Genomic DNA, 57671 nt, shown 5'->3' on the forward strand with positions numbered 1-57671 from the left:
TACCGCGACGAGCGACGTGTTCGTGTGCGGGAAGTAGGCGAAATCCTGATGCCACGCGAACGTGCCCGCGCCGACCTTCGGGGGCTTGGTCGCCAGCTTCGAGTGCTGGAGTTGGATGTCGGGACCGGTCAACTGGGCGACCCGCTCGACGATCCTTGGATCGGCGGCGAGCGCCTTGAACGCCGCGTGCTTGGCGGTGATCTCAAGCAGGTGGACGACGCGCTCGCGGTAGCCGGACGCTTCGAGTCCGCCGCGCACCGCGTCCGATTCGGCAGCCTCGCGCAGCGCTTCGACCTCATCCGACATCAGGACGCCATCGACGACGATGAAGCCGTCTCGCCAGAAGCGCTCGACTTCGGCGTGAGTGAGCATATACGCCTCCCATGTCACCGGTTGGGCTGATGGCGGAAGGATGCGGAACCTGCGGGCGTGTGTCAACGCCTCCGTTTCAGATGCGCCCAGATGAGGACGTGGCTTGCGAATGGCGGCAGCGAACGGGAGGTAGCCGGCGACCACGTCGGCGAACTGTCCTGCGCAGCGTCATCCGTAAGTCGGCGGACGGTGCCCAGAACGACGTCCATCGCGTAGATGTCGAGATTGCCGCTGCGATCCGAGGTGAAAAGCAGGACCCTGCCATCAGGAGACCACCCGGGCGACTCGTCCCACGAAGGCGCGTTCGTGACGTTGTGCGGATTCTGCCCGTCGGCGTCCATCAGGAAGATGTCCCGGTTGCCGCTGCGGTCTGAACTGAACGCGATCATCGAGCCGTCCGGCGACCATGAGGGCCTGTTGTCAAAATCCGGATGGTTCGTCAGGTTGCGCACGTCCTTCCCGTCGGCAGACATGGCGAACACATCCCAATCGCCGCTGCGGTCCGAACTGAAGGCGATCTGCCGCTCATCTGGCGACCACGACGGGAATCGATCCGACGCGGCGTCGTTGGTGAGATTGCGCGGCTTGCCGCCATCCGCGTCCATCACATAGACCTCGTCGTTCATGTCCCGGAACGAAACGAACGCGATGCGCTTCCCGTCGGGCGACCATGCGGGGCGTGTGTCGGGGCCCAGATGGCGCGTGAGATTGCGCGCGTTCCGTCCATCGGCGTCCATGACGTAGACCTCTCCGTCGCGGTCGCGGAAGGTGACGAAGGCGATCCGCCGTCCGTCAGGCGACCAGGAGGGTTGGACATCGATGTCAGGGTCGCGCGTCAGGTTCTGCGCTCTGGCTCCATCGGGGTCCGTGACGTAGATTTCGGCGTTCCCGTCGCGGTAGGACTCGAATGCGATCTGGGCGCCGAACGCCCTCGGATGTCCGCCAGCAACGCCGAGGGTGGCGAGCAGGATGGGCAGTGCTCCGCACCGCAGGCTCTCGTGAGGCATGGGTTGCTCCTGAGTGCTGCGGCGGACACCGTGCCTCCGACAATACAGCCGTCGATGGCTCCTGTCAAACTCGCGGGACGCCCTGCGCGTTCTGGCGGGTATGCCGCGCGGTTCCCGACCGCGAAGATATGGCGTATGCTCTAGGTGACAGGTCGGCGGCTCGCCGCCGTTCAGGATAGGAGGGTTCCACAATGTCCATGCGACGATTGGTATGCCGTTCCCCGTGGGCTGCGCGAGCGCTCGTACTGGCGCTCATGCTTCCTGTGCTCCTCGTTTCGTGTCGATCCGACCCGACATCCAACGCGATACGGCATCTAGGCAGCGGATCGGTCGAAGAGCGAGTCGCCGCTGCGCAGGTGCTTCTGCAGCAACCAGGTGACCGCGGCGAACAAGCTCTCATCAAGGCGCTGGAGTCGACCGACGCGTCCTCGGCGTCGGTGCGACGCGTCATCGCTGAGGGCATCGCGAAGTGGGGCAGGCCCGAGCCTGCCAAAGCCGCCGTCGCCGCGATGGAACGCGACCTCGCGTCCGAGGACGCCGAAGTGCGGCGTGGAGCCGTGCAGGTTCTCGCCCAGATCGACAGTCCCGAGTCCACTACCGCGCTTGTCGCAGCCCTTCGCACGCCGCAACCTGTGATGCGGGAAATGGCGACGAAGGCGCTCACATCGCGTGGGGCGGCGCTCGAGGGCGGTGACCGTCTACGGCTCCTGCTGATCCAAGAGAACGTCGCGCAAGTCGTCGCTGCGGGGCGCGATGCGCTGCCCGATCTGACGGCGATGCTCACGGAGGACCCGGCGCTCCGCGCGGCGGCGGCGACGGCGATCGGGCTCATCGGCGAGCCGAGCAGCCGGGCCCAGGCATACGACGCCGTGCTCGGCGATCTGGCTTCCGAGGATGCAGCGACGCGAGCCCGCGCCGTGGATGCCCTCGGAGCCTTGGGGAACGCCGAAGCCCTGACGCGTATCCAGAACCTCGCCGCGAACGACACCGACTCGGGCGTTCGTGCTGCCGCCAGCATCGCGACCTACGTGCTGCAGAAGGACATCGTCTCGCTGATCAGCGCGCTCCGCGACCCGAATCCTCAGCTTCAAAGCATCGCCATTCGCGGGATCCGCAACGTCTCGCCACCGGATCGCAAGGCTGCGGTTCTGCCGCTGGTGTCGCTCCTGCGCTCGACGACCAACCCCCGGCTCGCCGCCGAGGTCATCTCGACGCTGGACAGCGCGGGCGCGCAGTCGACGAAGCCCATCCTAGATGCGTTGGGCTCCGAGCCGGAATGGCAGCTTCGGAAGCGGCTCGCGCAGGCGCTGGCTCAACCGGGCGTGCTGGTCGGCATGAACCCGGCGCTCGAAGTGACGCTCTACAACCTGTATGAGAAGGAACCGAACGCCGATGTGAAGCCGGATTTGGCGGCGATCCTGCGGGCGCTGGAAGGTCGATGAGCCGGATCAGTCGTCGTATGACGGGCGCGGTCGGGTCTCGGGCTCGGCGTGCAGAACCGTCAGCGTGACGTGGAGCAGGTCTGCTTCCAGACTCACGTCGAGCGCAATGCGGCGCAGCATGCCGTCGAAGAGCGCATCGCGGAGGAGCCGCTCGACGTCGGCGACGCGCATGCCCTCGTAACGCGCGCCAGGGGCGAACGCGGCGGGAGGCTGGTCATCAGTCGGTGGTATCGCCGTCATCCGAGTCCTCAGCCATATCCCGCAGGAGGTCTTCGCGCGTCAGCACTCTGAGGTCATCGACCGGCACGGTCGCCCCGTCTGCCACCAGCCGGTCGAACTCCGGATCGCCCCGCAGCGAAGCCAGGTGCGGATCGTCCGTCGCCGTCCGCGCCCACCCGGAGTTGAGGAGGAGGGCGGTCGTTAGGTTCTCCATCGCAGCCTCGCGATTCCCCTGCCTGGCGTGAATCGCCGCCAGGCAGTAGAACGGCGCGGGCCAGTCGGTCCGGGCGCGCAGAATCGCCTCGAAGTGGGGCATCGCCTCGTCGTACCGCCCGTTGTAGAAGAGCACCTGTCCCAGGTCGAAGTGCGCCTCGACGTAGTCCTGGCGTAGCTCCACAGCCGCGCGCCAGCATCGCAGCGCGTCCTCGGCGCGGTCCCCCATGTCCGCGTAGACGTTCCCCAGGTTGTAGTGGACGAACGCATTGGATGGATCGAGTTCCAGGGCGGCGCAGAGCTCGTCGGCGGCGAGCGCATGGTCCTCTTCCTCGCGAGCCGCGAACGCCTTCTGGATGTGGACCTGCCGCAGCCCCTCCGTCGCTGTCGGGTCGTTCGGGCTCTCGGCGAGAACGCGCTGGAATGCCTCGCGGGCATCGTCTGCCGCTCCCTGCGCGAGCCGTATGCCGCCCAAGACCTGCAGCGCTTCGACTGGAACCGACGCGCCGCGCAGGAATGGCTCCAGGGCGCTGAACGCTTCCTCCAGCCTCCCGTCGTCCAGGGCGTCGGCAGCACGCGCCAGGCTGCGGTTTCGAAAGACGGTCTGCAGGAACCTCATTCAGCTCGTCCGTGGGGTCGGCGCGCGATCATCCCTTGAGCGCTTCGACGACGCGCCGGTGCTGAGCGTAGAGCGGAGCGTAGACGTCGGCGTTCTGCGGCTCGAACCGCTTGACGCCCATGCCGACCCGCCCCCATGCGGCTTCGACCGACGGGACGATCCCGGTTCCCACCATCGCCAGCACCGCCGTGCCAATGGTCGTGACCTCCGGGATGCCGGCGAGCTCGACGGGTTTCTCCGTGACGTCTGCCAGAATCTGCCCGAAGAGCGCGTTCTTGGCGAACCCGCCGCCGACGAGGATCGTACGCACTTCGCCGCGCAGGTGTGAGAGGGATTCCCGCGTCTGGTACGCGAGCCCTTCCAGCAGCGCGCGCGCCGCGTTTTCCGGCGGCATGCCGTCTTCCCAGCCGATGATCGCGCTCGGACAGTCCGGGTCGGGCCCGGTGCGCGCCACGAACGTCGGTACGATGAGCACGCCGGCGCTTCCGGGTGCGACCTTCGCCGCGCGATCCGTGGCTTCCGCAGCGGAACAGCGAGGCATGAACCGCTTGCGGATCAGGTCGAACGATAGTCCGCCGATCATGTGTCCCTGACGGTTGTATCCGCCGACGACTCCGGACGTGTGGGGGTTCACTTCCCAGAGGAGGTTGCGAGCCCGGTCCTCTATCCGGGCTTCGTACTTGTCCCGCGTGGCGACGAGGATGCTCCACGTGCCGGTCGAGTAGAGAACGTCCGTGCGCAGGTCGCGGCACGCCCCGACCGTCGCCAGCGCCGTATCGTGTCCGCCGGCGCAGACGGGCGTCCCGGCGGGAATCCCCGTCGCCTTGGAGGCCTTCGCCGTGACGACGCCGACGGCGTCGCCCGGAGAGCGCACGGGCGGGAACTTGTTGGGGATGTCGAACTGTCGGAACAGGTCGTCGGACCAGTCATCGGCGCGGAGGTCGTAGAGCATCGCGGTCGCCGCCATCGTGCGGTCGGTGACGCGCTCGCCGGTGAGACGCTCCACGAAAAGCTGCGGCATGAACAGGAAGGCTTCTGCGCGGTCGAGCACGTCGGGGCGGTGCTCGCGCATCCATCGCAGGCTGAAGGCGGAGTTGAAGTAGAACGGCGGCGCGCCGGTCGTCAGGTAGGCGGCGTCTAGGTCGAGGTTTTCGGCTGCCCACGCGGCTTGGGCGCGGGTTCGCGTGCACTTCCATGAGATGACCGGGTAGAGCAGCTTGCCGTTCTTGCCGACGGCTCCCCAGCAGACGCCGAACGTCGTCAGGTTCACCGCCTTCGGCACGGCGCTGGATTCGGACAGGAGCTGCTTGGTCAGCTCGGCGAAGTTCTCCCACATCGTCTCGAAGGGCCAGGAGAGCCCGTCGGCGGTCTTGGCGACGGTCGTCGGGCGCGACGCGGAGGCGAGAACGCGCCCGTCAGTCGCCAGCAGCGAGACGGTCGTGTTCGTGGCTCCGCAGTCCCAAATCACCAGGCATTCGCTCTTGGCAGCCATCTTGGTGTTTTCTCCGTGGCTCACGCGCTGGGGCGACTCGACTCCGGTTTGTGTGCTATTCTCCGGCGCGAGGATCGAGGATGTCAACGGGCGGGCGCGGCACGACGGCGAGGTTCACGGAGGTGATGTCATGCGACGATGGGTGGTCGGGTTCATGGCGGGAGTGTCAGTTGGGCTGCTCGGAGCGACGGTCTTACATGGGTGGGCGTCGGAGTCGCCGAAGCCGCCTCACGTCGTGATGGTCACGTCGTTCAAGCCGGAGCCCGCGTGGACGCCAGCGAACGCTGAGGCGGGAATCCGCAAGCTGCAGCAGGAGTACGACGAGAAGGCGATTCCCGGGTTCGTCCGAAAGCAGTTTGTCGGGTCCTTCGACCGAAACGAGTATGGCGGATACTACGAGTTCGAGTCGGAGGAAGCGCTCAAGGCGTTCCTGGCAGCCTATCCGCCGGCTCCGAACCGCACGGTCAAAACATACCAACTGCTGGCGACGTGGGAGCCCAAGAAGGACAAGCCCACGCCGTAACCGACCGAACACTACGACTTGCGTTCGGACGCTTGGAGGCGTTCCCACAGGGCGGTCAGCGCGGAGAGCTGGAACGCGCGGATGCGCTCGCGACGCTCGAAGGTGCTCGCATCGTCGTTGGCGAGGATGGAGAACGTCAGGAAGTTCCCTTGCGAGGTGACGAGGTAGCCGGAGAGCGTCAAAGCGCCGACGATATAGCCCGTCTTGGCGTGCAGGTGTCCTCGGAACGGGGCTTCTGCGAACCGGCTGGCAAGAGTGCCGGTGACGCCGCCGACGGACAGCGAATCGAGAAAGACCGCGCTCCAGTTCGGGTCTGCCGCCATCGTGCGGAGCAGCGCGTTCATGGTGGTCGGCGTGCAACGGTTCCCGCCGCCCGGGATGCGAGCCAGCCCGGAGCCGTCGATCTGCCCGTAGCCCGCGAGCGGTATGCCTCGGTGCTCGAGTGCCTCGCGGACCGCCAGCAAGCCCGCTTCGAAGCTGCCTTCGCCGATCGCTTCAGCGCCGAGCGTCTTGAGCAGATGCTCGGCGAAGAAGTTGTCGCTCCAGGTGTTCGTCTGTCGCACTACGTCTGCCAGGGCGAAGGGCGACTCCTGCGTGTAGAGCGTCTGGTCGGCTCCCGGCGCTCGCTCCGCGCCTTCGGCGAAGCGCGATTTCGCGACTTTGATGCCCCGCTTCTCGAGCCCGTACTCGACGAAGTTCGCCGTCACCTTGACTGGCGTGAAGGTCGCCATCTCATCGGAGCCCTTGCCGCCGCGCACGCGTACCATACCGCGAGCATAGGGCAGTCCTGAGACGGGCGCGGAGTACCCTTCGCGGAGTTGGTCTTGGGGCCAGTACGGGTGTTGGAACTGGCGGTCGAAGTAGCGCGCATCGACGATCAGCTCCTGAAGGCTGCGAACCCCCGCCTTCTTGAGGCGTTCGGCGACCTCGTCCAGGAACTTGTCGGGATACGACACGCTGTCGACCGTCGCGAACGAGGCGTCTCCGGAGCCGATGATCCAGAGCCTCTTGCCGTCGAGCCTCGCCGTGGTGGTCCACCGAAAGGTCGGCGGCAGCGTCCAGAGTGCCGCTGCCGTCGTGAAGAGCTTCGTGTTCGACGCCAGCACGAAGGGCTCATCGGCGCGGTGGCTGACCACGGGAGCCCCCGAAGCATCCAGCACGAGCACTCCGAGCCGGATCCCGACCAACTCGACGTCGGCGATCTGAATCGCGATCGGATCGGGCTCGACACCGACTGCCGGTAGACAGACGACGAACAGGGCGAGAACCAACGCCGTGAGGGCGCGGTAGTTGGCACTGCGGGTCATCGGTTCCCCCGTGCGCGATGGTGCCCACGCGCCGCGCAGACAGACGCGACCGCTCAACATGTGGAACGGTGACAGAGGGCGTTGGGTTGCTCGAAGCGGCGTCGAGCGACGGCGGATGGAGTCGTGCGCACGGCGGGCGCTAGTGGCTCTCGCTGGCGAGATGACCCACGTGGATGTCCAGGTCGGCGCGATCTTTCACCTGCTCGACCTGCCCGTCGCGGATGTACACGACACGGTCGGAGACGTCGAGCATCTTCAGGTCGTGGGTCGCGCTGACGATCGTGACGTGCTGGGACTCGTTCAGCTCTTTGAGGAGCGTGATGATCTCTCGCCCGGTCTTGGTATCGAGGTTGGCGGTGGGTTCGTCGGCAAGGATGATGTCGGGATTGTTCGCCAGTGCGCGGGCGATTGCGACGCGCTGCTGCTGTCCGCCGGACAGCTCGGTCGGTCGATGGTCGAGACGATGCCCCAAGCCGACTAGTTCCAGCAGCCGAGTTCCACGCTCGATGCGCTCCTTCGGCGTCACACCGGCGAACACCATCGGCAGCGTGATGTTCTCCATCGCGGACATGACCGGCAGCAGGTTGAACGACTGGAAGATGTAGCCCATCCGGTTGCAGCGGATCCACGCCAGTTGTTCCGGCGAAAGCTTCGCCATGTCCTCGCCGTCGAGGAAGACCCGTCCCGTGGTCGGTCGGTCTAACGCGCCGATGGCGTTGAAGAGCGTGGACTTGCCGGACCCCGAGGGACCCATCAGCGACAAGTACTCGCCGCGATGGATGTCGAGGTTCACCCCTTTGAGCGCACGGACGACGGTCGTACCCATCGGGTACTCTTTGGTGACTGCCTCGACGCGGACGACATCATCCGTCCCGACCATGCTCGTCTCCTCGCGCACGGCTAGACCTCGACGCGCATCGCCTCGACCGGCGGCATCTTCGCCGCTCGGAACGCGGGTCCTGCGGCTCCGATCACCGCCAGGATCATGCCGACGACGCACCCACCCAGAATGACCGGGATGACACCGAACGGCGCTTCCGGCGATCCGCCCTGAATCCAGGGAAACGTGTAGAACACCTTCCACCCGAACTGCTTCAAGTTCGTACCTACCGCGAAGAGCGTTCCCACGATCGCGCCGACCGCTGCCCCGGCAAGCCCCTGGAATCCCGATTCGAGAAGGAACAGCACGACGACGAACCGGTCCAGCGCTCCGAGGCATTTCATCGTGCCGATCTCGCGGAACCGCTCCGTCACCGACATCAGCATCGCGTTGGCGATGCCGACGACGCAGACGATCAGCGACATGATGATGAGCCACCACTGCTGCGGCGAGATGCCCTTCGATGCGTCCTCGGCGAACGCTTCGATCACCTCGACTTCGTCGGCGAGCACGGCGCTGCGGATCGTTCCTCCCGCCAGGACGGCGACCAGGAACGCGATCCCGAATAGGATGCCCAGCGTGGTGATGATGGAACGCCAGAAACGAATCTTGAGGCTCTGGAAGCTGATCCGCACCGCTTCGGAGAAGGGCAACTGGATCTGGCTGCGGATGGTCGATCTGGACTGTTGCACTCGTGGAGGTCCTTCGCGCAGGGGCGCCCATATCGCGGGCGTATCCTAGCACAGCGACCCTGGCGCGTCAAGCAGTCGACGACGGGCTTGACACGACGGGCTACTGGCTCCCATAATCGGTAATCGCTGTCGGGAGCGGGACGAATGACCCGAGAGCCCCATGCCGAACGACCCACTGACGCCAACCCAGCTTCGCAGCCTATCCAGCCTGCCATCCGTCGATGCCGTCTTGTCGAGCGACGCGCTGACTCCCTTCCGCGAACGCTTTCGCGGTGACTTCCTGACGCGGATGGTTCAGGAGGCTGTTGGGGACGTCCGCGCTCGCCTGCTACGCTCGGGCCCGGAGGCGATCGCTGCGATTCCGTCGGCGGGCGAGTTCGCAGCCCTCGTCGCGGTGCGGCTAGAGAGCCGACAACTGCCTCTGCGACGTGTGCTGAACCTGACCGGAACGATCACGCACACCAACTTGGGAAGATCGCTGCTCCCGGAGCCCGCCATCGACGCGGTCCGAGACGCGGCGCGGTTCCCTTCGACCTTGGAGTACGACCTGGATGCCGGCGAGCGAGGGCATCGAGATCGGCTCGTCGAAGCGGCACTGTGCCGACTGACAGGAGCCGAAGCCGCGACCGTCGCCAACAACAACGCGGCAGCCGTCCTGATCGCCTTGACCGTGCTGGCTCAGGGCAGGGAGATCGTCGTCTCGCGCGGAGAACTCGTCGAGATCGGCGGTTCGTTCCGCATACCGGATGTCATGCGCGCGGCGGGAGCCCGGCTCCGCGAGGTCGGCACAACCAACCGAACCCATCCGCGCGACTACCGAGACGCTGTGACCGAAGAAACAGGGCTCCTCCTCAAGGTTCACCCGAGCAACTACGCCATCGAAGGCTTCACGTGTTCCGTCGAGCTGTCGGAGCTGGTCGCCATCGGCAAGGAGCTCGGCGCGCCCGTGATGGAGGATTTGGGCAGCGGAGCCCTGATCGACCTGCGAGCATGGGGTCTGCCCGCAGAGCCTCTCGTCGCTGACCGCGTGGCAGCGGGAGCCGACCTCGTGTCGTTCAGCGGCGACAAGCTGCTCGGCGGACCTCAGGCGGGCATCCTGGTAGGACGGCAGCGCATCGTCTCCGCGATTCGGACCCATCCGCTGATGCGCGCGCTTCGCGCCTGCAAGCTGACCTACGCCGCGCTCGGGGCGACACTCGACCTTTACGAGCGCGAAGCCGACCTGCCGTCGCACCTTCCGATGCTGCGCATGATGACGCGTCCACTCGATGAAGTGCGGTCGTGCGCCGAATCGCGCGTCGAGCTCTGGCGACGCGCTCTGCCGACCGATTACCGAGTCCAGTCGGAGCCCTGCCACTCCGAGGTCGGGAGCGGCGCGCAGCCGGGCACACACCTGCCCAGCCATGCCGTGACGTTCTCTCATCCCAGCCTGTCGCCGATGCAGATCGCCGGGCTCCTGCGCGCGCAGAATCCGCCGGTCATCGCGCGCATCTCCGACGGACGCGTGTGGCTCGATCTGCGCACGGCGCTGCCGGACGATCTGCCCCTGCTGGACGACGCCGTGACCTCCGCGCTGTCGGGGCTCACCCGATGAAACACACGATCATCGGAACCGCCGGACACGTCGACCACGGCAAGACGACGCTGATCCGCGCGCTGACGGGCGTCGATACGGACCGCCTGCCCGAGGAGAAGGCGCGCGGGATGTCCATCGAGCTCGGCTTCGCGTACTTCGACCTGCCGGATGGCACTCGCTGCGGCATCGTCGATGTGCCCGGACACGAGCGGTTCATCGATACGATGGTGTCCGGGGCGCACGGGATGGATGTCGTCCTCTTCGTCGTGTCGGCGAAGGAGGGCGCGCAGCGGCAGACCGTCGAGCATCTCCAGATTCTCGACCTGCTGGATGTTAGGCACGGCATCCTCGTCGTGACGATGAGCGACCTGGTGGACTCGGAAGTCCTGGAGTTCGCCATCGAGGAGACGAAGGAAGCGCTGGAGGGCACCAGCCTCGAAGGCATCCCACACGTCGCCGTTTCCGGCACGACCGGCGACGGGATCGACGAGTTGCGGGCTCTGCTCGTCGAGGTTGCCGGTCGGGTTCACGACGAAGAGTCGCCGGACGAACTGCCCCGCCTGCCCATCGACCGCGTGTTCACGCTCGAGGGGTTCGGTCTCGTCGTGACGGGCACGCTTCGATCCGGTGTGCTGAACGCGAACGACCGCGTGCACCTGCTGCCGGGCGGGCGACCGGCTCGGATACGGAGCCTGCAGGTGCACGGATCGAGTGTGGCGCGGGCTCTGCCGGGGCAGCGTACCGCCGTGAACCTGGTCGGTGTCGAGCGGGAGCTCGTCGAGCGAGGCGACGTGCTGACGGTTCCCGAACTGTCGATGACGACGCGCAACATCGACGCGTCCGTGCGAGTCGTCGCAGACTTCCCGCGCATCGTCGAGCATTGGACTCGCTCCCGCCTGCACATCGGAACCCGCGAAGCGTTCTGCCGGATCGTCACGCTCGTCGACCGCGACGGCATCCTCCCGGGAGCCGCGTCCGTGGTGCAACTCCGCGTCGAGGAGCCCATCTCTGCGGTGCGAGGCGACCGGTTCATCCTGCGCGACGCGTCGGCGGAACGAACACTGGGCGGAGGGGTCGTGCTCGATCCGTCCGCTCCTCGTCATCGGCGCTTTGCCGACCGGACGCGGGCACACATCCACGCGCTCTCCGCGACGACGCGCTCGGAGCTCATGGAGCACCTGCTGCGTCGCGGCGCGCCGTTTGTCGGGCTAAGCACGCTGGTTCCGTACTTCCCGCTGCGGGCTGCGGAGCGTGACCGATGGATCCGCGAGCTGTCGGAGCGGGGCGTCGTGGTCAGTTCCGGTGAAGCGCTGATCGCCCCGGAACGCTACGGCGCGCTTCGAGACGCCGTGTTGGCGGAGCTCCGCGCGTTCCACACAAAGGAACCTCTTGAGCTCGGTGTCGGGGTCGGCGCGTTGAGAGCTACGATGCCGGAGACTACGGGTGAGCGCGATTTCGACTGGCTGATCGACTCGCTGCAGCGCGCTGGCTCCGTCGTGCGGGATGGCAGCACCGTGCGCCTGGCGAGCCACCGGGTTTCCTTCGGAGACGAGGACGGTGCGACCCGCGACCGACTCGTCGAGCTATTCCGCGAGGCGGGGATCGCCTCGCCGTCTCTGTCGGAGCTTGAGGAGACGCTGGCGTCCGTCCCGGCGAATCGCGTGCTGCGCGTCATCCAGACGCTTGTCCGGCTGGGAACGCTGACACGTATCGACGAGGAATACTGGCTCGATACGTCGGTCTACACGGCGACGCTGGACGCTCTGCGCGAGCATTTCGCCGACCACCCGACCATCGACATCGCTGGGTTCCGCGACTTGACCGGCGCATCGCGCAAGTACGCCGTGCCCTTCCTGGAGCACTGCGACGCGCGCGGCTACACGGTGCGCGCCGGGAACGCCCGCCGAGCGAAGCCGACGTTCCTGCAGCGATCCTGACTTGATCGACCCCGATCAGTCCTGTGGCGGGTAGACGTCGAAGACCTTGCCGGACTCGTCGAAGGCGCGATAACGGACATCCGACGCCGTGACGTCGACCAACCACACGTGCGGGATGCTCTCCATGCGCTCCAAGTACCAGCGCGGATCGTCCACAGTCCGGGCACCCACGCCGAAACACCCGTCTCCGAGGTAGAGTGTTCCCTGCGGGTCCTCCCGGTTCGCCTTGAGGAGCTTGCTGCGCTTGAAGGTGTGGTCGTGGTTCTCGAACGCCGCCGTCAGACCGAACTCGTCGAAGAGCGGTCCCCATACCTCGCGTCCGCGCACGGAAAGGCTCCCGTCGTAGGCGCGATGGCTTGGGTAGAGGGGGATGTGGTAGACCGCGAACTGATGCCGGCGTCCGCGATAGCGCTCCATGGCTCGGCGGAGCCAAGCCGCTTGGGGCCCGTCGTGGTCGGCGACGATGCCGCTGTCGAGGATGTAGAAGACGCTGTTTTCGCCGACCGGCATGGTCCAGTAGCTGATCCGACGCTGCGCGAAGTAGCCGAAGTAGAACGGGCTCTTGTCGAATCGCAAGCCGGTCTTCCAGTTGGACTCGTGGTTGCCGATGGCGAGGACGATGGGGATCGTGTAGCCGTCCGGCGAGACCAGCAGATCGGTGGTCGACTCGAACCAGGCGTCCCAGTCTTTGTACTCCTCGATGTTGCCGTTGGCATAGGCGATGTCTCCGCCGACGAGCACGAAGGCGGGGTCCTGCGCGGCGGCAATCTTCACCAGCGTCGCCGTCCGTTCGCCGGAGTTCATGTCGCCGCCGGTGGCGAACCGGTACGGCTCCTCGGCGGGCAGCGTACGGAATTTGCGTTCTGCCGTGAACCCCTGCTCCGGGTCGCCAGCGACGAAGTAGTAGGTCGTGCCGGCGGACAGGTTCCACAGCGGCACGTCATGGATCCAGCGCTCGATGGGCAGACCCGAAATCTGGTGCGCCTTGCCCGATGCGTGATGCGCATAGGCTGCCGGATCGCCGCCGCGCGGCTCTGTGTCGTAGTAGACAAGGCTCGACGCGGAGGGCTTCGGCGTGTGATACGTGACCGTCATCGTCGTCGCCGGGTCCGCCTGCCACGTGAGGTAGACGCGCTCGACCTCGGCGTGCACGGCGGTTGCGCATGACCATACGGCGGTGAACACGGCGATCCGAAGCAGGAACCGGCGCTTCGTCGCCATCATCGGCGTCATGTCGGTCTCCCGATATGGATTGGATCATCGTGCAGCGTGCTGGCGCATTGCCAGACGGGCTAGAGGACCTTCGCCTGGTAGGACAGCTTGAGGAAGACAGCCCGGTCAGTGACCCGTTGCCCCTCCTCGGTGAACCGGCGTTCGTTGTAGACGATGTAGAAGAACGAGCGGGGGCGGTACTCCGTGCCGAACAGGACGAAGAACCGGCGCTCGTGTGCCAGGTCGGTCTCGAAGGAGCCGCTGGCAAACGAGTCGCGCGTGAACTGCATCCTCGACTGGATGCGTTGCACTCGGTTGACGAGCTTCCAGGGCTGCGTGGACACTCGACGCTTGACCTCGCGCTGCTGGCTGTACTCGATCTGCCAGCGCGTCACGGGTCGTACGACGAGCGCCGGACTGATGAACCACTTGCGAGCGCCGTCTCGGTAGCCGAGGTTCTGAAAGACGCGCACCTGCACGTGTTCCGGCGGGAAGTAGCCGGTGAACAGCTCGACCGTCTCGTCGCGGAAGACCATGCCGTCATCCTCGACCCGGTAGTAGCGCTGCGGTCCTCCGAAGAAGAAGAGATCGCCGAACCCGACGTTGAACTCCGGCGACAGCCGCTCGTTCCGGAGCGAGCCGGTGGAGTCCTCCAGCCGCTCGTAGTTGAACTCCCATCCGACGCGCGACACGAAGCTGTCCTCGAACTGGCGTCGGTATCCGAGCTCGGTTCTGCCGCCGCGTCGGTCGGTGCGCTCGATGAAGCCCGTATCGACGAGGAAATCCGGACCGATGTCCGCTGCCATCAAGCTGTAGCGCCAGGTGTTCGTGCGCCAGTCCGCGCGGAGGAAGGCGGCGTGATCCGTGTGCCATCCGGGCGCGGGCGGGAGCTCGCCTTCGAGCGATGTGCGGTTGCGATCCCAGTTGGCTGCAATCTGCCCCACGATGGTGATATCGTGCGGCAGGCGGATGTTGGCATCAAAGCCGCCGGCTCCGTTCGTCTGATCAAGCGCCGGGTACTGCCGATTCGCGCCGAGGAGACCGATCCCTACGGACGGCATGATATCGCGTTTGTATCGCATCGCCGTGTAGTTGGCGAGATCGTCCAGAGCCGCTCCCTGCTCGTCGAGGTCGTATGCCTGTGCGCTGACGAACGCGACCTCGTTGGAACCCAGCTTCCCTGCCATCTTAGCACCGGCTTTGAGGTCCTCGATCCGACGGGAGTAGAAGAGCTCGATGGGCGCTTGGTAGATCTCCCCGCCTTCCAGGAAGAAGGGTCGCTTCTCCTGAAGGCGGAGCTCGACGTCGGACAGGTTCACCTGAGAGGGGTCCGCTTCGATCTGGGCGAAATCGGGGTTGATGGTGAAGTCGAAGGTGATCCCCGTCAGCGGGTACTGGAAGTCGATGCCGCCCTTGGGCTTCAGGTCGAAATCCTCGCCGGTTTTCTGCCTGGGGCTCGCCGTGAAGTAGGGCGTCACAGCGAGCAGCTTGCCGCGCTCCAGCTTCGACGGCTCCAGACCGACGATCGTGCCGAACTTCGACACGTTGTAGGTCCGGCTTCCCACGTCCGCCCAGGTCAGCTCCTGATCGACGGCTTCGATGTTCCGCCAGAAGTTGATGCCCCACACGTCGCCGTTGCGGTCGAACCGCAGAACGGCGAACGGGATGGACAGCTCGGCCGACCAGCGATCCTCCGACCGGAACACCTCTGCCTGCCAGGTGGCGTCCCAGGACGAATCGCCGAACCGCGACTGGGATTGGTTGAGCCCTTCGTTGGCGATCCGCATGTCGCGCTGGGTGCCCAACGCGTTGACGAGGAACGCGTAGCAGTTGCGGCGGTCGTAGAACGTGTCGAGGTAGACGCCGACGTGATCGTCGGAGAAGAACGGGCTATCGCGCTCGGTTGTCGATGCCAGGACCCGCTTCGTGTTGGCGGCATCGCAATCGAAGGCGATGTAGAGATGCGCGGCATCCCAGAGCACGCGGACTTCGGTGCGCTCTCCTGGTGGGTTCCCGTGGACGGGCTCGTGCTGCGCGAAGGTCGTGGCGGGTGCGGCTGCCTTCCATGCGGGGTCGTCGGTCCTGCCGTCGATCTTGGGGGGCTCCGACGTGAACGTGGCGCGGATCCGAGGCTCGGCGGCGACGCTCCATGCGGCTAGCGCCCAAAGCACAGCAAGGCACGATGCGAGGGATTTCATCGACACGTTGCGCAAAGTCCTGTCTACCAACTAGCGATCAGGATGCCGCCAAAACGCGCGTTTCGAAGAGCCGCAGAAACCTTTCCGGGTCTGCGTCGAGGGCGATCCGCGCGTTCGGTTCCCCGGCAAAGCGCGGGGGCTCCCGCAGATCCGCGACGGTCTGCCCGAGCGTGACCGTCCCGGTCGTCTCGACGACAACCCGGCGTTCGACGTACGTCAACAGGGCATCGTCGACGACGTGCGCGACGGCGAGCGGGTCGTGGACATAGCACCCGTCGATGCCCTCGTGCGTGGAACCGAACTCCATGTAGTGCGCCGTGATGTCGCGCACAAAGCGCCCGCGCCGATGGGTTGCGTGCCGCTCGACGAGCTCGCGTCTCAGAACGATCCGCTCCGTCGCATCGAGGGGCACGAGCGTGACGGGCACGCCGAACCCCAGTACGACAGCGACGGCGTCGGGATCGGCGTAGACGTTGAACTCAGCGACCGGCGACATGTTGCCCTGTCTGCGGAACGCTCCCGCCATCGCGACAATCCGAGCCGCGTGGCGCATCGCCTCAGGGTACAGCGACATAGCCAGCGCGACGTTCGTGAGCGGGCCCACGGCGACGACCGTCACTTCGCCCGGACGAGCGGCGACCGTCTCCGCGATCACCTGCGGCGCTGGACGCCTGTCGAACGCCATGTCCGGGACGGGATACGCGGGATTCCCGGTGTCGTCGCGTGTCCGACTCGCGCCGCCAATGCCATCCCAGCCGTGCACGTCGTCCGCGTAGACCGGATCGCGGCGGAGAGGCACGGAGGCTCCGACTGCCAGGGTCGGGAGCTCCGTCGCTCCCAGAACCGCCAAGGTGCGGAGGATGTTCTCCGCCGCACGACCGACTGGGACGTTCCCGTGGACGGCGGTGATCGCCTCGACGCGGAGCTCCGGGGAACGCATGGCGAGGCAGATCGCCAGCGCGTCATCGACCCCGGTGTCCGTGTCGAGAACGATCCGCCGCACGACATCTCCCGCAGATGGGTCCGCGTCCGGCTATGACGCGCTGAGGCGGGTCTCCGGCATGTTCTCTAGCCGTCCGAGCCAGTAGGCGACGTCGTAGTCTTCATTGCCCGTGAGGAAGCGCCAAAACTTGATCCGGTTCACCACCTCGATACGGATCTCGTTGCCGTACCACCGATGATCCGTGTGTAGGATTCCGCTGACCGACGAGTCGTCGATATCGTCCGTGTTCCATAGGCGGAGTTGGCGAACGGTCGGATTCAAGCGGAGCTTGAACATGTAGCGCCGACGATCCGTGCAGTTGGGCTGCGCGCAGTGCCAGATGCCGTGGTGGACGACGACGACGGTTCCCTCTGGACACGCGATCGCCACCTGAGACAGGAAGTTCTGGTAGCGCGCGATGTCCGTCTCGCTGATGCGCCGGTACTGGCTCCCGGGAAGGATCATCGTGCCGCCCATCTCGCGCGGCGTGTCGTGGCTGAAGTAGAAGAACTGAATGTCGAAGTGCGTCCGCGTGTCGATGATCGCGTCGGCGTGCCAGATCTGACCGTTCGGGTTGTTCGCGTTGACCGTGTGGATCGCGTGATGGTCGTAGAGAGGGTCGGGGCCCACTAGGCTGCGAATGATCCCCTGGATCTGCGGCAGACGAAACACCTCTCCCACGGCGCTTTCGGACTGCCAGAGCTCACTGAAGGGCTGCCCAGCCTTGCCGCGCGGAACCGCGTTCCGCTCCATCTCGTCGAACGCGGCGGCGTTGAGCTCGCGCGGCACGAGTCCATCAAACCTCAGGTAACCGTCTGCGACGAAGCTCGCCATTTGCTTCGTCGTCAGCAGGTGTTGGCGGTCACTCACCGATGTCCTCCATCTTCTCGAGAATGTACTCGAACCGGAGATAAGATGTCGTGTACTCCATTCCCGGATAGGCGGGGAATTGCTGCGGGAACTGGATGACACGCCAGCCGTCGCGCATCGCCGCCACGACGGACGCGTAGGGAGGCGTCTCGCTGTCGCCGCTCGTATGGGCATCCCTGCCTGTTCCGTCGTACTGTGTCCAGGCGACGACGGAACCGTACAGGTCAGGGGTGTGCAGATACAGGACGAGCAGCTTCTGTCGCAGGTTTGGCATTCACACCTTTCACCGTTGAGGGCCCTGATCGGCATTCGCAGCCGACGCAAGCAGAAAGCCCGATGCGCCTTGTTGGCGTGTCCATCGTTCGTCGCGCGGGACGGCACTATCTTATGTAAAGCGTCGAGACGGTGTCAATCGTCAGCAGGGAGGCTATGCGACCGATCCGCGCGGGAGTCGCGAGACGGAAACAGGGGCGACTCCACCGGGAGCCGCCCCTGCTCAGAACCAGTCGCAGCGGGATACGCCTCAGTCGTCGTCGCCCGAGTCCTTGACGGCAGGCATCGGCTCGGGCGGAGCAACCGACCGGCGCGCGGCGACCCGCAAGCGTCGGTGTTGCACCATGCCGGTTCCCGCCGGAATGAGGCGTCCCATGATGACGTTCTCTTTGACGCCGCGCAGCGCGTCGCGCTTGCCTGCGACTGACGCGCCGGTGAGGACGTTCGTCGTCTGCTGGAACGACGCCGCCGAGATGAAGCTCTCCGTGCTGAGCGACGCCTTGGTGACGCCCTGGAGGATAGGCGATGCTTGCGCCGGAACGCCTGTGCGCTCCACGTCGATGGAAAGCGAGTCCGACGAGCCCATCCCGCTCTCGCGGAGCGTCTCGATCAGCGCCTCTGTGACCTCCGTGCCCTTCTCAGCCAGAACGACGCCTTCCTTGTCGACGACCGGCAGCCCGATCCGTCCGCCCACGTACACTGGCGCTTCGGACAGCGACACCTGCGACGGCACGATGACACGACGGCTCGTGACGCGCTGGTTCTCGCGTCGGAACACGGTGTGGCTGACCTCGTCTCCTTCGAGGAAGTCCGTGTCGCCCGCATCCGTGATGGCGACCTTCTTCATCATCTGGCGGATGATGACCTCGATGTGCTTGTCGTTGATCCGCTCGCCCTGCGCGCCATAGACGCCCTTGATCTCCCGGACCAGGTAGCGCTGGACTTCCTCTCTGCCCTTGACCGCCAGGATGTCGTGCGGATTCAGAGGACCGTCGGTCAGCCCGTCTCCAGCCTCGACGTGGTCGCCGTCCTGAACGCTGATGAACTTCCCGAGTGGGATCTTGTAGTCCTTCGTCTCGGGTTCGCCTCGCTCGTTCAGGATGTCGCTGGTGACTCGAACGACCTGCATACCACGGCTCATACCCGGGAACGACACGGTTCCGCTGAGCTCCGTGATCGTCGCATGGTCCTTCGGCTTGCGGGCTTCGAACAGCTCCGTCACGCGCGGCAGACCGGAGACGATGTCGGACGACTTCGCGGTTCCACGAGGCATGCGCGCGAGCGTGTCGCCCACGACCACCTTCTCGCGGACGCGCACTTCCTCGAAACTGGCATCGATGATTGCCTTCGCCGACTTCGCGTCGATGGGCTGATCCGCTGGAGCATAGAGCTTCCCGCGCGAGCCCTTCACGTCCGTGACGGGAATGCGTCCGATGAGGTCCGCCGCCGTGTATTCACCGGTGATCTCGATGCCTTCGGCGATCGAGAGTCGGGCTCCGGTCGGCAGGACGTAGGAATCGAGAACCGTCGCGCCGTCGTCATCGACGATCTCGACGCGCGGATGTGTGTCTTCCCGACGGTAGTCCGTGATGACGCGCTCTCGCTGACCGGTGGACTCGTCCACGATCTCTTCGAGCGTCAGGCCGGGCCGGATGTCGCGGAAGCGGACGTGGCCGCTCACCTTTGTTAGGATGGGCTTGTGCGTCGCATCCGAACGGAACAGGAGCATGCCGCGCTCGACGACGTCGTTCTCCAGGGCATCGAGCGTGGCTCCTGCCGCAACGCGGTGTTGTTCGCGCTCGCGTCCCTCGTCGTCGACGACGAGCATCCATCCGTTGCGCAGGGCGATCGTCTCGCCGCTGGGCCGAGTCGCTGGCTGAACGGCTCTCAGGACGACCTTGCCGGTGCGGGATCGCGCGCGCACTTCGGAGCCAGCGCCGATGATGCCGCTGACGGCTCCACCCGTGTGGAACGTGCGCATCGTCAACTGCGTGCCGGGCTCTCCGATGGATTGGGCGGCAAGGATGCCGATCGCCTCGCCGATATCGACCATGCGATGGTTGCTCAGGTCGGCGCCGTAGCACATCTGGCACACGCCGTGGGGGGCTTCGCACGTCAGCGGCGAGCGGATGCGGACGAACAGAACGCCCGCGTCGTCCACCATGGCTGCCTTCGACGAGGTGAACACCTCTCCGGCGGCGACGAGAACTTGACCCGTGGATGGGTCCACGACGTCCTCGAGCGCGACACGGCCGGCGATTCGGTCGGCGAGCGATTCGCCCTCCTCGTCGGCTTCCATCGCCGTGCGCGTCAGCCCGATCGTCGTGCCGCAGTCATGGATCGACACGATGACGTCCTGAGCGACATCGACCAGCTTCCGGGTGAGATAGCCGGAACTCGCGGTCTTGATTGCCGTGTCCGCGAGACCCTTGCGGGCGCCGTGCGTCGAGATGAAGTACTCGAGGACGGACAAGCCCTCGCGTAGGGACGCGAAGATGGGCGTTTCGATGATGCTGCCGTCCGGCTTCGCCAACATGCCACGCATACCGGCGATCTGACGGATCGCCTCGTTGCGCGCGCGCGCGCCCGAGTCCGCCATGACGAACAGCGGGTTGAAGCCGGCTTCGTACCGCTCGGCGGTGGTGAGCCATGCGGGCCTCTCGTCGGTGACCGCCGGAACGTTCGCCTTGTCTTCTCCGGTTGCCGGTAGCGACGGCATGTGCTGATGGAGCGTGCTCTTCGCGAGCGTCGTGAAGAGGCTCTTCTGCACGTCGTCGGTCAGGCGTCCCCAGATGGCGATGATGCTGTTGTAGCGCTCGCTCGCGCCGACGCGCCCCTCGCGGAACGCCTGTTCGACCTGCTGAACGTTCGCGATGGCGGCTTCGCGCAGCGCGTGCTTGTCGGACGGCTCGACGAAGTCGCCGATCCCCAGAGACAAGCCCGACACGGTGGCGTACTGGAACCCAAGCGACTTGAGGCCGTTGAGCAGACCGACCGCCCGACGGTTCCCCAGCGTCTGGAAGCAGTTCGCGACCAGGTCGCGCAGAGCGCGCGTCTTGAGCTCCTCGTTGATGAACGGGAGCCGCACGACATTGCCGTGGATATCCTCGCAGTTGTAGAGGATCTCGGGCGGCAGGATTCGGCTGAAGAGCACGCGACCCGGCGTCGTCCGCAGGATCGCCGAGGCGGCCTCGTGCCGGATGCGAACCTCGATCCAGTCATGGAGCTGGATGACGCCGCTATCCAGAGCGTAGACGACATCGTCGCTGCTGGCGAATCGAAGCGGCTTCTCGCCCTCGTTCGCCGGAGATTCCGTGTCGATCTGCCCTCCGACCAGGACTCGATGGCCCGCTGTGACGTGGAGCGCCTTGGTAACGTAGTTGCAGCCGAGCACCATGTCGAGTTCCGGTACGGCGACGGGCTGTCCGTGCGCGGGCTTGAGGATGTTGCGCACCGACGCCATCAAGACGCGCGCCTCGACCTGCGCTTCGGCGGACAGCGGGACGTGCACCGCCATCTGGTCGCCATCGAAGTCGGCGTTGAAGGCTTTGCACACCAGCGGATGGATGCGGATCGCCTCGCCCTCGACCAGGTGCGGCTGGAACGCCTGAATGCCGAGGCGGTGGAGGGTTGGCGCTCGGTTCAGCAGAACCGGGTGCTCCTCGATGACCTCTTCGAGAACCTCCCAGACTTGGTCGTCAACGCGGTCCGCCATCCGCTTGGCGGACTTGATCGTCGTCGCGTAGTTCTTCTCCTGCAGCTTGCGGATGATGAAGGGCTTGAAGAGCTCCAACGCCATCTTTTTGGGCAAGCCGCACTGTCCGAGCCGCAACTCGGGTCCCACGACGATCACGGAGCGGCCGGAGTAGTCGACGCGCTTGCCGAGCAGGTTCTGGCGGAACCGTCCCGGCTTGCCCTTGAGCATGTCGCTCAGAGACTTCAGCGGCCGGTTTCCAGGGCCCTTGACGACGCGGCCGTGCTTGCCATTCTCGATGAGCGCATCGACCGCCTCCTGGAGCATCCGCTTCTCGTTGCGGATGATTACCTCAGGAGCTTTGAGCTCGACGAGCTTCTTGAGCCGATTGTTCCGATTGATGACACGACGATACAGATCGTTCAGGTCGGACGTGGCGAACCGTCCGCCGTCGAGGGCGACAAGCGGGCGCAGCTCGGGCGGCATGACCGGGATGACGTCGAGGATCATCCACTCGGGTCGGTTCTCCGACTTGATCATTCCGCGGATGATCTTGAGCCGCTTGCGGATCTTCTTCGCCTTCTGCTTCGAGTTCGTCTCCACCAGCTCGGCGTCGAGTTGCACCGCTTCGCGCTCGAGGTCCATGCTGATGAGGATCTCTTTGATGGCGGCAGCGCCCATCTCAGCACGGAAGTGGTAGCCGTGCTCGCGCAGCTTCTGATACTGCTCCTCGGTCAGTCGGTCTCGGAAGTCCAGGGGGCTGTCGCCGGGATCCAGGACGATGTACGCCTCGAAGTAGAGGACGCGCTCCAGTTCCTTGAGCGACAGATCCAGCAAAAGCCCGAGCCGGCTGGGTACGCCCTTGAAGAACCAGATGTGCGAGACCGGCGTTGCCAGTTGGATGAAGCCCATGCGCTCGCGGCGGACCTTCGCCTGGGTCACCTCGACGCCGCAGCGGTCGCACACGACGCCCTTGTACTTGATGCGCTTGTACTTGCCGCAACTGCACTCCCAGTCCTTGGTCGGACCGAAGATCGCTTCGCAGAAGAGCCCGTCGCGCTCAGGCTTGAACGTCCGGTAGTTGATCGTCTCGGGCTTCTTGACCTCGCCGGATGCGTACGAACTGGCGTTGGGGCTCTTCGCCCACTCCCGGATGGTGTCCGGCGACGCCATGCGGATGGAGATCGCGTCGAAGTTGTTGACGTTGTGCGAAGGTCGATACTGAGCCAAGGGGTCGGACCTCCTCTGGGGAACCGCTGCGCTTCGACGTGTCGCTCGACCGGGTTACGGGGTCGTCAGCGGCTGAGCCGTCCCACTGAGGGTCGGAACGGCTCAGCCCTTCGGGTCGGTTCAGGAACCGGCAGCCTCGATGGGCTCAGCCGTCAACTGGTCGAGGAGCGCGCGCTCGGATTCGGCGTCGCTGGACTCCTCGAGGGTGACGTCGAGGCAGAGGCTCTGGAGTTCCTTGATGAGGACGTTGAACGATTCCGGCGTACCCGGTTCGGGCGCGTTCTCGCCCTTGACGATCGCTTCGTAGACACGCGTACGCCCGACGATATCGTCGGACTTGATCGTGAGGAGTTCCTGCAGGAGGTAAGCCGCGCCGTATGCCTCGAGCGCCCACACCTCCATTTCGCCGAACCGCTGACCTCCCAGCTGCGCCTTGCCGCCCAACGGTTGCTGCGTGACCAGCGAGTAGGGCCCGATGGAGCGTGCGTGGATCTTGTCGGCGACCAAATGGTTCAACTTGAGCATGTAGTGGAGCCCGACGGTCACCTTCTGGTGGAAGGCTTCGCCGGTTCGACCGTCGTACAGTCGCGCCTTGCCCGTCAGCGGCAACCCGGCTGCCTCGAGCTCGTCGCGGATCTCATCCTCGCTGGCGCCGTCGAACACCGGCGTGGCGACCTTCATCCCAAGCTGGCTGGCTGCCCAGCCGAGGTGGGTCTCCAGGATCTGCCCCACGTTCATGCGCCCCGGGACGCCCAGCGGATTCAGGATCATGTCGACCGGCGTGCCATCTTCGAGGTACGGCATGTCCTCGATGGGCAGAATCTTTGAGATGACGCCCTTGTTGCCGTGCCGACCCGACAGCTTGTCGCCGACGGAGATCTTCCGCTTCGTCGCGACGTAGACGCGCACGAGTTTCAGAACGCCGGGTTTCAGCTCGTCGCCCTTGTTGATCTTTTCGATCTTCTCGTCGCGCTCGACGTTGACCTCGCGGATACGCCCCTGAGCCAGGCTGCGGATTTGCCGAATGCGCTCCATCGTGTCGAGGTCGGAGACGGAGGCATCCTCCGCCGCCAGCGCCTGGTCGAGCATCGCCTGCGTGACGACGTCGCCCTTCTTGCTGACGGTTCCGCTCTCCGTCCGTAGCGCCGTCACCAGCTCCTTGCCGAGGATCAGGCGCTTCGCCTGCTCGCGGAGCCCCTGCTGAATGAGGGCGATCTTGTCGCGGCAGTCCTTCTCCGCCTGCTTGATCTGTGCCTGCTCGCGGAGCTCGCTCTGGCGATCCTTCTCGCGCTCCTTGCGCGCGAAGATGCGCGTGTTGATGACGACGCCTTCGACGCCGGGACGGGCTTCCAGCGAGGCGTCTTTGAAGTCGCCCGCCTTGTCGCCGAAGATGGCTCGGAGGAGCTTCTCTTCGGGGCCCAGCTCGCTCTCGCCCTTGGGCGTCACCTTGCCGACCAGGATGTCCCACGGTTCCACGACCGACCCGATGCGAACGATGCCCTCCTCGTCCAGGTCGCTGAGGGCTTCCTCGCTCTTATTCGGGATGTCGCGCGTGATCTCTTCCTTGCCCAGCTTCGTGTCGCGGGCGTCGAGCTCGAACTCCTCGATGTGGATCGACGTCAGCACGTCGTCCTGCACGAGGCGCTCGCTGATGAGGATGGCGTCCTCGTAGTTGTAGCCTTCCCACGGCATGAACGCGACGAGCACGTTCGCGCCAAGCGCCAATTCTCCCTGGTTGGTCGCGCTCCCGTCGGCGATCACCTCTCCGGCTCGGACACGCTGACCCTTACGGCAAATGGGCATCTGGTCGATGACCGTGTTGCTGTTGGAGCGCTTGTACTTGATGAGCCGATAGACGTCGTAACCCATCTCGGAGAAGGAGTGCTCGCCCTCGTCGTAGAGCTCGCCTTCCTGCGTTCGGACGATGATCTCGTCGGCGGTGACGCTCTCCACGATTCCGTCGCGCTTGGCAACGACGACGGCTCCGGAGTCCAGCGCCGCCTTGTACTCGATGCCGGTTCCGATGACGGGCGCTTCGCGCCGGAGCAGTGGAACCGCCTGACGCTGCTGGTTCGCGCCCATCAGAGCTCGGTTCGCGTCGTCGTGCTCGAGGAAGGGGATCAGCGCCGCCGAGACGCTGACGACCTGCTTCGGCGACACATCGACGTAATCGACTTCGGTCGGCGACTTCACTGGGAAGTCACCGCGATGGCGCGTGATCGTGGGCAGATCGGACAGGGTGCCCTCCGCGTCGCGCGCGATGTTCGCCTGGGCGATGACGTGGAGGTCTTCCTGGTCCGCTGAGAGGTAGTCGATCGCGCCGGGAACGACCTGACCCTCCTGAACGCGCTGATAGGGCGTTTCGAGGAAACCGTACTCGTTGACTTGTGCGTAGCAGCTCAACGACACCATGAGACCGACGCTGGGCCCCTCGGGCGTCTCGATCGGGCAGACACGCCCGTAGTGCGTGTGGTGCACGTCACGGACGTCGTAGGTGGCTCGGTCGCGGTGCAGACCGCCCGGTCCCAGGGCGCTCAGACGGCGCTTGTGCGTCAGCTCGTCCAGCGGATTCGTTTGCGCCATGAACTGGGACAACTGGCTGCTGCCGAAGAAGTCCTTGATGGCGCTGGTGAGCGGCTTCGGGTTGATCAGGTCGTTCGGCGTTCGTTGATCGAGGTCTTGCGCCTGGATGGTCATCCGCTCGCGGATGTTCCGAGCCATGCGCAGCAGCCCAACACGAACCTGACTCTGGAGGAGCTCCCCGACCGCGCGAACGCGCCGGTTCCCTAGATGGTCGATGTCGTCCACGATCCCCTTGCCCGCCATCACGTCGAGCAAGTAGCGCAGGACAGCGATGATGTCGGTGTCCTCGAGAACGCGCGAGTCTGGATCGACCTTCAGCCCGAGCTTCTTATTCAGCTTGTAGCGTCCGACGCGGGAGAGATCGTAGCGGTTCGGATCGAAGTAGAGCCGCTCGATGCGCGTACGAGCGCTGTCCGGCGTCGGCGAATCCCCCGGCTGGAGAGCGCGGAAGATCTCCATGAGGGCTTCGTCCTGCGTCCGGAACGGGTCCTTGCGCAGCGTATCGAGCAGGGGTCGGATCCACGCTTCCTGAGCCGACGGAATTACGGCGATGGCAGCGATGTTCGCGGCGATGAGGCGCTCGATGAGCGCCGTATCCACCTCGACACCCGTCTCAGCCAGCACTTCGCCGGTGTCGGCGTCGACAGCGGATGCCGCGAGGATGCGTCTCGTCAACGGTGCGTCGTCGGTCGCCGTGGCGTTGCGCACGATGATCGTCTCGATCTGCGCTTCGCGCAGCAGGGCTGCGACGTCCGCGGTCAGCGGCGTGCCGACGTCCGCGAGGACTTCGCCTGTCTCCTGGTCGACGGCGGTCTGCGCGAGCGTCTTACCCAGGCTCCCCTCGACGTCCGCCAACGAGACGACGGTCGCCTCGCCCAGCGGCAGCGTCTCCGGCGTCACGAACTGCTGAACGATCTGCTCGTTGGTGGACCAGTGGAGCGCCCTGAGAAATGTCGTCGCGTAGCGCTTCTTCCGCCGATCGAGGCGCACCCAGAGCAGGTTCTGGATGTCGGATTCGAACTCGATCCACGCGCCCCGGAGCGGAATGATCTGCGTGACGTAGGTCTTGCGGCCGGCCGGCTGAACCTCCTCTTTGAAGATCACGCCCTCGGAGCGCTTCAGTTGGCTGACCACGACGCGCTCAGCGCCGTTGATGATGAACGTCCCGCGTTCCGTCATGAGCGGGATCTCGCCCATGTAGACGTCGGATTCCTTGACGTCCTGCACATCGCCCGCCGCGTCGCCATCTTCGGACTTGGACCGCACCACCATGCGGACCTTGACCTTGAGTGGGATCGCGTAGGTGGTGCCGCGTTCTTGGCACTCGACGATGTCGTACTTCGGCCGACCCAGTTCGTACGAAGCGTAGTTAAGTGAAGCGGTCTCGCTGAAGTCGGTGATCTGAAGCATCTCGCGGAACGCCGCTTCGAGTCCCGTGATCGCGCGTTGCTCAGCAGGAACGTCCCGCTGCAGGAACTCTTCGTACGAGCGCTTCTGGACCTCGACAAGGTCCGGCAGGTCCAGGACCTCAGGAATCTTGGCATACGAACGCCGCTGGGTCTTACCGACCTGTATCGTGTGGGGCATGCTTCCTCCACAGGACGATTGCGGGGAGGTTCGGGGCGTGAGCAACTAACTATTTTAACCGCAGAGAACGGGAAGTGCAAGGAAAACGACACGACTTGGATCGACTGGGGCACGAGCCCGCCCCGTGGCATGTCCCGAGACACGATGCCGACGGAGGCGCTCTCTCACGGCGTGGATTCTCGAAGTCGGGACTGTCGTCACCGGCTCACGTCGCTGTTGAACCGGTGGCTCTCACACGAGCCACCGGTTTCAGGCGTATGGCGAGTGTCGCGTCACCTCGTATCAGGCTGGGATGCGCTTGCGGATGTCCTCGGCGCGGGACGCCGACCCGAGCTGGGCATAGAGGTCCGCCGCCTTGGTCAGATTCTCTCTCGCCTGGTCGGGATCGTTCTGCTCGAGGTAGATGTCACCCAGGTTGCGGTATATTTCCGCCTGCGCGGTGGCATCCTTCGCGTTGACCGCGGACTCGAGCGCCGCTCGGAACTCGCTGATCGCCTCCTCAGGTCGAGAGCGCTTCCACATCAGCGTTCCCAAGTTGACCTGGGCTTTGACGAGTACCTGTTGCATGCCGATTTCCTTGGCGAGCGCCTCGGCGTCTCTGCCGAACTGCTCCGCCGCATCGAGGTCATTGGCGTAGATGTAGGCGTCGCAGATGTTGTTGAGCGCGCTGACCTCGTTCTGGCGGTCGCCGATGCTGCGGCTGATCTCAAGCCCGCGCGTGTAGTGGGCGATCGCCTGTGTGTAGTCCTTCAGGTAGAAATAGAACGCGCCGATGAGGGTCTCCGCCTCGGCAATGCCTTGCGGGGAGCCGATGTTCTCGGCGATCTCGAGCGCCTTCTCGTAGTGTTCACGCGCCTTGTCCATATCGCCCTGCTGCCGGAGCAGCGATCCCAGACCGGCATAGGATCGGGTGAGCCCGTCGGCGTACGCCATTTCCTCCTTGAGCTCGATGCTCCGGCGGACGGCTTCGATCGCATCGGCGGTCTTGCCTTGGAGCCGGTGCGCGGCGCTCATGTTGTGATAGAGCGCAGACATCAGGAGCTTGTCGCCGATGCGCTCGCCGATCTCAACGGCTTGGCGGTAATAGCCCATCGCCGTGTCGAACTGCCCGAGACGGAGCTGGATGCTGCCCAGGTTCTTGAGCGCGCTGCACATCACGTCCGGGGCGTCCATTCCCTCCAGCATATCGACGGCTCGACGGCATTTCTCGTTGGCGTCCGGGAAGCTGCCGCGCGTGTAGGAGATGAAGCCCTTCATGTCGTAGAGCCTCGCCCCCTCTCGGATCGTCTCCGGCGTCTGCTCGATCTGCTCGAGAGCTTCCAGGGCTTGGTCGAAGAAACCGTCGGCGTCGGCGAACTCCGAGCGCTTCTGCCGAATGAGGCCCGACTTGCGCAGGAGCACCGCGCGCCGCAGACCTGCCTCGACGAGTACCAGCGACCGCGACGACATCGAGACGGCGTCGTCGTAGCGCCCGATCACCGTGTAGACGTCGGTCAGTCCCTCGAGGATCTCAAGCACGTCGTCTCGGTCGGCATCGGACAGTTGGTCGGCGATCTCCAGCCCGCGCTCGTAGGACGTGCAGGCGTCCTTGTTGTTGAAGTAGCGCCGCGACTTCGTCCCTGCCGCCCCGCTGTAGTGAACCGCCTTGTGCCGGTTCGTGGACTGAACGAAGTGGAACGCCAGCAGCTCCAGGAAGAGCTCGAGCGACTCGACGTGTTGCGTTTCGAGCGTCGAGCCGACCCGCGAGTGGAGTTCCCTTCGATGAGGTCCAACGATGGCGTTGTACGAGATCTCGTACGTCACGATATGACCGAAGACGTACGCGAGCGGATCCGGCACTTCCTCGTAGACGAAGTTCAGGTCGGTCAGATAGGACAGGCAGTCATCGAGCTTGGCAGTGTCGTCAACGACGTCCTCGAGGACTTCGTGCTCGAACTTCCTGCCGATGACGGACGCCGTCTGGAGGACGACCTTGGACGCGTCGTCCAGCTTGTCGATACGAGCGCTCAGCATCTGCTCCAGCGAATCCGGCGGGCGGAACTCGGAGACGTCCTTCTTGAGAACCCAGATGTCGCCGCTCCGCTCGATGAAATCGTCGTCGAGCAGGACGCGGATGAACTCTTCGAGGTAGAACGGGTTGCCGCCCGCCTTATCGAGGAGCATCTCCTTGATGGGTTTGCCCTCTTCCGTCATCGGCAGCATGATGTCGATGAGACGTCGCGCCGCTTCCGGCACCAGTGGGGTGATCTCGATGAGCTCGTACCGAGACGCGTACTTCGACTGAGCCGTCTCGCCGAGCGCCCAGCACAGATCGCGCCGTTCGGGGCGGTAGATGAGCATCAGGTAGATGGGAACCTCCCTGAGGTTCTCCATCAGGAAGTAGATGAGATCGTTCGAGATGCTGTCGAGCCAGTGCAAGTCGTCGAGGGCGAGGATGACGGGACGCTGGCTCACCTCTCGCGCCAGCAGGTCGCGGACGGCGACCCATGTCCGCCTCTGCAACTGCTCCGGGTCCAGGTAAGCGATACGGTCTGCCAGTGGACCCTCGAACGTGACGGAGAGCATGTTCCCGATGTAGGGCAGCACCTCGTCCATCGCCGCCTGGTCGCCGCCGAAGACCTGTTCGAGCCTGGACGTCAGCTTGATCCGGCGGTCCAGTGCCGTGTCGGACTCCTTCAGCCCCAGGTAGGCTTCGAAGGCTCGCAGGAAGACGGAGTAACTCGACGTCACCGTGTTGGGGAAACACGATCCCTCGATCCAGACGCCGCCATGCTGTTCGAGGATCGCCCGCGTCTCGCGCTTCAGGCGCGACTTGCCGAACCCCGCCTCGCCGATGATGGTCGTAATGACGCTCTCGCCCGCCATCGCCCGCTCGAGGCACTTCTTCGACAGCTCGAACTGCGCTTCACGTCCGACCATCGGGACGTTGCCGAGCTCGGTCAGACCGCGCTTGGACTCGGTCTGGTCCTTCTTGCCGAGCACGAGATAGATGGGAACCATCTTCCCGCCGAGCTCGACCGGGTCCAGCGTCTTGAAATCGATCAGCGCGCGCGTCAGCCGGTAGGTACGCTCGCCGACGACGATCTCCCCGCCCTCGGAGACGTCCTCCAGGATCTCGGCGAGCTCGACAGGCTCCCCGATCACCGTGTAGTCCATCCGAGTGGAGCCAGGAACCAGGTTCCCGATGGAGACGCGTCCCGTGTTGATCCCGATGTGGACGGTGAGCGGCGGGACGCCGAGCTCTTCCTGCGTTTCATCGCTGAACCGCTGCATCTCCTCCATCATTTCGAGGGCACACCAGATCGCGCGCTCCGGGTCGTCCTCGTGGATGATGGGCGCTCCGAACATCGCCATCAGTTCGTCGCCGACGATCTTGTCGATGACGCCCTCATGCTTGTAGATAATGTCTCCGAGCCGCTTGTGGCACCGGTTCATCACTTCGGCGATGAGCTCGGGTTTCGTCTTGTACTTCTCAGACAGGGCAGTGAACCCGCTGACGTCCGAGAAGAGCATCGTGACCATCTTGCGCTCGCCGGGTGCGGCCGTTTGACCCGACTTGATGCGCTCGCGCAGGTATTCGGGGATGGATTCCTCGAGCCGCTTGAGTCGGTCGGCGTCGGCTTCGCGCGTCGCCTGGAGGGCTGTCGCCGCCTCCTTGCGGCGCCGGACTCCGTAAATGGGAACCGGCTCGGAGATGCCCTTCACCATGACGGCCGGAAGGGCTTCGTACTCGAAGTAGTCTATCGTCGCGTCGTACGCGGCTGGGCTGACGACGACTTCGTTGTGTCCTGCCTTCGTCTTGAGTCGTGCCGACAGGTTGACCGTGTCACCGATGACGGTGGTGTCGATCGTACGTTCGGTCCGGATCTGCCCGACCCAGGCTTTGCCCGTGTTGACGCCGACGTGGACTTCCGCGCCGTACTGCTCAGCCGTTTCGGTCATCTCCATGGCAGCTAGGACGGCGAACATCGGATCGTTCGGCGTTGACCGCTGCGTGCCAAACGTCGCCATGAAGAAGCCGCGGATGATCTTGTCGATGCTTCCGCCGTACTTGGAGATGATCTCGTCCAGAGCCGCGTCGAACCCACCCTTGCGGACCGCGATGTCCTCCATCTGGTCCTGCGTCATGCTCGGAGTGGTTTCGAATCCCGCGATGGAGGCGAAGATGACACTGATGACACGCTGGCCGCCTCGACTGTCGTCGAACTCGACGGAGTCGTGTTCCGCGAGCATCGCGTCATCGCGGGCGTCTTCGTCGATGGGAAGCCCGTCTTCGCCGAGCAACACGTCGTCCGATGGACTGGAAGCGGGCGCAGTCTGCTCGTCAGACTGGGCGTCGTCCCGCACTTCGTCCGAGGGCACTTCAGCCATGTAACCCTGCCTCAACATTCGCTGTCGCGCTGCGTATGCGCATTGCAGTCAACACCAGCCCGGCTGGCGCATCGACACACCGCTGGCGCAGCCCATCCTAGTACAAGCACTGAGCATAGCACATCCTGCCGACCGTGGGAACACGAGACCGTTTGTCGTCGTCGTGTTCGCAGTTTTGGTCGGGAGGCGCTTACCAGCCAGCATCATCGTACGATCGCATGCCGCGGATCGCCAATGCCGACGCGTTGCCCAAGCCTAGCCCACCCTGGTAGCCTTGCTCGTGCTTCGAGGCATCCGAAGGGGGCTGCTGTGGATCAGCGACGACGGCAACGCGACCCGTTGGACGACTTTCTCCGCGAACAAGATATCCGCATCCGTCACGAGCAGCGCCTGCTGCGGATGCTCTTCCTGCGAGTCGAGACCGTCGATGCCCTTCGGGCGCAACTGCTCGAGGAGCTCGCCGACCCCAAGGAGATGAAAGAGGGGGAGTCTCTCCGCGAGCATCTGTTCTGGCTCGGGTTCGTCGGAGACGGTCACGTCCTCGACGAATTCCTCAGACTGGCGAACCCGAACGCCAGCGAGGACCCGCTTCACCTCGACCTCGCAAACCACGATTTCCTCGGCGATCCCGAGGTTCGGCGCGACTTCATGGCAGCGGTCGGACTCCTCGGCAGCGCCATCCGAGACAACGACACGGATCGCGTGCTGTCGCTGAGCCGCATGCTCCGCCGGGGGTTGATCGACATTGATCCAGATGTCCAAGTCGCCGCTGCCGAAGCGCTCGCGCGGAGCGTCAAACTCTCCAAGCCGGTGTTCGACTACTTCGCCGCCGCGATCGATCCGTTGACGGAGATGCTTTTCTCGACCGAATGGCGCGTCCGACGCGCAGCCATCGGCGCCCTCGCAGAGCTTCCCGATCAGCGGGCGATGCGGGCGCTCCAGCGGCATGAGGAGCGCGAGGCGGACGATCACCTCAAAGCCATGACGGAGCGGAGCATCCGACGGCTCCGTGACATGCTCAGCCACTTTCGGCATCTGGGCAGGGCGGCAGACAACCTCCGACGCCGCATCTTCGGCGGATCGCAGTCCGACAGCTAGCGTCCCCGCGCCGCTCACCTCGGCGGCGAGCCTACTTCAGCTTCGCCGCCTCGATCCGAGCGGGTCCCTGGCGGTGGAGCGCCTTGACGACCACGCCCGACTCGTCCCGGACGAACGTCACTTCGGCGGCGGCGACCTTCCAGAAGAACGTATCCTCCCCGCGAGGGAATATCTCGAACTTGGGCTGGCCGGTCATCTGCGCCATCAGATGGTCGCCCTCGCGCGTCACCGTGAGGACGGCTCCCCGCCCGTAGTCGTATTCGCCGACGTACTCGTCGAGCACGGATGGCTCGACAGCGACGACCGCGCTCGTCTCGACGCGCTTCGCGACGATCTCCGTCGCGCCTTGGACGATGACGAGACGCGCGACGGCTCCTGTCTCGTCGCGCTCGAACCGGATCGGCGTGCTCGCGTCGGTCGAGAAGAACCTGTCCGGCCCAGACGGCAGAAGCTCCGAGCGCGGCTGGCCAGCGACGCCCGCGTAGAGCTTCCCATCCTCGAAGGCGACTTCAACGATGGGCGTGGACGGCAATTCGTAGCTCCCGACATACTCGCCGAACCTACTGACGTCGGCATCGACGTCCCGCGCGAGCGATGCCTGCGTCGACATCTCGCGCCAGAGCACGAGCGATGCAAGTTCCGTGGCGAGGGCGCTGGGAACGAGGTCTGGCATGGGTGCCATCGCGTTGGCGAGAACGACGATCGTCGTCTTGGCGTCGGGATAGCGATGCAGGGCGGACAGAAAGCCATCCAAGCCGCCACTGTGGAACACGCGACGCATCCCGCGCACGGTGTCGAACATCCACCCGTAGCCGTAGCCGCCGCCGAGGGCGTCGGCGACGCTGCCGTCGTTCAGCTTGACGGGCGTGAACGCCTCTCGGAGCGTCTCGGCTGCAAGCACCTTGCCCGTGAAGACAGCCTCGTTCCACTTGTAGAGGTCCTCCACCGTCGAGTAGAGGGCTCCGGCGCCTCCGGCGCGTGACATGTCCCAGTCGAACGACTTGGTGATCTTGCTGGGCCCATACGAGTACCCAATGGCCTCATGGTCCAACACGGTCGTAGCATCGTGGACGCCCGTATCCACCATACCCAGCGGATCGAAGAATGTCGCGCGCAGGTAGTCGGCATAGCCCTTGCCGCTGACGCTCTCGATGACGTGCTGGAGGAGTAGGTAACCCGAGTTCGAGTATGCCCACATCGTTCCGGGATCGAAGCTGAGCTCTCGTCGTTTGATCATGTTGACGGTCGCACTCAGCTCGACGGGCGACGCCAGGTGCTCGATGTACTCCGGGAACGCGGTGATGTCCGGAACGCCACTCGTGTGGGTCAGGAGGTGGCGCAGCGAGATCTCGTCGCCGCGCGTGTAGTCCGGGATGTACTGAGACAGCGGGTCCGCGACGCTCAGCTTTCCTTCTTCTTGCAGCTTCAAGATGGCTGCCGCCGTGAACTGCTTGGTGATCGAGCCGATACGAAACTTCGTCTTGGGCGTCACAGGAATCTTGTCGGACAGGTTCGCGAGTCCGTACGTTTTTTGAACCACGGTCTTGCCGTCTCGCGCGATGAGGACGGCAATGCCCGGCGCGTCGGGCTTGGCGGCCCGATCGAACCGAGCGCTGACCAGCGCGTCGAGCGACGGCATCTCCTCCGGTGGAGCGGATCCCAATGCCGTCAAGCGCTCCGACAGGTCCTCGAATCCTCCGATGCGTGCCGCCTGCGCCGCGCTCAGACCATCCCGCACGACCGACGCGTCCGCCCCGTGCGCGAGCAGCAGGTCGACCGTGTCTTGCCTGCCAACTCTGGCCGCAGCGACCAGCCGATCGCCCATCGCGTCCGTGTCGAGGATTCGGCACGCGAAACCCCACCCCTGAGTCGCGTTCTGCACCTTCAGCAGAAGCCGGTTCGTGCCTGCTCGCAGTCGGATCGGCACGACGTCATCGTCTGCCTTGACCGCACGCAGGACCCAGTGGTCGTGGACGAGCTCGCCGTTGAGCCAGACGCGTATGCTGTCGTCGCTGCCGACGCCCAGAACGACCTGCGCATCGGACGGGACGTCGATGGCTGCGTAGGCGTAAGCGATGGAGTAGTCGTGCTCGCCGACGACCTGCGTCAGGTCGACGATGGCGTTCGGCGCATCGTGAAGCGTCCATGCGAGTTCCGCGTCACCGATGCAGGCAGCCGCCTCTGGCGTGGGATCGGCGGCGGCTTCCCCGCCAGAGTCCGCGAGCTGGTCGCGCGCGAACGCATCGCGCTGCGCGGTGTCGCTCGGCGTCCCATCGCCAGGCGCGACGCGAATGGGTCCGAGAACGAGCCAGCGCTGCATCGGGTTCCGCGCTTCGGGGGGTGTGTAGGTGGGAGCGGCGCTGAGCGATCTGGACGTCGCCATCGTGACGATGGCGGCGAGGCAGGTACTAGCCGTTCGGGCAACCATGGCATCCTCCTCGACGGCGCGTACGCGTCGTGCGAACGGACGGGCATCTACGGCAGTCTGTACCACGATGATAGCTCCGAACGGACGGGTCAACAACGGACTTCGGCTTGTGATGGGTTCCTGCGCGTGCTACGCTCGCCGCGTTTCGGTGAGGACTCCCGACGATGGCACGGACTCGTCCGCGGTCGTCGGCGTCTCTCGGCAGGACGAGCCCGATCAGGGCATCGCACACGCAACCGGAGGAAGATGCACAGCGATGGCGTCCACCCCAACCATCGAGCTCTACAGCGTCGGCACGGAACTGGTCTACGGCAGGATTCAGGACACAAACGCGTTCTGGATGTCCCAGCAGATCGTCAACCTGGGCGCTAAGGTGCGCCGCGTGACACAGTTGACGGACGATCTGGACGATATCGTGAGCGCGTTCCGTAACTCCATGGAGCGCGGCGCCGATCTCGTCGTCAGCTCCGGCGGGTTGGGTCCGACCCCCGACGACCTCACGACGGCGGCGCTCTCGGAGTTGACGAACTCGCCGCTGGTGCCCCACGAAGGCGTGATCGCCGACTACATGGCGCGCCGAAACATCGCCACGCGCGAAGAGGTGAACCCGAACCTGGTGCGCATGGCGACCGTGCCGGCGTGCGCCACGGTCATGCTGAACCCCGTGGGCTGGGCGCCGTGCACGTGCGTCGATGTCAACGGAACGACCTTCCTCGCGCTGCCGGGACCCCCTCGCGAGATGGAAGCCGTCTTCGTGCGCCACGTCATCCCGTACATCTCCGACCACTACGAGGTCCGGGCAGCCACCCAGCGCGTGCTCGTGAACACCTACGAATCCGACCTGGCTCCCCACTTCCAGGAGCTCATGGCGCAGTATCCCGGTTCCTACATGAAGGGGTACATCGCCATGACGGACACCCCCGGCTGGCTCCCCATCGACATCCTGGCGACCGGGGACAACGCGGCGGAGGCGCAGACGACCCTTCAGGCGATCATCGACAGCCTGCGCAAGATCGTTCTGCAGAAGGGCAAGGAGCTCACGGTCTACGGCGGGTCCGTCGAGGCGGAGAGCTAGGCGTTCTGAAAGCTCGGGGCGATCTCTTCGAGGTATTGGAAGGAGTAGATGCCCGTCGCGTGTCCGTCGCTGAACTCGAGGCTGATGGCATACCTGCCGACCGGCTGGACGCGAACGACGTGGACGTGCGTCGTGAGCATGTCATCCGACAGGATTCGCAGCGGGTTGGTTTCCTCGCGAGTCTCGCGGCACGTAGCGCACGGGCACCGCTGACGCAGGTAGTCCACCGGATAGACCGACACAGAGGCATCGCGCCACGTCACAGTGAGCGCCTCGTGGCGGTCGAGCTGGATGCGGGTGGGGGGAGACTTCATCGGAGACCTCTGCGGCGCAGGGCGGATCGCGTGGGCTCTACGCCCTGATTCTAGCGAACCGCTGACGCGGCTTTCAACACGACCGGACGCGGCAGTGTCCGGCGTTCGAGACGGAACCCGTATCAGGAGCGCACCCATGGGCAGATTCCGACTCGCTTGCCACCTGATTCAGTTCGGTGGCGAGCAGCGCGACCATCCCGAGAAGGTGCTGAGCGAGGTCGCGGCGGCGGGCTGGGACGGCGTCGAGGGCATCGGCATCGGGAGCGCGGATGAGCTGGTGGCGATGGCGACGCTGGCGCGTCGGCTGGGGCTCCACGTCGTCAACGCCGGGGGCGCGTCCGCGCTGGATCGAGTGCGCCACAACATCACGCTGGGGAACGACGCCGCCGAGGTTCCCGCCCTTCGACGCGCCGACTGGGGCGGAGCCACGCCCTCGGACGACGACTTCGAACGAGCCGCGCGCACTCTCGACGAAGTGCTCGACTTCTGCGAGGAACACCGCATCAAGGGGTTCCACCACGCCCACCTCGGCACGCTGCTCGAAACGGTCGATGACGCCGAACGCCTGCTGGCGGCGGCTCCCAAGCTGTGGCTGCTGTTCGACACAGGCCACCTGCTGGCTGCCGGAAGCGATCCGATGGATGTCTTCCGCAGCGAACGGCTCCGTGGGCGCATCGGTCACGTTCACCTGAAGGACTGCCACGCGGACGATCCAGCGACGTGGGACCATCGAACGCAGCGGTTCGGAGAGAAGGCTCGATTCGCCGAGTTGGGGCAGGGGAACCTGGGACTGGATGTCGCCGCCGTGCTGGAGGGGCTCGACCAGGTAGGCTACGACGGGTGGGTGTCCGTCGAGCTCGACCGCCCCTATCCGCCGAAGCCCGCTGCCGAAGCGGCTGTCTCCAACCGCGAGTATCTTCGGTCGCTCGGGTACTGACGCGGAACGGAGCCCCCAGCATGGCTGAACCGTCTGGGATGACCGACCACGAGCGTTACTTCTTCGATGTGAACGGCTACCTGGTTCTGGAGGACGTGCTGTCACAGGAGCAGATCGCCCACCTGCGCGAGGTCATCGAGCGGCAGAAGCTTCCGCCCGCGACGGATGCCATCGAAAGTCAGCGGTTCGGCGGCTTCTTCCTGTGGGACCAGGGCTTCCGCGACATGCTGACCCAGCCGCGCATCCTCGGCGTCTTGAAGGAGCTCCTCGGCGAGAAGCTCCGGCTCGACCACGCCTACGGGATCGTCATGTCCACGAGCAACGTCGGGCTGCAGCTCCACGGTGGCGCTGCGCCCTACGATCCGGCGCAATACTACATCTACCGCAACGGACGGATGTACAACGGCTTGACAGTCGCCTCGTGGGCGCTGGTGGACGTCGGTCCTGACGATGGCGGGTTCTGCTGCATTCCGGGCAGCCACAAGGGCAACATCCCGCTGCCTAACGACGTGCGTCACTTCGAGGCGCACCGGGACTGGGTGCGTCAGGTTCCCCAGAAGGCGGGCTCGGTCGTCATCTTCACCGAGGCGTTGACTCACGGGACGCTGCCGTGGCGGGCTCCGTACGACCGGCTGTCGATTCTGCTGAAGTACAGCCCGGCGCACGAAGCATGGGGCAGAGCGAATCCGCCCTCGCCAGAGCTCGATGCGCTGCTCGACGACGCGCAGAAACGTCTGTTCGAGCCCCCGTACATCTGGCGTCGGGAGCCCGTCTGACCCGGGCTCCCCGCGCTATCCTCGCAATCGGATGAAGTCCGGTTGGGCGGCCTGCATCTCGTGAGGCGGCGATCCCCGTAGAATCGCCTCCAGGTCGTTGACGACGATCCTGCCGATGTTCCGCAGGGCTTCGTGGATCGCACCCGCCCGGTGCGATGAAAGCGTAACGTTGGGCAGACGGCAGATCGGATGGTCGGCGGGAATGGGTTCCTGCGGGAACACGTCCACGGCGGCTCGGAATCTGCCCTCGGCGAGCAGGTCGGTCAGCGCGTCGAAATTGACGAGGTGCGACCGGCTGAGCAGCACGAAAACGGCATCCGAGGGGATTCGGCTCAGTTTTTCCCTATCCAAGAGATCCCGATTTGACGCAGTGGGGAGGGCGAGCACGAAGATGACGCGCGACGATTCGAGCAATTCGTCGAGCCCCACTGGTTCGACACCTTGCGTGCGCAGGTAGGCGTCCGTGAGCCACGGATCGTGAACGCGGATCGGGCACCGGAACGGCGCGAGCAGAGGCTTCAGGCAGCGAGCCAAGCCGCCGAACCCGATGAACCCGACCGGCTTGTCGTAGAGCAGGAACGTGTCGCCGAAGTCGGTGTGGCTCCAGTTCGCGGTTCCCGTGCGGATTCCGGCGTCGGTTCGCGCGACGTTCCGAGCGGCGGCAATGGCGAGGCACAAGCCCATTTCGGCGACGGCGGGGCCGAACGCCGGAGCGCAGCTCAGAACCTGAATGCTCCGGCGGAAGCACGCCTCGTAGTCGAGGTGCGCGGGCGACGGGAATCCGCCGCTGACTTCGAGGATGGCGCGCAGGTTGGGGTAGTTGCCGACGTCGCCATGTCGCCAGTAGCCTGCGATGATCGCAACCACCTCGTCGCGGACGCTCTCGAGCGCGTCGGCTGTCATCGGTTCGTCGCGCGCCCAGACCACGTTGGCGATGGCGTCCAGACGTTCGCGGTCTTCTGGGCTCAGGATGTTCGCCAAGCGCCTGCCGTGAGGGTCTAAAACGACCGTGGGTCGCATGCCGCTGGCTCCTGCGTGGTGTGAATGTGCGCCTTCGCGCGTTGACACCCGATAGGGTGAGTACTATAATCGCAAGCCGGACGTACGGGCGCCGTGGGGCGCTGCTCACGTTCGCCTGAAACAGTGAGGGAAAACATGAGACGCAGAGTCGTAGGTCTTTATCTCCTCGCCCTGTCGGCCGCCGTATTCGTGGGCTGTTCCGAGAAGCCGCCGGTCGATATTCCCCATAGTGCGATCATCGTGAACCTGTCGTCGGACGTGGAGGGCAGGCGTCCGTTGCTCCGAGTCGACGTCACGCTGCAATACGCGGCTGCGACCGCCAACAGCAAGACGCTCGGGCCCAAGGTCGCCGGGGCGGAGGCGCAAGCTGCCATCCTCAAGGGGCTGTCCGAGCTCGACACCGCCGAAGTGATCGCCGAGGACAAGAACTACGCGATCGAGAGCGCAATCGATCTCATCAAGGAAGCGCTCGTCGAGGCGGGGTTGCCAGCGCCGCTGGACGTCAAGGTGACGAACTTCGTCATTCAGGGGTAGAGACGCCTTCGGCGTCGGTCTAGGACGCGTCGGGACGGCGCTTCTGAGCGAGTCGGATGACGACGCTCCACCGCGACTTGACGAGCCGGTCGCCGACTTCCGCGGCGTTCCAGATGCGCGTCGGCACGCGCCGCACGAAGACGGTCCCGCCATAGTGGCGATCGGCGAGCGTGAGCTCGAGCGTCGGGCGCCTGCCTTTGCCCGCGACGTGTTGCTCCCACGACACGGACACGATCCATGCCGTGACGATCGCGACGGCGATGCCGAAGACGGTCGAGAGCTTCCTCCCGCCGTCGAATATGAGTCGGATGTTGTATTTGTCCGGGTCGCTGATCTGCAAGTACCACAGGACGCCGCTCGCGAGTAGCAGGAGCCAAAGGAGACGGTACAGCCGCGGCAACCAAAGATAGCCCAAGTCCGTGACCTCCTGGTGCGAGTTCGCCCCGGACGGCGCATCGTATTGTCATCAGTGCCGATCGCACCTGTCAAGCTCGTGTCGCGCGGATACGCCATCCAGTTCCAGACGACGGAGGCAGACCGACCATGAAATGGTCACTGAACACGTACCAGACGGCGCAGGATTGGTCGCTCGACGAGACGCTCCGCATCGCCAAGGTGACGGGCTACGACGGCGTCGAGTTCCTGATGGACTTCAAGCAGCAGCACGGGTTCGAGTGGGATACGCCGCGCGAGAACTGGAAGCCGCTCAAGGAGCGAGTCGCCGAGAGCGGACTGGCGATCTCGTCGCTGACGAGTTGCCAGGTGTTCCATTCGCCGGATGCCTCCGAGCGGGCGACGAGCGCCGATCGCGTCAAGCGCGTCATCGAGATGTCCGCCTACATGGGTTGCTCGCACGTTCGCGTGCTCGGAGACCGGTTCACGCCGGAGACGCGCGACAGCGTGATCGGATGGGTGACTGAGGCGCTCCGAACGCTGGGCGAGAACGCCGCCGGCAGCGATGTGACGGTCAGCATCGAGATGCATGGCAGCTTCACGGACCCCGATGCCGCGATGAAGCTCATCGAGGGCGTGAACCTGCCCAACGTGGGGTTCGTGTTCAACTCGCAGTTCGTCGGCTGCGAGGCGGGCTCCATCGTGTCGCTCTTCTCCCGTGTCGCGCCGCACATCACGTCGGTGCACACGCACCAGGCGGAGAAGCCGGAGACCTTCGAGCTCTATCGCCAGATGTTCCGCTGGCTGCGTCGCATCGGGTTCAGCGGCTACATCTCGAACGAGTGCGCGTACCGCGGGCCCGATCCTGAGAAGGTCCTGGCGTTGTACGTCGCATTGTTCAAGGCGCTTGCCGCCTAGCTACGGGCAGGGAGCTACATGGCGCAGGTCGTTGTGGGGCACATCGCGGATGGGAGCTACGACGCGGTCGTCGAGACGTTCCGCGCGTGGAACCCTGGGCGGAACCTGGGTCGCGGAGCCGTCGAGCACGAGACGGAGCTGATATCCCGAGGCGTCGGCTACTTCTGGATCGAGTCCGGCAGCGGCGAGGTCTTCCTTCCACGCGGCACGCGAACCCAGGAGGGCGACGGCAAGCCGCTCGACTCGGACTACGCTCCCGAAGGCGTGAGCGACGACGTGTTGCTCTCGCTCGCGCAGCTTGACGCGCGTGCCGCGACGTTCCATCCGAGGATCCGCAACCCGATCCAGGCGATGGCGGCGCGTCGGCTGGGCGATCAGTTCGTCGGCGACATCGCGGGCGAAATCTGGCTGATCGTCGAGAGCGGGCTGCCGCGCAGCGAATGGACCGACGACCCGCAGGCTCTGGCGGCTCTGGAAGTGCTGATCGCCGCCTACCGCGAGATCGGCTGGTCGCGCAAGCAGGCGGACGGGTGGGAACCGATCCGATCCGGTGACCAGTTGGCGGCGACCGCGTCGCGCCCGGTGCGAGTCCGCGGCGAGTTCCGCTACTGGTTCATCGAGTCCGACGCCGCGACCGACACGCACACATCGCCGGCGCGTCGGCTGATCCATCTGCGCGACACGGCGGGCGGATGCAACTTCGCGTTCGACGCGTTCCGCCGTCTGCCGCTGACGTGGCTCACGGGAACTGGCAACGCGAGCACGCCCGACGGGGCGAACTGGGTCAACAGCCACGTCGTGAACATCGCGGCGGAAACGTCGCAGACTCACTACCACCCGGCGACTCCCGTCGGCGGAGGAACCGCCCAGAGCGAGATGTATCTCGTGCTCGACCCTGGCGCGTACGGGCTGAAGACCTACGGGCGAGAGGCGTCGCTGGTCACCTTCCCGGACGTCGACGATTTGTCCCGGTTCGACCGAACGCCGCTACAGCCCGGCTCGACGGTCTACATCCCTCCCGGAACCGGACACCGAGGCATCGATGTCTTCGTCAACGTCGTCACGCTGCCCGGATTCAAGCCTCGCAACGAGATCTACATCGACCAGCGCATCAAGGGCGAGACCGCCGGTCGTTCTCCCTTCAACGCCGGGGTGACCACGTAGCGTCTCGTCTCCCGTGTCAACCCGGCTTCTGTCCGCGACGTGCTCTCTGTGGCATGTAGAGCCATGTCACGTCGCAGGTCCGCGCACGGAGCACCCTATGACCCGGTTCTTCGAAGGCTTCGTCACCGGATGGCTCGCGCTGAAAGCCTCTAAGCTCCGGTCTGTGCTGACGATGCTGGGCATCGTCATCGGGACCGGCGGCGTCATCGGGACGATGTCGTTCGGAGAGGGCGCGCGGCGGCTCGTCCTCTTCGAGGTCGAGAAGATGGGCGGGACATCGACGTTCAACGTCAGCCGCCCGGAGTGGGTCCAGCGCGACGGGCGATGGCAGCGGAACCCAAGCAACCAGTACCTGACGATGCGCGACGTCTACCGCATCGAGGAGTTGTGCCCGTCGGTCGAATACGTGACGCCGGAGATGGGAACCGACGCCGACCTCGACGCTGCCGGAGAGTCGAAACGCGCCAGTCTGCGCGGCACGACGTCCGCCTACCAGAGCATCCGAGACTGGACCGAGGACATGGGCAGGTTCCTGGTCGATATGGATGTCAGCCTGTGGAGCAAGGTGGTTGTCATCGGATCGGAGGTCGCCGAGGACCTGTTCGGCTTTCTCGACCCCGTCGGCGAAGAGCTGCGAATCAACAACCAGCGCTATACGGTCGTGGGCGTGATGGAGTCGATGGGAGGGGGCAACAGTCCCGCCGGCAGCCTCGACAACCAGGTGTTCATTCCGGTGACCACGGCGCAGTCGCAGCTTTCGGGCAATGACAAGGTTCCGAGCCTGCTGCTGAAGGCCCGGACGCCGGAGCTTCGCGAGCGCGCTCAGGACGAGGTGCGGGCGATTCTGAGCCGATACCACCCGGGCGACAACGGGTTCGAGGTTTATTCTCAGGCATCGCAGATGGCGACCGAAGCGAACCTGATCGGCACGGCGATCAAGGCGGTTCTCGGTCTGATCGCCGGGATGTCGCTGGTCGTCGGCGGGATCGGCATCCTCAATATCATGTTCGTCACGGTGACCGAGCGCACGCACGAGATCGGGATTCGGAAGGCCGTCGGGGCTTCGCGGTTCGATATCGCGACCCAGTTTCTGATCGAGGCGTTCCTGCTGTGCCTGGTCGGCAGCGCCATCGGCGTGTTCTTCGGCTGGCTGACCGAACGGGCGCTCGCCTTCGCCGTCATCAAGTTCATCGTGAAAGAGGGCGAGTGGCCCTCGTTTCTGTCGTGGTTTTCGGTGATGCTGTCGGTCGGCGCGGGTTCGTTGACGGGCATCCTCGCCGGCATGGCTCCCGCGATCCGAGCCGCGCTGCTGCCACCTATCGAGGCGTTGCGCCACCAGTAGGGGCGAGGCTGCGATGATCTTCCTGCACAGCTTCGCACAGGGCTTCGCGGCGATGGGGCGGCACAAGCTCCGCGCGCTCTTGACGATGCTCGGCATGGTGATCGGCATCGCGACGGTGACCGGGATGGTCTCCGTCAGCGAGGGCTACACGAAGGTGGTCATCGATCTCCTCGAACGGATCGGGTTCGGCAACATGATCGTCGTGTTCCGCCCGGATTGGGTGCAACTCGACGACGGCAGGTGGGTGCCGAATCGAGCGAAAGCGTTCCTCCGTTACTCCGACGCGCAAGCCATCGGCGCGACGGCTCCATCGGTCAAGCTGGTGCTGCCGGAGCTCTCCGGGTTCATGGCTCCGATTCGATACAGCGGCAGGGAGAAGCAGGTCACCATCGCGGCGACGACGCCGGAGTACGAAGAGGGACACAACTGGTATCTGGATCGCGGGCGTTTCGTCACCGACACGGATGTCGAGCGGGAGGAGCTCGTCTGCGCCATCGGGACGGATATCGAGAAGGAGCTTTTCCCCGGCGAGGACCCTATCGGCAAGTACGTCCGCATGTGGGGACAGCGGTTCCTCATCGTCGGCGTGATGAGCAAGAAGGGCGACTTCACCCCGGACTTCACGGGCACGAACAACACGCTCGTCCTTCCTCTGACGACGTTCCAGCGCCGGTACATGGGGAGCGACCGAGTGGGCGTCTTTTTCGTCCGTGCCACCTCGACGCAGGAGGTCGAGCAGGCGCTGTTGGAGACGAAGGTCGTCCTGGCGAGGACTCACGGCGTCGATCCCGACGAGGCGTTCCAGTTCTTCACCTCCGACGAGATCATGCGTCAGGTGAACCGGGTGAGCTTCATCCTCAAGGCGTTCCTGGTGGGCGTGGCGAGCATCGCGTTGGTCGTCGGCGGCGTGGGCATCATGAACATGATGCTGGTGACCGTGACGGAGCGGACGCGCGAGATCGGACTGCGGAAAGCCGTCGGGGCGCACCGGCGGCACATCCTCTACCAGTTCCTGATCGAGGCGATCGTCATGGGCGCTGTCGGAGGGATCATCGGCATCGTGGTCGGAGCGACGTTCGGGAAAGCCGTCGGGTTGATCATGTCGCAGTTGGTGAAGAACGTCGGCGGACCGCCCGTGAACTGGCCCGCGGTCGTCTCGTTGGAGACGGGTCTGGTGGCGATGGCGATCTCCGGCGCGATCGGCATACTGGCGGGCATCTTTCCGGCGTTCCGAGCCGCGCTGCTGCCCCCTACCGAAGCCCTGCGCCACGAGTAGGGCTACTCGTACAGGTCCGTGCTCAAATACTTCATGGCACTGTCGCATGCGATGGTGACGACGACGGCATCCGGCAGGCATTGGCTGGCGATCTGCATCGCGGCTGCCACGTTCGCGCCGGTGGAGAACCCCGCTAGTACGCCCTCCTCTCGTGCCAGACGGCGCGCCATCGAGATCGCCTCGTCGTCCGTGACGGTGAGGTAGCCGTCCACCAGCGTTGGTTCCCAGAATCCCGGCAGCATGGCATACCCGGCGCCTTGGATCTTGTGACGCGTGTTCGTCACGGGTCCTCCGGCGAGGAAGGGAGCCCTATCCGGCTCGACCGCGTAGGCGCGAATCTGTGGGTTCCGGGACTTGAGCGCCCGCGCCGTGCCGACGAACACCCCGCCGGTTCCGACCATCGCCGCGAACGCGGTGATCCGTCCGTTCGCCTGCTCCCATAGCTCGCGTCCCGTGCCGAACTCGTGGGCGCGCGGGTTGCTCTCGTTGTAGAACTGGTCGGCGCGAAACGCCTTGAGGTCGCGCGTCAGTTCCTGAGCGCGCTGTTCGACGAGCTCCAGGTCTTCCTTGGAGACCTTGCCGGGCTCCGACGAACCGGACTGCGGAACGAGCTCGAGCTCCGCCCCCAATGCGCTCAACATGCGTCGCCGCTCGACCGAGTTCCCCTCCGACATGACGGCGACCATGCGGTAGCCCTTGATCGCGCACGCCAGCGCCAGCCCGGTTCCCGTGTTCCCGCTCGTCAACTCGACGACGACCCCTCCGGGTCGCAGCCGACCGGAGCGCTCCGCATCCTCGATGATCTGGAGCCCGATGCGGTCTTTCATGCTGCCGCCGGGGTTCAGGTACTCGAGCTTCAGAAGCACGCGCGCGCCGTTCGCCGGACGGATCCGGTCGAGCGCGACGAGGGGCGTCGAGCCGATGGCGCCGAGAATGCTGTTACAGACCACGTGACCCCTTCCGAGTCAGGATGTCAGCCAACTGCCGCCTCGCCTCGACGAGCACTCGGTCGGAAGTGATCGAGTGGAGGGGCTCGCAGAACCCTTTGCCGCAGCCGCCGGGCGTCTTGCCGGGGTGGCAGGGATTGCAGCCGAGGTCCATATCGCTGCGGATGACCGAGTGCTCCCTGCCGTAGGGCCCGCTGCGCACGTCGTCCGTCGGTTCGAACAGCGCGACCACGCGCGTCCCGACGGCGTCGGCGATGTGCATCGGTCCCGTGTCGTTGCCGACGTAGAGATCGCACGCCTGGATCAGCGCGGCGAGCATCCGCAGCGAGACGTCGCCTACAGCGGTTGCCGGATGGCGGCATGCCTCGGCGCACTCGGACGCCATCGCTTTCTCGCCGGGTCCGGCGAACACGAGCGTCTGCGCCTCGAAATCAGCGGAGAGTCCGTCCGCGACTGCCGCGAACCGGTCCGGGAGCCAGAGCTTGTACGCCCAGTTGCCGCCGGGATGGATGCCGACGGTGGGGCGGTCGCTTCGGATGCCCGATTGCCGGAGCCATGCGCGGGAGGCATCGCATTCCAATGCCGTGGGCGTCAGCGCCGGTCGCGCCTGATCGGTCGTGATCCCTGCCGCGCGGAGCGCTCCGAGGTACCGATCCACCGCGTGGACCCGACCGTACTCGCGCAGCCCGATTCGTCGAGCTCCCAGCAGGCGCGAGTAGGGCGCATCGCGCAAGTCCACGACGAGGTCGAACCGGCGCGCCCGTAGCTCTCGCACGAGGAGCCAGCGCCCCCGGACGCCGCGATGAACCGATGGGCTGTAGCGGTATACGGTACCGATGCCCGGCTCGCCGTCGAGGATGGGCGCGGCGCGTTCCCCGGCGAGGAAGGTCAGACGCGCCTCGGGCGAGTGGGCTCGAAGCGGCTCGACGACGCACGTCGACAGGACAGCGTCACCGATATTGGTGAACCCGAGGACGAGGATGTTGGCGCGGGCTCGCATGGGAGCCGGTCGTCAGGAGGAGGGCGCTGCCGGGGGATTGGACGCAGCCAGGAGTTGCCGAACGAGCTCCTGGACGCCGCCGGAGGATCGTCCCGCCAGCGACTGCAGTTCGGTCCGGGAAGGCGCGTCGTTGATCTTCGCCAGCGCGGTGGCGATGGTGAGCTGCAACGGCACGGAGGTCGTCGAGCGGAGCGTTGCGATCAGCGTATCGCGGGCGCGGGTTCCGCCGATGTCGCCCAACGCTGTCGCCGCGATGTCGCGAACGCGGTCGGGGTTCCCCTCTGCGAGCGCCGCTTCGATGTAGGCGAAAGCGCTCTCGCCCAGCGTGCTCAAGACCACTCCAGCCTTGAACTGGACGCCGGGCTCGGAGTCGGTCAGGGCGACCGCCAGCGTGTCCATCACCGTCTGGTCGAACGTCTCCTTGGGCAGAACCTGAACGAGCGACTCGACGATGCCGGCAGCCGTGCGGCGGATCTCAGCGTCCGGCTCGGTATCGGCGTGGAGGAGCGGCAGAACCGCCTGCAGCAACACCGTGTCGGTCTGATGCCGGGCGAGGCGGGCGAGGGAACGCGCCACCGTGCGCCGTGTCGCCAAGTCTTGGGACGTGTTCAGCAGCTCGATCAGGCGCGACAGCACGGAGGCGTTGCCCGCAGCGAGCTCGCCCATGACGCGGATCGTCTCGAGCCGGATGCCGGTCAGTTCCTGCGTGTAGAGGTAGATCGATGCGGCGTCTTTCGCGCGCGCCATCGCCTTCCGAAACTCCGCTGGCGATGCGACGGCGTCCTCGTCGATGACGGCGACGATCCGGTCTCCGACGACGATCCCGGCGGCTTCGGCGGGGCTCCGCGAGGCGTCCCCCTGGTAGCCGTCGCGGATATCGGAGACCCGCGTGCCATCGAAGGCGAGTCCGTGCTTCGCCCACTCCTTCGGCTTGCTCGACGCGAGTTCGGTGTAGAGCGTGCTGCCGGTTCTCTCGATCTCCAGGACAGCGCTCGCATCGGACGTCTCGCGCTCTCGGACGTTCCAGATGTGGCGGCGAGGAGCCATCGCGTTCTTGAGAGCGGCTCGGACGGATGCCTCGTCCGTCACCGCCACGCGCAATACGACGTGTGTCACCAGGTCGCCGACGCCAAGATCGCCGCCCGAGCCGGTCTCGGTCACGACGACCCCCGACGTGCCCCAGCGATTGTCGAGCTCAGGATCGAGGCGTTCGACGGTCAGGTTCAGCGTCGTGTCGTGGTAGCTCCGCTCCGGGCTGCAGCCTGTGAGCGCGACCATGAGAGACATCGCGGCAGCGCCAAGGATGGTGGCGCGCCGTGCCGCTGACGTCGTTGCGTGGAAGCGGGATACCGGTTCCGTCATCGACGTCTCACCTTCCGACCACGACGCGTCGTCCAGCGCGTTGACGCGTCGTCCAGGGCACTTCCGCGCCCGTCGAGTCCGAAAGCAGTCCCAGCAGAACGGGAATGGCGGAATCGCCCGAACCGGATGCGATCAGAGCATCCATCGCGTTCGTCCGCAGCGACGAGCCCTTGTTCTGCAGGATCATCAGCAACTCGTCGGTCGCGCCCATCGTGCCCAACGCCTGCACCGCGAGTTCCCGGACGGCGGGGTCTTCGCGTGAGCCCTCGCGATCCCAGAACTTCCACCAAGTCCGCAGCGGAGCGGCAGCGATCTTCCGCCGGAGCGCCGGGATCGCCTGGCGCGCGCGCGTCGCGTCCTGACGCGCGAGCTCCTCAATGGCGACGACGGCGTTCAGGCGCGTCTCCATGCGCTTGTGATCGAGCGCGGCGATCAACTCGTTGGTCAGAGCGTCGTCCTTGGCGGCGAGGTAGCCGAGCACCCAAGCGGCATCGAACCGATCCCGGTTGTCTTTGCCGTGGAGCGCCTTGATCAGTTCGCGCCGGATTCGGGCTCCGTCCTGGGCGTACCGCCTCTCGAGAGCCTGACGAACCGCCTCGCGGACCGTGTCGTCACGGTCTCGCAGCGCTTCGTAAAGCAGGGCGTCGGTGTACTTGCGGGGCTGAATCTCGCAGGCGCGGACGAAGTGACCCACGCGCTCGTCGAGGGACATAGACTCATCGTAGTACGCCAGGAGGTAGTGCGTCTCCGCCTCCTCCTTGGAACTCATCGACGTCTTCAGGGCTTCGTGGAACTGCTCGACGGCGACCGTGATGCGGGTTCGCTTGTCGGACTTTAGGCTGTCTTTCCCTTCGGCGAGGAACTCGTTCTGCGCGCCGCACGCGGCAAGCAGCCCCAAGAGCGCGACCGCAGGAACCCACCGCAGGAGATCGGCGCCGCGAACGCGCCGCTGGATGTCGACCATCTGTTCTACCTCTGCGCTCCCAGTCCAGTCGCGCCATCGTAGCACACGTTCGCGCCGCGATCAATCGCGTTGAGCGCCGCCGGTCCCGATGGAACGAGCCGATTCTACGGCTGGTCGGGCAGCGACATGGCGAGAGCGCTCTTCACCACGGATAGCAGCGATGCCCGGTTCTGCGGACCCGCGAACTGCCGCGCGATCTTGCCCTGGCGATCGATCAGGAACGTGGTCGGCAGTTGCGCTCCGACGCCATAGCGACCCTCGACCGCCCCATCGGAGAGCACGACCGGGTATCCGACCTTGTGCGAGCGGACGAACTCCGCGACTGTGGCTTCGTCCTTGCTGGTCGAGATGCCGACGATCTCGAAATCCTCGACGGCGAGCTCGTTGCGGAGCTCCGTCAGCGCTGCCGACTCGGCGACGGAACCTGCCGTTGACGGCGACCAGAAGTTGATCAAGATGACGTTCCCGATCAGGTCCTCCAGGTTCAGTTTGCTGCCGGAGAGCGTCGAGAGGATGAACATGGGAGCCGGGGACCCGATGCCCACCTGACCGCTGGCGGAACGAGCCTCGGCGGTTCCCGAGGAGGGCTTGCCGGTCGTGGTCGCCGCGTCGCCGGACAGTCCCTGCATGAGGATCGAGCCGATCTCGGCGGTCGTGTCTCTGGCGACTGCCGGTTCCTCGGCAGCGGGGGCGGCTCCCGATACGGAGGGCCCGATCACCTCGATCTCGGAGATGGACGCGGTCGACCGCGTGTTGCCCGTGATGTAACGACCTCCGAGGGTGCCGACGCGCGTGTTCCGTTGCCTTGTAGCCGCGTCGTTGATCGTGCGACGGACGCGCAGCCGGACGCCGGAAGCCCGCGTGATCCCCTTCATCGGCACTTCGATGATTGGGCCCTTCTGACCATCGTACTTGCCGACGAGCTTCATCCCCTGGGTCGGATCCTCGACGTAGAGATCGAATCCGACGATCTCATCGGTATGGATGGCGACCTTGGAGATCGTGTAGACGTCCGGCAGCAGAACATACGCCTCAGAAGGCGGCGTGATATCCACGAAGCGGCTGTCGGTCGATTCCGGGAAGGACGTCTCGCCAGCGGTCTTTGGGTTGCCGTCGATGAAGGCGGGATGGCTCGCCTGCGTGTTGGGAAGGAGAGCCAGGTTCTCGCCAGGGACCGGGGGTCCGATGATACGCGCGCATCCGGTTCCTAGAAGCAGCGCGGCGGCGATGGCGACGGTCGTTCTCATGGCGATCCTCACATTACCTAGCATCCGGTCAGTTGGCGTCTTCGGTTCGGAAGCGAATCTCGTGGAAGAAGGGATGCGTGTCGGCATTCGTCACGCGGTTCAAGCCCGCGATGATCTGCGCCGTGGACAATCGCTTGCCCTGCAGGTGCGGCTTGGTCCGCTGGAAGTCGCGGAACAGCTTGGCAAAGACATCCGCGCCGAAGCGCTTCTGGATCTCGGCGACGATGGTGTAGGCGGCTCCATAGGTTTCGGCGCTGCGGAACGGAAGCGGGCTCGCATCTCCGCGCCAGTTCTGCAACACATTATAGCCTTGCTCGTCGAGTCCAATGGGAACGAGCGAGTTCGCCGTGGAGTTGTGCCGGACGCCCTCTGCGTGATCGATCTGTACCATGGTCGCGATGCCTTCGTCGAGCCACGCGGGCAGGGCATAGACGCCCAGGAGGGCGTGCGTCAACTCGTGAGCGAGCGTCGACGGCGTCTCGAACGCCTCCTTCCCAAACGTCATCGTGACCTTCTCCGTGCCTTCGACGTGCTGTTCGCCGAGCATCTGCCATTGGATTCGCGTGTTGGCGTCGTGCGGGTTGCCCTCGATGTCGATCGCGATGACGACGTGGATCGGACCGGCAGCCTCGATTCCGAAGATATCGCGCACGAAGTCGTAGCTGTCGTTGAGGACGCCGCTCGCCGCCTTGCCTCTGGTGTGGCGCTCCGATGGCGTTCGGTAGCCGTCGATGGCGTCGAAGCCCTTGGCGAACTCGAATCGGAACCTCGGATTCAGGAACGTGTAGCCGTCGCCGTCGGCGCCGAGCTCCTCGCCGACGACTTGGTATGTCGTCGTGCGCATGGCGGCGCGCGAGCTCCGCACCGTGCGCGATAGCCCGGATCCGCCCGATGCGCACCCGGCGACCATCAGTGTTGCGGCAGACAACGCGAACGCTCTAAGCCACATGGGAGCGTCCCGTGAGGTGGTGCTGGGACTTCCAGCGGATCGCGTAGTGCAGCAGGTTCTCAGCGAGAGGCATGCTCCACGACAGATCCGCCGCCGACTCCGGTCCGACGCCGAGGACCACGTAAAGCCCGGACCCGTACGGCAGCGCCAGCGCAACGGCGGCGGGGTATTCCTCGTTCCGCACCTGCGATGTCACGGTCGCCAGCAGCGTGTACCGGTCGCTCCAGTCGTCCCACCAGACGAGCGGCTTGAGCGCTTTGGCGTCGATGGCGTGCGGATGCCGAAAGATCGGCTCCCCGGCACGGGTGTCATTCAGGTCCTGTTTCACTGGGTTCTTGCCGAACACCAACGGGTCGGGAACCCAGGAGAGCTTGTTCCCACGGGCGGCGCGCGTGTTCGGAGCAAGGGCGATGACGATGCCGCCGTTGGCAGCGAACTTGCGGATGCGGTCTTCGTTGGCTCGTGTGAGCCCCGGACCCCCGGTCACGCGTGCGCCATAGCCAACCCAAAGAATGTCGAGCTTCTCAAGGCGTTCCAGCCTCTGCTCGCGGAGTCGTCGGAAGAGAAGCCGATGCCCCAAGATGAACTTGCGTTCGCTCAGTGCGAGGTATTCCTCATCTCTGGGGCGAGTACTGACGACTCCGATGCGGATCGGCATCTGCCGTGGAACCGGGACGGCTCGCCACTCGCGGCGGTGGCGCACGATCGGGAAGAAGAGGACGCGCGACATCGGCGACACGGCGCGACGTTCCTCTCTGAGCCGCGCGATGAGAGCGATCTGCGCCGCCGCCAACCTGCCCTTCATCGGCGGCAACCAACCACGGAACGTGCGTCGAATCGGACGCAGTCTGTCGTCCGTCGTGGCGAACTGGTCCTCCGTCTGCCACCGCTTCGAGTAGAACGACGTGATTTCCACCGTATCGACGCGCGCCTTGCTCAGGTTCGTGATGTAGCCGCGATAGAGGTGCAGCCCTCGGACTCGCGTTCCCTCTTTGTCCTGGAAGTCGAACCGAGCGGCGCTGTGCCAGAGCGCTTCCGTCAGCGTGTCGATGGACACCAACTGCGGATCGAACTTCTCGGCGCGGTATTGGACGACGTTGTCGCTGTAACGGATGATCACATCCGCCGTGCGAACCGTCTCGAATTCCATTTCGACGGTGTTGTAGTACTCCGCGTGCATCGGGATGGAGTAGCGCACCTCATCGAGGAGCCCGCCCGCGACGTTGCGTTCCTCCCGCGTGCGGTCGGGATGGAACATGACGGGCCACTCGACGCGGGAGTACGGCTGGATCACCAGGTTGATGTCGCGCCGTTCCTGGTTCCCGACGACGACGCCGTGGATCTCCTTGCCGTCGCGGTAGGACACATGCCTGAGCGTCACGGGGTACGCGACTCGGCTCTCGATGGTGTACGTATCGCCCTGGCGCGTGAACCGGAACCCCTTGTCGCTCCCGACCCAGGTTCCCATGTCCTTGTGAACGTTGATCTTGGACATCTCGTGGAACTTGACGTCCAAGAGGTGGTAGAAGCCGTCCAGCGTGTAGTCGGCGAGGATGCACTCGTAGTCGACGCCGCCGACCTTGGCGATGACGCGCGTTCCGATGAGCCGGTCGATCAGCAGCCGGTAGGAAGCTCCTGTTGCCATGCTCGCGCCGGCGAACTCCTCCGCTTGGGCTTCCGCAAGCTGCGTGATCTCAGCCCCGCCGACGAACCCGCCGAACCGTTTGCGTAGGCGCTGCCCAATGGCGCGGTCGTAGATCTGCTTAAGCGTCGTGTTGAACTGCCGACCCAGTGATTGGAGGCGACGCAGTATTTTTGCCAGAAACGTCGGGTGGTACAGCCGTTCCGCGTAGGCTTGCCGCTCGCCAGACTCCTTTGCCGTCATCTCGTCGTGGTAACGGAGCATGGCGTAGAGCTTCTGGAACTCCGTCTCCGGGAAGAGCCTGCCGGCGTCTTTCCCTTCCACGTCCGTCTTCTCCGACGCGATCTCGACATCCTTGAGGATCAGCCGGAGAATCCCCGTGTACCGGCTTCCCTCGTGCAGAAGGACGACATACTTGCCGCGCGTCCGGCGAAGGATGCGGTCCCGCTTGAGCGCGTTGACGATTGTCGTCAGCGCCGTGATGACGACCGTGATGGCGATGAAGATCCAGAGCGGATTGGTCGGCTTGCCCTCTTCCTCGACCTTCAGGACGTCGAGGAGCTTCCGGGGCGACGGTGGCGTGGTGGGCGTGTCGGGAGGGCTCTGCGCCAGCGTCGGCAGAACAACGAGAACGCACAGAGCCACCACGCACAGGGCGGCGGTCGTCCACCAACGCCATCGGCGGGAGGAACGACTCCGGGTCGCGTGATCGGCTTCGGGCTCGCGGTTCATGGGACGTCTACCAGGCATCGTCGAACTCGCCTCCGCATTTGCGGCAGACGAGGTAGAACTGGATCTCGGGTCGCAAGGCATACTGCTTGAGGAGCTCCGCCGCCTTTGGGGGCAGATCGTCGCCGCACTTGGCGCACTTGTAGAGCGATCCCGACGGCGGCGGAACGCGCCTCATGTCGTCGAGCATCGACGCCCAATGCTCGTACTCCCATGGGATGGAGTGCCCCACCTCGCGGGAGATGGTCTCTGCCCACTTGATGAGCTGCTGGCACTCCGGCAGCGTCTTCTCCGCGAGAGGCGGCTGATACTGGTTCACCTCGTTCGTGAGCTGTGCATCGGTCATCCCGCTATCGACGAAGCAGTCTCGGATGCCCACCTTCCACAGGTCTAGCGAGAGAAACATCGCCCGCAGCGAGCCGTCCGGGTTCTTTCGGGAGACCACAGCGACAGCGACGCCGCTCTGCGGCAGGTAGCTCGCGAAGCACTTGTGCAGCGGCAGATGCGGCGGTTGTCGTATCCCCGACGTGACGATCCTCGGCGCGAAGTACGGACATCGTGCATCGCAGCCCTGAACCTTGCCGCGACTCTCGCGACAAGTCATCGGGGCGATGATGCCGCCGTATGCGGGACACATGCGCTTGCCGTTCGGCAAGCCCGTGACCTTGTCGCGACTGCGGTAGGGCCGCCTTGTCCTAGGGCGTTGGTCGAGAGGGCGGGGCCATTTGTCGTACATCGATCCGGCGCGCTAGGTCTGGGGGTTCGACTTGCCTACGAGCGACGACAAGTACTGCGCGATCTTGTCGGTGACCGTCTGGGCGTCCACGTCGGCGAAGTTGAAGAGCTCCTTCAGCACTGGAGTAATAACGCCCGTATCGAGGATGGCGTTGGCGACTCGACCCATGTTGCTCCGGTCGGTCGGGCCCTGTCCGCCGGTTCCGCCCATGTCGAGAACCTTGATGCTCTGGATCCGTTCGACCGGCTTCATCAACTGCTCCGCCAAGCGCGGCGACTGGCTGATGAGCTCCATGACAGCCTCTTGGACGAGGACGCGCTGTTCAGCGGAGTTCCGAGCCTGCAAGTGCGCCATCTCTCCTTCTGCCTTGGCGCGAGCCTCGGCGAGGATGGCGTCGGCGATGCGCTCGATAGGCTGAGCCTGTCCTTCGGCGTTGATGACAGCCACTTCGCGCTGCCACTCGGCTTCGCGCGTCCGCTGAACCGCCGTAACGTTGACCTGGGCTTCCATCTTCTGCGCGGCGGCTTCCAATCGGTCGCGCTCTGCAAGTTCCGTCACACGCTGCTTGCCCTGAACCGCGATCTTCCGATCCTCGTCGGTCAGCGTGACGACGAGTTCCTGCCCGATTCGTGCCTGCTCGACGACCAACGTCCGTTGGATGTCCGCCTGCTGCACCTGCCGCGTCTGGTCGATCTGAGCCGTCTCCACGATCAGGTTCTTGTCGATCTCGCGCGTCTGGACGAGACGTTCCTGGTCGATGCGAGCCGTCTCGGTGGCGAGGGTTCGCTCGACATCGCGGACCTGAACGCCCTCTTGCTGGGCGATCTGAGCGATCTGGATTCCCAACTCCCGTTCGATGTCCCGTTCCTTGACCGCCTGCTCCTGGCTGATCCGAGCCGTCTCGACGCGTAACGTCCGCTCGATCTCGGCTTCCTGCACCTGTCGCGTCTGATCGATCTGCGCCGTTTCGACGATCAGGTTCTTGTCGATCTCGCGCGTCTGGACGAGGCGCTCCTGGTCGATGCGAGCCGTCTCTGTCGCCAACGTGCGCTCGACATCGCGCACCTGAACGCCCTCTTGCTGGGCGATCTGAGCGATCTGGATGCCCAACTCCCGTTCGATATCCCGTTCCTTGACCGCCTGCTCCTGGGAGATGCGCGCCGTCTCGACGCGTAAGGTCCGCTCGATCTCGGCTTCCTGCACCTGCCGCGTCTGGTCGATCTGCGCCGTCTCGACGATCAGGTTCTTGTCGATCTCGCGCGTCTGGACGAGGCGTTCTTGGTCGATGCGAGCGGTCTCCGTCGCCAGCGTCCGCTCGACATCGCGCACCTGGACACCTTCCTGCTGGGCGATCTGAGCGATCTGGATGCCCAACTCACGCTCGATATCCCGTTCCTTGACCGCCTGCTCCTGGCTGATCCGAGCCGTCTCGACGCGTAAGGTCCGCTCGATCTCGGCTTCCTGCACCTGCCGGGTCTGGTCGATCTGAGCCGTCTCCACGATCAGGTTCTTGTCGATCTCGCGCGTCTGGACGAGACGTTCCTGGTCGATGCGAGCCGTCTCGGTGGCGAGGGTTCGCTCGACGTCTCGGACCTGGACGCCTTCCTGCTGGGCGATCTGAGCGATCTGGATTCCCAACTCACGCTCGATGTCCCGTTCCTTGACCGCCTGCTCCTGGGAGATGCGCGCCGTCTCGACGCGTAAGGTCCGCTCGATCTCGGCTTCCTGGACTTGCCGCGTCTGGTCGATCTGAGCCGTCTCGACGATCAGGTTCTTGTCGATCTCGCGCGTCTGGACGAGGCGTTCTTGGTCGATGCGAGTGGTCTCCGTCGCCAGCGTCCGCTCGACATCGCGCACCTGGACGCCCTCCTGCTGGGCGATCTGAGCGATCTGGATGCCCAACTCCCGTTCGATATCCCGTTCCTTGACCGTCTGCTCCTGCGAGATGCGCGCCGTCTCGACGCGTAAGGTCCGCTCGATCTCGGCTTCCTGGACTTGCCGCGTCTGGTCGATCTGCGCCGTCTCGACGATCAGGTTCTTGTCGATCTCGCGCGTCTGGACGAGCCGTTCCTGGTCGATGCGAGCCGTCTCGGTGGCTAGGGTTCGCTCGACATCGCGCACCTGGACGCCCTCCTGCTGGGCGATCTGAGCGATCTGGATGCCCAACTCGCGCTCGATGTCCCGTTCCTTGACCGCCTGCTCCTGGCTGATCCGAGCCGTCTCGACGCGTAAGGTCCGCTCGATCTCGGCTTCCTGCACCTGCCGGGTCTGGTCGATCTGCGCCGTCTCGACGATCAGGTTCTTGTCGATCTCGCGCGTCTGGACGAGCCGTTCCTGGTCGATGCGAGCCGTCTCGGTGGCTAGGGTTCGCTCGACATCGCGCACCTGGACAGCCTCTTGCTGGATGATGCGAGCGGTCTCGACGCCCAAATCGCGCTCGATCTCGCGTTCCTGAACGACCTGCTCCTGACGCACGCGCGCCGTCTCGATCCGCAGCATCCGCTCGATCTCGGCTTCTTGGATACGCCGCGACTGATCGACCTGCGCGAGTTCGACGTTCAGGTTCTTCTCGATCTCGCGTTCCTGGACGACCTGCTCCTGGCGGATCCGTGCCGATTCGACGCCCAGCAGCTTCTCAATCTCCCGCTCCTGAACGCCCTGTTCTTGGGAAATCTTCGCTCGCTCGATCTGCAGCTTAGTGGCGAACTCCACTTCCTGAATCCGCTGATCCTGCTCGTATTGGAAGGTCAGCGTGTCCGCTTCGCGCTCGGCGGCGTACGTCGCGATGTTCTTCGACTGGTCGGCTTCCGCCCACGCCAGGTCTTGGTTCAGCTTGAGCTTCTGGGTCTTAGTATCGACCGTGATCTTCGTGATGGCGACGTCCGTGTCGAGCTTGATCTGCTCGGTCTTCCGGCGCATCTCCTGCGTGATCTCGGTGATCTTCCGAATACCTTTGGCGTCGAACTGGTTATCGGCGTTCATCGTCGTCAGAGGGGACTGATCGACGCGGATCAGCGACACGGTCTCGAGCGTCAAGCCGTTCTCTTCGAGGTCTGCGCGAACCGACTGCTGCACCGATTCCGCGAACTCCGCGCGCTTCTGGAGCAGGTCCTGCAACTCCTTCTCCGCAGCGACGATACGGAGAGCGCCTTCGAGCTTGGATTCCAGAAGCTCGGTGAGCTCCTCGGCGGTCATCGTTCGTTCGCCGAGGCTCTGGGCAGCTCGGAGGACGCGATCCTGGACGGGCTCGACGCGGACGAAGAACGCCGCTTCGATGTCGGCTCGCAGGAAGTCGTTTGTGATGAGGGCGTCAGCGCCTTCACGAATGATGTCGAGGCGCACCGTGTCGAGGAAGATCTCGCGGACCTCGTGGATGATCGTATTGATCCACAATCCGCCGCTGATCGTAATCTTTGCCTGCCGGCCGCCGGTGCGGACCAGCGCCTGATCGGCTCGCGGCTTGCGATAACGGTAGACGGCGGCGACGAAGCCGGTCACGGGCAGGAGTACGATGATCGCAGCGCGGAGCAGCCAGCTCAGC

44 protein-coding genes (1 of these 44 running past the window's edge) are annotated in these 57671 nt (G+C 65.1%); 15 read left to right on the forward strand and 29 right to left on the reverse strand.

From position 1 onward, the window contains the following. Both FJZ36_01495 and FJZ36_01500 read right to left on the reverse strand, forming a co-directional pair. Nucleotides 1-372: phytanoyl-CoA dioxygenase family protein (locus FJZ36_01495; GenBank protein ID MBM3213585.1), on the reverse strand; the 372-nt coding region annotated here is incomplete at its 3' end. A gap of 62 nt (nt 373-434) precedes the next feature. Next, nucleotides 435-1379, reverse strand: a complete 945-nt coding sequence (locus tag FJZ36_01500; GenBank protein MBM3213586.1) for a hypothetical protein — start codon at nt 1377-1379, stop codon at nt 435-437. Between the two features lie 191 nt (nt 1380-1570). Here FJZ36_01500 and FJZ36_01505 point away from each other — a divergent pair, with 191 nt between their 5' ends. Next, nucleotides 1571-2821: a hypothetical protein gene (locus tag FJZ36_01505; GenBank protein MBM3213587.1), complete on the forward strand. Its 1251-nt coding sequence runs from the start codon at nt 1571-1573 to the stop codon at nt 2819-2821. A gap of 6 nt (nt 2822-2827) precedes the next feature. On the opposite strand, the gene FJZ36_01510 is transcribed toward FJZ36_01505, so the two are convergent. Genes FJZ36_01510 through FJZ36_01520 form a run of 3 tightly spaced genes read right to left on the reverse strand, consistent with a single transcriptional unit; the run spans nt 2828 to nt 5364 of the window. Then, a complete protein-coding gene (locus FJZ36_01510) occupies nt 2828-3061 on the reverse strand; it encodes a hypothetical protein (protein ID MBM3213588.1) in 234 nt (77 codons plus the stop codon). Next, nucleotides 3039-3872, reverse strand: a complete 834-nt coding sequence (locus FJZ36_01515) for a tetratricopeptide repeat protein (protein MBM3213589.1) — start codon at nt 3870-3872, stop codon at nt 3039-3041. Before FJZ36_01515 ends, FJZ36_01510 begins: the two co-directional genes overlap by 23 nt. 28 nt (nt 3873-3900) lie before the next feature. Then, nucleotides 3901-5364, reverse strand: coding sequence for a hypothetical protein (locus FJZ36_01520; protein ID MBM3213590.1), 1464 nt, complete (start codon nt 5362-5364; stop codon nt 3901-3903). 130 nt (nt 5365-5494) lie between these two features. On the opposite strand from FJZ36_01520, the gene FJZ36_01525 reads away from it, so the two are divergent. Beyond that, nucleotides 5495-5887 carry a hypothetical protein gene (locus tag FJZ36_01525; protein ID MBM3213591.1) on the forward strand — a complete coding sequence of 131 codons (393 nt, stop codon included), beginning with the start codon at nt 5495-5497 and terminating at the stop codon, nt 5885-5887. Between the two features lie 11 nt (nt 5888-5898). Here FJZ36_01525 and FJZ36_01530 read toward each other — a convergent pair whose 3' ends face one another. From FJZ36_01530 to FJZ36_01540, 3 genes are all read right to left on the reverse strand, one after another. Beyond that, complete coding sequence (locus FJZ36_01530) at nt 5899-7254, reverse strand: hypothetical protein (GenBank protein MBM3213592.1); 1356 nt, start codon at nt 7252-7254, stop codon at nt 5899-5901. Between the two features lie 79 nt (nt 7255-7333). After that, nucleotides 7334-8074, reverse strand: coding sequence for an ABC transporter ATP-binding protein (locus FJZ36_01535; protein MBM3213593.1), 741 nt, complete (start codon nt 8072-8074; stop codon nt 7334-7336). Between the two features lie 20 nt (nt 8075-8094). Further along, nucleotides 8095-8766 (reverse strand): FtsX-like permease family protein, encoded by a 672-nt coding sequence (locus FJZ36_01540; protein MBM3213594.1) that lies wholly within the window; start codon nt 8764-8766, stop codon nt 8095-8097. A gap of 160 nt (nt 8767-8926) precedes the next feature. Between FJZ36_01540 and selA the strand changes: the two genes are divergently transcribed. Next, entirely contained in the window at nt 8927-10360 is a 1434-nt protein-coding gene (gene selA / locus FJZ36_01545) for an L-seryl-tRNA(Sec) selenium transferase (GenBank protein MBM3213595.1), read from the forward strand. Continuing rightward, nucleotides 10357-12279: a selenocysteine-specific translation elongation factor gene (gene selB, locus FJZ36_01550; protein MBM3213596.1), complete on the forward strand. Its 1923-nt coding sequence runs from the start codon at nt 10357-10359 to the stop codon at nt 12277-12279. The genes selA and selB overlap by 4 nt, the downstream gene beginning before the upstream one ends. 15 nt (nt 12280-12294) lie before the next feature. Here selB and FJZ36_01555 read toward each other — a convergent pair whose 3' ends face one another. The 8 genes from FJZ36_01555 to FJZ36_01590 all read right to left on the reverse strand — a co-directional run bounded on the left by FJZ36_01555 (nt 12295) and on the right by FJZ36_01590 (nt 31297). Then, entirely contained in the window at nt 12295-13512 is a 1218-nt protein-coding gene (locus tag FJZ36_01555) for a hypothetical protein (GenBank protein MBM3213597.1), read from the reverse strand. A gap of 59 nt (nt 13513-13571) precedes the next feature. Next, entirely contained in the window at nt 13572-15695 is a 2124-nt protein-coding gene (locus FJZ36_01560; protein MBM3213598.1) for a carbohydrate binding family 9 domain-containing protein, read from the reverse strand. A gap of 31 nt (nt 15696-15726) precedes the next feature. Beyond that, nucleotides 15727-16692: a nucleoside hydrolase gene (locus FJZ36_01565; protein ID MBM3213599.1), complete on the reverse strand. Its 966-nt coding sequence runs from the start codon at nt 16690-16692 to the stop codon at nt 15727-15729. 30 nt (nt 16693-16722) lie between these two features. Next, nucleotides 16723-17541: a phytanoyl-CoA dioxygenase family protein gene (locus FJZ36_01570; protein ID MBM3213600.1), complete on the reverse strand. Its 819-nt coding sequence runs from the start codon at nt 17539-17541 to the stop codon at nt 16723-16725. Then, nucleotides 17534-17815, reverse strand: a complete 282-nt coding sequence (locus FJZ36_01575; protein ID MBM3213601.1) for a hypothetical protein — start codon at nt 17813-17815, stop codon at nt 17534-17536. Before FJZ36_01575 ends, FJZ36_01570 begins: the two co-directional genes overlap by 8 nt. A 249-nt stretch (nt 17816-18064) precedes the next feature. Beyond that, entirely contained in the window at nt 18065-22738 is a 4674-nt protein-coding gene (gene rpoC, locus FJZ36_01580; GenBank protein ID MBM3213602.1) for a DNA-directed RNA polymerase subunit beta', read from the reverse strand. A gap of 120 nt (nt 22739-22858) precedes the next feature. Further along, nucleotides 22859-26908: a DNA-directed RNA polymerase subunit beta gene (gene rpoB, locus FJZ36_01585; protein ID MBM3213603.1), complete on the reverse strand. Its 4050-nt coding sequence runs from the start codon at nt 26906-26908 to the stop codon at nt 22859-22861. A gap of 282 nt (nt 26909-27190) precedes the next feature. Beyond that, a complete protein-coding gene (locus tag FJZ36_01590) occupies nt 27191-31297 on the reverse strand; it encodes a tetratricopeptide repeat protein (protein MBM3213604.1) in 4107 nt (1368 codons plus the stop codon). Nucleotides 31298-31588: 291 nt separating this feature from the next. Between FJZ36_01590 and FJZ36_01595 the strand changes: the two genes are divergently transcribed. Then, nucleotides 31589-32377 carry a hypothetical protein gene (locus tag FJZ36_01595; protein MBM3213605.1) on the forward strand — a complete coding sequence of 263 codons (789 nt, stop codon included), beginning with the start codon at nt 31589-31591 and terminating at the stop codon, nt 32375-32377. 31 nt (nt 32378-32408) lie between these two features. Here FJZ36_01595 and FJZ36_01600 read toward each other — a convergent pair whose 3' ends face one another. Further along, a complete protein-coding gene (locus tag FJZ36_01600; protein MBM3213606.1) occupies nt 32409-34805 on the reverse strand; it encodes a serine hydrolase in 2397 nt (798 codons plus the stop codon). Between FJZ36_01600 and FJZ36_01605 the strand changes: the two genes are divergently transcribed. Beyond that, on the forward strand, nt 34726-35880 hold the full coding sequence (locus FJZ36_01605; GenBank protein MBM3213607.1) for a competence/damage-inducible protein A: 1155 nt from the start codon (nt 34726-34728) through the stop codon (nt 35878-35880). The genes FJZ36_01600 and FJZ36_01605 overlap by 80 nt on opposite strands. Here the strand turns inward: FJZ36_01605 and FJZ36_01610 are convergent. Continuing rightward, the gene (locus FJZ36_01610; protein ID MBM3213608.1) at nt 35877-36332 is read right to left on the reverse strand and encodes a DUF971 domain-containing protein; all 456 of its coding nucleotides are present in this window, start codon (nt 36330-36332) and stop codon (nt 35877-35879) included. The two genes, FJZ36_01605 and FJZ36_01610, sit on opposite strands and share 4 nt — an antisense overlap. Here FJZ36_01610 and FJZ36_01615 point away from each other — a divergent pair. Both FJZ36_01615 and FJZ36_01620 read left to right on the forward strand, forming a co-directional pair. Then, entirely contained in the window at nt 36172-37131 is a 960-nt protein-coding gene (locus FJZ36_01615; GenBank protein ID MBM3213609.1) for a sugar phosphate isomerase/epimerase, read from the forward strand. The genes FJZ36_01610 and FJZ36_01615 overlap by 161 nt on opposite strands. Before the next feature lie 20 nt (nt 37132-37151). Beyond that, entirely contained in the window at nt 37152-37907 is a 756-nt protein-coding gene (locus FJZ36_01620) for a phytanoyl-CoA dioxygenase family protein (GenBank protein MBM3213610.1), read from the forward strand. A gap of 15 nt (nt 37908-37922) precedes the next feature. On the opposite strand, the gene FJZ36_01625 is transcribed toward FJZ36_01620, so the two are convergent. Next, nucleotides 37923-38927 (reverse strand): hydroxyacid dehydrogenase, encoded by a 1005-nt coding sequence (locus FJZ36_01625; protein ID MBM3213611.1) that lies wholly within the window; start codon nt 38925-38927, stop codon nt 37923-37925. Between the two features lie 135 nt (nt 38928-39062). On the opposite strand from FJZ36_01625, the gene FJZ36_01630 reads away from it, so the two are divergent. Beyond that, nucleotides 39063-39461 (forward strand): hypothetical protein, encoded by a 399-nt coding sequence (locus FJZ36_01630; protein ID MBM3213612.1) that lies wholly within the window; start codon nt 39063-39065, stop codon nt 39459-39461. A 19-nt stretch (nt 39462-39480) separates the two neighbouring features. Here FJZ36_01630 and FJZ36_01635 read toward each other — a convergent pair whose 3' ends face one another. Then, nucleotides 39481-39876 (reverse strand): hypothetical protein, encoded by a 396-nt coding sequence (locus FJZ36_01635; protein ID MBM3213613.1) that lies wholly within the window; start codon nt 39874-39876, stop codon nt 39481-39483. Nucleotides 39877-40004: 128 nt separating this feature from the next. On the opposite strand from FJZ36_01635, the gene FJZ36_01640 reads away from it, so the two are divergent. The 4 genes from FJZ36_01640 (at nt 40005) to FJZ36_01655 (ending at nt 44554) form a co-directional block, all read left to right on the forward strand. Next, nucleotides 40005-40772 carry a sugar phosphate isomerase/epimerase gene (locus FJZ36_01640; GenBank protein MBM3213614.1) on the forward strand — a complete coding sequence of 256 codons (768 nt, stop codon included), beginning with the start codon at nt 40005-40007 and terminating at the stop codon, nt 40770-40772. A gap of 18 nt (nt 40773-40790) precedes the next feature. Further along, complete coding sequence (locus tag FJZ36_01645; protein MBM3213615.1) at nt 40791-41936, forward strand: hypothetical protein; 1146 nt, start codon at nt 40791-40793, stop codon at nt 41934-41936. 97 nt (nt 41937-42033) lie between these two features. Next, the gene (locus FJZ36_01650) at nt 42034-43278 is read left to right on the forward strand and encodes an FtsX-like permease family protein (GenBank protein MBM3213616.1); all 1245 of its coding nucleotides are present in this window, start codon (nt 42034-42036) and stop codon (nt 43276-43278) included. A 13-nt stretch (nt 43279-43291) separates the two neighbouring features. Further along, nucleotides 43292-44554 (forward strand): FtsX-like permease family protein, encoded by a 1263-nt coding sequence (locus tag FJZ36_01655; protein ID MBM3213617.1) that lies wholly within the window; start codon nt 43292-43294, stop codon nt 44552-44554. A gap of 2 nt (nt 44555-44556) precedes the next feature. Here FJZ36_01655 and FJZ36_01660 read toward each other — a convergent pair whose 3' ends face one another. Genes FJZ36_01660 through FJZ36_01670 form a run of 3 tightly spaced genes read right to left on the reverse strand, consistent with a single transcriptional unit; the run spans nt 44557 to nt 47077 of the window. After that, entirely contained in the window at nt 44557-45504 is a 948-nt protein-coding gene (locus tag FJZ36_01660; protein ID MBM3213618.1) for a cysteine synthase family protein, read from the reverse strand. After that, nucleotides 45494-46501 (reverse strand): glycosyltransferase family 9 protein, encoded by a 1008-nt coding sequence (locus tag FJZ36_01665; protein ID MBM3213619.1) that lies wholly within the window; start codon nt 46499-46501, stop codon nt 45494-45496. The genes FJZ36_01660 and FJZ36_01665 overlap by 11 nt, the downstream gene beginning before the upstream one ends. Before the next feature lie 12 nt (nt 46502-46513). Next, nucleotides 46514-47077: a hypothetical protein gene (locus FJZ36_01670; GenBank protein ID MBM3213620.1), complete on the reverse strand. Its 564-nt coding sequence runs from the start codon at nt 47075-47077 to the stop codon at nt 46514-46516. Between the two features lies 1 nt (nt 47078). Between FJZ36_01670 and FJZ36_01675 the strand changes: the two genes are divergently transcribed. Together FJZ36_01675 and FJZ36_01680 are read left to right on the forward strand one after the other, a co-directional pair. Then, nucleotides 47079-47213, forward strand: a complete 135-nt coding sequence (locus FJZ36_01675) for a hypothetical protein (GenBank protein MBM3213621.1) — start codon at nt 47079-47081, stop codon at nt 47211-47213. A gap of 197 nt (nt 47214-47410) precedes the next feature. Then, nucleotides 47411-47827, forward strand: a complete 417-nt coding sequence (locus FJZ36_01680) for a hypothetical protein (GenBank protein ID MBM3213622.1) — start codon at nt 47411-47413, stop codon at nt 47825-47827. Between the two features lie 43 nt (nt 47828-47870). Here the strand turns inward: FJZ36_01680 and FJZ36_01685 are convergent, their stop codons facing one another. The 6 genes from FJZ36_01685 to FJZ36_01710 all read right to left on the reverse strand — a co-directional run. Next, the gene (locus FJZ36_01685) at nt 47871-48827 is read right to left on the reverse strand and encodes a hypothetical protein (GenBank protein ID MBM3213623.1); all 957 of its coding nucleotides are present in this window, start codon (nt 48825-48827) and stop codon (nt 47871-47873) included. 104 nt (nt 48828-48931) lie between these two features. Then, nucleotides 48932-50161: a TlpA family protein disulfide reductase gene (locus FJZ36_01690; protein ID MBM3213624.1), complete on the reverse strand. Its 1230-nt coding sequence runs from the start codon at nt 50159-50161 to the stop codon at nt 48932-48934. Then, on the reverse strand, nt 50103-51023 hold the full coding sequence (locus FJZ36_01695; protein ID MBM3213625.1) for a hypothetical protein: 921 nt from the start codon (nt 51021-51023) through the stop codon (nt 50103-50105). Before FJZ36_01695 ends, FJZ36_01690 begins: the two co-directional genes overlap by 59 nt. After that, nucleotides 51013-53415 (reverse strand): hypothetical protein, encoded by a 2403-nt coding sequence (locus tag FJZ36_01700; GenBank protein MBM3213626.1) that lies wholly within the window; start codon nt 53413-53415, stop codon nt 51013-51015. Before FJZ36_01700 ends, FJZ36_01695 begins: the two co-directional genes overlap by 11 nt. Further along, nucleotides 53405-54049, reverse strand: a complete 645-nt coding sequence (locus FJZ36_01705; protein ID MBM3213627.1) for a hypothetical protein — start codon at nt 54047-54049, stop codon at nt 53405-53407. The genes FJZ36_01700 and FJZ36_01705 overlap by 11 nt, the downstream gene beginning before the upstream one ends. Nucleotides 54050-54142: 93 nt before the next feature. After that, nucleotides 54143-57671 carry the 3' portion of a hypothetical protein gene (locus tag FJZ36_01710; protein MBM3213628.1) on the reverse strand. 98 nt of this gene lie beyond the right edge of the window, so 3529 of the gene's 3627 nt are visible here — the last part of the coding sequence; the start codon falls outside the window, past its right edge; its stop codon occupies nt 54143-54145.

The sequence above is a fragment of the Candidatus Poribacteria bacterium genome, assembly GCA_016866785.1.
GTDB lineage: Bacteria > Poribacteria > WGA-4E.

Bases quoted from the DNA above. Each gene is read 5' to 3' on its own strand.
- FJZ36_01530 (MBM3213592.1), bottom strand. From the start codon at position 7,254: ATGTTGAGCGGTCGCGTCTGTCTGCGCGGCGCGTGGGCACCATCGCGC.
- rpoB (MBM3213603.1), bottom strand. From the start codon at position 26,908: ATGCCCCACACGATACAGGTCGGTAAGACCCAGCGGCGTTCGTATGCC.
- FJZ36_01535 (MBM3213593.1), bottom strand. From the start codon at position 8,074: ATGGTCGGGACGGATGATGTCGTCCGCGTCGAGGCAGTCACCAAAGAG.
- FJZ36_01575 (MBM3213601.1), bottom strand. From the start codon at position 17,815: ATGCCAAACCTGCGACAGAAGCTGCTCGTCCTGTATCTGCACACCCCT.
- FJZ36_01610 (MBM3213608.1), bottom strand. From the start codon at position 36,332: ATGGGTGCGCTCCTGATACGGGTTCCGTCTCGAACGCCGGACACTGCC.
- selB (MBM3213596.1), top strand. From the start codon at position 10,357: ATGAAACACACGATCATCGGAACCGCCGGACACGTCGACCACGGCAAG.
- FJZ36_01500 (MBM3213586.1), bottom strand. From the start codon at position 1,379: ATGCCTCACGAGAGCCTGCGGTGCGGAGCACTGCCCATCCTGCTCGCC.
- FJZ36_01645 (MBM3213615.1), top strand. From the start codon at position 40,791: ATGGCGCAGGTCGTTGTGGGGCACATCGCGGATGGGAGCTACGACGCG.
- FJZ36_01620 (MBM3213610.1), top strand. From the start codon at position 37,152: ATGGCTGAACCGTCTGGGATGACCGACCACGAGCGTTACTTCTTCGAT.
- FJZ36_01655 (MBM3213617.1), top strand. From the start codon at position 43,292: ATGATCTTCCTGCACAGCTTCGCACAGGGCTTCGCGGCGATGGGGCGG.
- FJZ36_01515 (MBM3213589.1), bottom strand. From the start codon at position 3,872: ATGAGGTTCCTGCAGACCGTCTTTCGAAACCGCAGCCTGGCGCGTGCT.
- FJZ36_01525 (MBM3213591.1), top strand. From the start codon at position 5,495: ATGCGACGATGGGTGGTCGGGTTCATGGCGGGAGTGTCAGTTGGGCTG.
- FJZ36_01505 (MBM3213587.1), top strand. From the start codon at position 1,571: ATGTCCATGCGACGATTGGTATGCCGTTCCCCGTGGGCTGCGCGAGCG.
- FJZ36_01625 (MBM3213611.1), bottom strand. From the start codon at position 38,927: ATGCGACCCACGGTCGTTTTAGACCCTCACGGCAGGCGCTTGGCGAAC.
- FJZ36_01600 (MBM3213606.1), bottom strand. From the start codon at position 34,805: ATGGTTGCCCGAACGGCTAGTACCTGCCTCGCCGCCATCGTCACGATG.
- FJZ36_01700 (MBM3213626.1), bottom strand. From the start codon at position 53,415: ATGCCTGGTAGACGTCCCATGAACCGCGAGCCCGAAGCCGATCACGCG.
- FJZ36_01695 (MBM3213625.1), bottom strand. From the start codon at position 51,023: ATGTGGCTTAGAGCGTTCGCGTTGTCTGCCGCAACACTGATGGTCGCC.
- FJZ36_01630 (MBM3213612.1), top strand. From the start codon at position 39,063: ATGAGACGCAGAGTCGTAGGTCTTTATCTCCTCGCCCTGTCGGCCGCC.
- FJZ36_01650 (MBM3213616.1), top strand. From the start codon at position 42,034: ATGACCCGGTTCTTCGAAGGCTTCGTCACCGGATGGCTCGCGCTGAAA.
- FJZ36_01690 (MBM3213624.1), bottom strand. From the start codon at position 50,161: ATGCCGACACGCATCCCTTCTTCCACGAGATTCGCTTCCGAACCGAAG.
- FJZ36_01615 (MBM3213609.1), top strand. From the start codon at position 36,172: ATGCGGGTGGGGGGAGACTTCATCGGAGACCTCTGCGGCGCAGGGCGG.
- FJZ36_01555 (MBM3213597.1), bottom strand. From the start codon at position 13,512: ATGACGCCGATGATGGCGACGAAGCGCCGGTTCCTGCTTCGGATCGCC.
- FJZ36_01520 (MBM3213590.1), bottom strand. From the start codon at position 5,364: ATGGCTGCCAAGAGCGAATGCCTGGTGATTTGGGACTGCGGAGCCACG.
- FJZ36_01685 (MBM3213623.1), bottom strand. From the start codon at position 48,827: ATGGTCGACATCCAGCGGCGCGTTCGCGGCGCCGATCTCCTGCGGTGG.
- FJZ36_01665 (MBM3213619.1), bottom strand. From the start codon at position 46,501: ATGCGAGCCCGCGCCAACATCCTCGTCCTCGGGTTCACCAATATCGGT.
- FJZ36_01510 (MBM3213588.1), bottom strand. From the start codon at position 3,061: ATGACGGCGATACCACCGACTGATGACCAGCCTCCCGCCGCGTTCGCC.
- FJZ36_01590 (MBM3213604.1), bottom strand. From the start codon at position 31,297: ATGTTGAGGCAGGGTTACATGGCTGAAGTGCCCTCGGACGAAGTGCGG.
- selA (MBM3213595.1), top strand. From the start codon at position 8,927: ATGCCGAACGACCCACTGACGCCAACCCAGCTTCGCAGCCTATCCAGC.
- FJZ36_01640 (MBM3213614.1), top strand. From the start codon at position 40,005: ATGAAATGGTCACTGAACACGTACCAGACGGCGCAGGATTGGTCGCTC.